The organism is Pseudomonas sp. NBRC 111133, assembly GCF_001320605.1.
Classification (GTDB): Bacteria; Pseudomonadota; Gammaproteobacteria; order Pseudomonadales; family Pseudomonadaceae; genus Aquipseudomonas; species Aquipseudomonas monteilii.
This window is the reverse complement of the sequence record NZ_BCBJ01000081.1, coordinates 56,001-111,167: the sequence shown is the minus strand read 5'-3', so window position 1 is coordinate 111,167 and position 55,167 is coordinate 56,001. Positions and strand designations below refer to the sequence as shown.

Genomic DNA, 55,167 nt, shown 5'->3' with positions numbered 1-55,167 from the left:
CGGAAGTCCGAGTGCACCGTGCGCAGGCTGCCCACCGGACGGAAGCTGCCGGACTCGATAAGGCGTAACAGTTTCACTTGCATCGCTAACGGTACTTCGCCGATTTCATCGAGGAACAGGGTACCGCCATGCGCGGCCTCAGCCAGGCCGATCTTGCGCTGATTGGCGCCGGTGAATGCGCCCTTCTCATAGCCGAACAACTCACTCTCGAACAACGACTCGGTCAAGCCGGTGCAATCGACCACCACCAATGGGCCGTTGGCTCTGGGGCTGCCCATGTGTAGCGCGCGCGCGAACAGCTCTTTACCGGTACCTGACTCACCCTGCAATAAAACCGGGATCTGCGCCGGCGCTGCGCGCTGCAGGCTGGACAAGGCAACTTTGAATGCGGGTGCCCGGCCGACCAGGCCTTGTTCCTGAGGCTGAGCCGATGCGAGGGCGATGGTGGTCAGGCGCTCGACAAAGGCCACCACCCTACCCTGCTCATCCAGGATCGGGCGCAGTTCGACATCGACATGCTCAGGGCCACGTGGTGTGTGATGAATGTGCAATACCCGCTCCGGCACCTTGCTGTCCCAGGCTTTGCGCATCGGGCAATGCTCGCCGGCCTGGTCGCAGGGCACGGCGTAGTGGTGCGAGACCTTGTGGCATTTTTCGCCCAGCGGGGCCTGCTCGTGGTGACCGAACTGGCGGCGATAGGCGGCGTTGGCGGCCAGGATGTTGTAGTCGGTGTCCAGCACGATGGTCGGCAGGGCATCGTGCTCAAGGTAGGAAACCAGCGCTAGGATGAGGGGATGGGTTTGGGGCATGACGACACCGTATGGATTACCGGCGCAGGGTAACAAGGACTGCCAAACACTGCCATTGGCTGTCAGTCGACTGCCATATGGGTTGTCAGTATTGCTGTCAGTTATCGGTACCTGGCCGATTTCATTGGCCCATACGCAGTAAAAAGCCTGGCATGCATCTTGATAAACCTCCTTTCACTGCCTACGCCTGTACAAGGCGCGGTGGATAATCTGGAGAACGTGATGATCATCGGCAACAACCTTCACGTGGAAGCCTTCTTCGACAAGGCGACCTCAACCATTAGCTACCTGGTCATGGATGGCGAAACGCGCAAGTGTGCATTGATCGACAGTGTCCTCGACTATGATCCCAAGTCAGGGCGTACCTGTACCGTCTCGGCGGACCAGTTGATCGACCGGGTGAAGGCGCTTGGCGCTGACGTTCAGTGGGTGCTGGAAACCCATGTGCACGCCGACCATCTCTCGGCGGCTGCCTACCTGAAGGAAAAGCTGGGTGGCCACACCGCTATCGGTGCTCACATCACCCAGGTGCAGAAAGTGTTCGGTGCGCTGTTCAACGCTGAGCCTGGCTTTGCGCGGGATGGCAGCCAGTTCGATGTACTGTTGGTAGACGAGGAAGGTTTCCGTATTGGCAACCTGCATGCCCGTGCACTGCACACCCCAGGGCACACGCCGGCGTGCATGAGTTTCATGATCGAAGACGCGGGTGAAATTGCGGTGTTCGTCGGCGATACCCTGTTCATGCCCGACTACGGCACCGCCCGTTGCGACTTCCCGGGGGCTGATGCCCGCACCCTCTACCGCTCGATCCGTCGTCTGCTGGCGTTCCCCGACCAGACACGGCTGTTCATGTGCCACGACTACCTACCGGGTGGCCGCGACATGCAGTATGTCACTACCGTGGCCGAACAGCGTGCCAGCAACATCCACATTCATCAGGGCATCGACGAAGACAGTTTTGTCGCCATGCGTGAAGCGCGCGACAAGACCCTCGACATGCCGGTGCTGATCCTGCCTTCGGTGCAGGTGAACATGCGCAGCGGCCATTTCCCCGCGCCGGAGGAGAACGGCGTGAGCTACCTGAAGATTCCGCTGAACACGCTGTAACCGCCCTGCCCCATAATCAGATTTCCAGGATTTACCGCCATGCCTGCCTTGTTGTCCCCTGCCAATACCGACCATCACAAAGTGGTCATCGTCGGTGCCGGTGCCGCCGGTATCGCTACCGCTGCCAGCCTGATCAGCCGTGACCCGTCGCTGGACGTTGCCGTGATCGACCAAGCCGAAGTGCATTACTACCAACCCGGCTGGACCATGGTCGGTGCCGGTGTGTTCAAGGCACCGAGCACTGCCCGCACCATGGCCTCGACCATTCCGCGCGGGGTACGCTGGGTCAAGGCGCGGGTGCAGGCTTTCGATCCGCTGGGCCAGTTGGTCGTCCTCGAGGACGGTCGCGCCATCAGCTATGAACAGCTGGTAGTCTGTCCCGGCCTTATGCTGGACTGGGCGGCCATTGATGGGCTCAGCGAAACCCTGGGCCGCAACGGTGTCACCTCCAACTACCGCTACGACCTGGCGCCCTATACCTGGGAGCTGGTGCACAAGCTCAAGCAAGGCCGGGCCATATTCAGCCAGCCGCCCATGCCGATCAAATGTGCGGGCGCGCCGCAGAAGGCGTTGTACCTGTCTTGCGACCACTGGTTACGCCACGGCCATCTGGGGGCCGTGAAAGCCAGCTTCTTCAATGCTGGCGCTGTGTTGTTCGGTGTGGCGGACTATGTGCCTGCGCTGATGAAGTACATAGACAAATACGCCGTGGACCTCCATTTCTCCCACCGACTGGTGGCCGTGGATGGTCCGAACAAGCGCGCCACCTTCGTGTGCACCCTGCCCGACGGCAGCAGCGAAACGCACATCGAGGCTTTTGACATGCTCCATGTGGTCCCTCCCCAGGTGGCGCCGGCCTTCATTCGTGAAAGCCCGTTGGCCGATAACGCTGGCTGGGTCGATGTCGACCCGCATACCCTGCGCCACCGCAAATACATCAACATCCATGCCCTGGGTGATGTGGCCAACACCAGCAATGCCAAGACTGCTGCGGCTGCCCGTAAGCAGGCGCCGGTCGTGGCCAACAACGTGTTGGTGGCATTGGGCAGGTTGCCTACCCTCGCCCAGTACGACGGCTATGGCTCGTGCCCGCTGACTGTAGAGCGCGGCAAAATCGTCCTGGCCGAGTTCACCTATGGCGGCAAGCTGGCACCGAGCTTCCCCAGCTGGTTGCTGGATGGCCGCAAACCAACGCGCCTGGCCTGGTTGCTGAAGGCGCAAGCGCTGCCACCGTTGTACTGGCAAGGCATGCTGAAGGGCCGCGAGTGGCTGGCTCGGCCGCAGCCGTTGGGTGCCGAGGGTGGGAAGTGATCGAGCATCAATTGTTGGGGGCGGGCCTGGGCGCGATCATCGGCGCGGTCCTGGCATTGACCGGCGCAGGCGGTGGCATTCTCGCAGTGCCTTTGTTGGTGTTCGGGCTGGGGCTGTCGATGGTCGAGGCCGCTCCGGTCGGCCTGCTGGCCGTAGGCCTGGCTGCAGCGGTTGGCGCGGTGCTGGGGCTACGACAGGGGCTGGTGCGTTATCGGGCGGCGCTGTTCATTGCGATGGTGGGTGTGGTTGCCGCGCCGTTCGGGCTGATGCTTGCGCACCGCTTGCCGAACACACCCTTGCAGTTGGTGTTCGCGGGTGTGTTGGTGTATGCCTGCCTGCGTATCTGGCGCAAGGCTGCCAAGGAGCTGCGCGGTGAGGCCAATGACGCCCATCGCTACATCGAACCCTGTGTGTTGAACCCTTTGCAGGGCCGTTTGCGCTGGACCCTTCCCTGCGCGCGTGCCCTGGCATTTACCGGGGCGTTGTCCGGGTTACTGTCCGGCCTGTTGGGTGTGGGTGGTGGCTTCGTCATCATCCCTGCGTTGAACCGCTATACCAACCTGCGCATGGCCAGCATCGTTTCCACTTCGTTGGCAGTAATCGCCTTGGTATCCACCGGAAGTGTGGTCAGCGCCAGCCTGGCGGGGGTCATGCATTGGCAGGTAGGCGCCCCGTTCGCTGCCGGCGCGGTGCTTGGTTTGCTGCTGGCACGGCCATTGACGGCCAGGCTGGCCGGGCCGCGTTTGCAGCAGATGTTTGCAGCGGCTGGTTGGGTAGCGGCCTTGCTGCTGGCCGGCAAGGCACTATTGGGCTAGCAGCTCGTGCTGTTCTGCCGCGCATAGCGCCAGCAGGTAGTCCCACACCACCCGCAGGCGCACCGACTTGTGCAACTCGCGCCGGGTGCAGATCCAGTAGCTGCGCTGGATGGTTTCGCCCGGCAGCACGCGCACCAGTGTCGGGTCGTGGCGAGCCATGTAGTTGGGCAGCACGGCGATGCCCAGGCCGGCACGGGCAGCGGCCTGTTGGGCGATGACGCTGGTACTGCGAAACACCACATTCGGCGCCCGGCAGAAACTGTTCAGAAACAGCAGTTCCTGGCTGAACAGCAGGTCGTCTACGTAGCCGATCCAGCTGTGCCTGGCCAGGTCTTCGCGGTTGCGCAGGGGCGGCGCGCGGTCCAGGTAGTCCTGGCTGGCGTACAGGGCCAGGCGGTAATCGGTGAGTTTGCGGGTAATCAGTAGGTCGGCATTGGGCCGTTCCAGGTGGATGCTGATTTCTGCCTCGCGATTGAGGATGCTGACGAAACGCGGTACGGCGACCAGCTCCACTTCCAGGCCGGGGTAACGCTCGAACAGTGCGTTCATGCGCGGGGTGAAGAACATGATGCCGATGCCTTCGGTCACCCCCAGGCGAATCTTGCCCAACGGAGTGATGGCCTGGGTGATTTCTTCCTGCGCCAGCAGCGCGACATTTTCCATGGCCTCGGCGTGCTTGAGCAGGGCCTGGCCTGAAGGGGTCAGCTCATAACCTTGGGCATGTTGTACAAACAGTGCGGTACCCAGGCTTTGCTCGATACTCTCGATGTGCCGAGCCACGGTGCTGTGGGTGGTGTTGAGGCGCTTGGCGGCAGTGAGTAGGCGGCCGCTGCGCTGCAACTCGAGGAAAAACCGCAGATCGTTCCAGTCGAACATGCTTGTCCTTTTTGGCAGTTCGTTCCGGCCTCTTCGCGGGCACGCCCGCTCCCAAGGTAACGCGATCCCTGTGGGAGCGGGCGTGCCCGCGAAGAGGCCAGTACAGGCTTACCACTGTGCTAAAACGCACAGCGGCTGCGCGAAATCTCGTGTTTCCTCCACGAAATTACTCACTAAGATGGATCGGGACAAGAATAAAAAACAGGCCCGAGGTTGCACATGCCATCAGCCGATTCTGTCTTCGACTACGTGGTCGTAGGGGCCGGTCCCGCCGGTTGCCTGCTGGCCAATCGTTTGTCCGCCGACCCTTCCTGCCGCGTCTTGCTGCTGGAAGCGGGTGGCCGCGATAACTATCCCTGGATCCACATTCCCGTGGGTTATCTCTACTGCATAGGCAACCCGCGCACGGACTGGTGTTTCAAGACCGAGGCCCAGGCTGGTCTTGGCGGTCGCGCACTGGGCTACCCGCGCGGCAAGGTGCTTGGTGGCTGCTCCTCGATCAACGGCATGATCTACATGCGCGGCCAGGCGGCCGACTATGATGCTTGGGCCGAGCAAGGTAACGACGGTTGGGCCTGGAAAGATGTATTGCCGCTGTTCAAGGCCAGCGAGAACCACTTTGCCGGCGCCAGCGAGCACCACGGCGGTGATGGCGAATGGCGGGTCGAACGCCAGCGCTACAGCTGGCCGATTCTCGATGCTTTCCGCGATGCCGCCGAGCAAAGCGGCGTCGGCAAGGTCGATGACTTCAATACCGGCGACAACCAAGGCTGTGGATACTTTCAGGTCAACCAGCGCAGCGGCGTGCGCTGGAATGCTTCCAAAGCCTTCCTGCGACCGATCAAGGACCGCGCCAACCTCACCGTGCTGACCGGCGTTCAGGTTGATCAGGTACTGCTCAACAATACCCGGGCGCGGGCGGTGAAAGCATTTTGGCAAGGCGCTTGGCACGAGTTTGCGGCGCGCCGCGAGATTATCCTTTGCGCCGGCGCCGTTGGTTCACCAGGCATTCTGCAGCGCTCCGGCATCGGCCCGCGACAGCTGCTGGAAAGCCTGGGTATCGGCGTTCGCCACGACATGCCGGGCGTTGGCGGCAACCTTCAGGACCACCTGCAACTGCGCCTGATCTACCAGATCCGCAACACCCGCACCTTGAACCAGATGGCCAACAGCCTGTTGGGCAAGATGGGAATGGGCCTGCGTTATCTCTATGACCGCAGTGGCCCGCTGGCCATGGCGCCGAGTCAATTGGGTGCATTTGTGCGTTCAAGTCCGGATCAGGCCACTGCCAACCTGCAGTACCACGTGCAGCCGCTATCACTGGAGCGCTTCGGCGAGCCGTTGCATCCGTTCCCGGCGTTCACCGCTTCGGTGTGTAACTTGCGCCCGGCCAGCCGCGGGCGTATCGATATCCGCAGCACCGACATGAACAGCACGCCGCTGATCGACCCCAATTACCTCAGTGACCCACAAGACCTGCGCGTCGCTGCCGAAGCCATTCGTCTTACCCGGCGCATCGTCCAGGCCCCTGCCCTCGCGGCGTTCGAGCCCAAGGAATACCTGCCGGGCCCGGCCCTGCAAACCGAGGAAGAACTGTTCGAGGCCGCCGGCAAAATCGGCACCACCATCTTCCACCCGGTCGGTACCTGCCGCATGGGCACCGGCGCCCTGGACGTTGTGGATAACCAGCTGCGCGTACACGGCATCCCCGGCCTGCGCGTAGCGGATGCCTCGATCATGCCGCAGATCACTTCGGGCAATACCTGCTCACCCACCCTCATGATCGCCGAAAAGGCGGCGCAACTGATTCTCAAAGGAGCTGCGACCCAAACCTATCTGAATGAAGACGCCTTACCGACGCCCTGACCGGGTGCGTGCAGTACCGGCGGCTTGCGGTCAGAGGCTGCCGACAGTGGAACAACAAGAATAATCACTGTGGCCTGCGGGCCGAGGACAGCAACGATGTCGGATTACATCCAAGAGCAGGGTGCGGCGGCCAGCAGCTCCAGCCGCCGTGAAGAACGCAAGATCATTTTCGCGTCATCCCTCGGGACAGTTTTCGAGTGGTATGACTTTTTTCTCTATGGCGCGTTGGCAGCGGTCATCAGCAAGCAGTTTTTTGCGGGTGTGAACGACACCACTGCCTTCATCTTCGCCCTTATGGCCTTCGCCGCCGGTTTTCTGGTGCGGCCCTTCGGTGCGCTGGTGTTCGGCCGCCTGGGCGATATGATCGGGCGCAAGTACACCTTTTTGGTCACCATCGTGCTGATGGGCCTGTCCACCTTCGCAGTGGGGCTGTTGCCCACCTATGCCAGCATCGGCATCGCAGCACCGATCATCCTGGTGATTTTGCGGATGTTGCAGGGGCTGGCACTGGGCGGTGAGTACGGCGGTGCTGCCACTTATGTGGCTGAACACGCACCGCCTGGCAAGCGTGGCTTCCACACCGGTTTCATCCAGTCCACCGCCACCCTTGGGCTGCTGCTGTCGCTGCTGGTGGTACTGGGCAGCCGCTATATCAGCGGCGACCAGTTCGAAACCTGGGGCTGGCGCCTGCCGTTCCTGCTGTCGATCGTGCTGCTGGCCATCTCCACCTGGATTCGTATGAGCATGCACGAATCGCCGGCGTTCGTGAAAATGAAGGCCCAGGGCAAGGTGAGCAAATCGCCGATCCGTGAGTCGTTCACCTCCTGGCCAAACCTGAAAGTGGTACTTACCGCCCTGTTCAGCATCAACGCCGGGCAAGCCGTGACCTTCTACACGGCACAGTTCTACGTGCTGTTCTTCATGACCCAGATGCTGAAGATGGACCCGGCACAGGCCAACACCCTGCTGATCATCAGTGTGGTGATTGGTGCGCCGTTCTTCGTGTTCTTCGGCTGGTTGTCCGACCGTATCGGTCGCAAGCCGATTCTGATGCTCGGCCTGCTGCTGGCCACCGTGTTGTACTTCCCGCTGTTCAAGGCTCTGAGCCACTACGCCAACCCGCAGATTGATGCCGCCAGCCGCCAGGCGCCGATCGTGGTAACCGCCGACCCGCAAGGCTGCACCTTCCAGTTCGACCCGGTGGGCAAAGCGCGTTTCGACAGCCCGTGCGACAAGGTCAAGACGTTCCTGGTCAAGCAGGGCTTGCCGTACAAATCGGTAAGCGTGGCGGGCAGTGATGTAGTGGTGAATATTGGCGACAAGGCCATCAATGGCTTCGACGAAACCGCCATGCGCGCGGCAATCGAGCAGGCGGGCTACCCAGCCAAGGCCGACCCGGCGCAGGTCAACCAGGTGATGGTGGTGGTGCTGATCGTGGCGATGATTCTGATCGCGACCATGACCTACGGCCCCTTGGCGGCGGTAATGGTCGAACTGTTCCCGACCCGTATCCGCTACACCTCGATGTCACTGCCCTACCACATTGGCAACGGCTGGTTCGGCGGCTTCCTACCGACGGTTTCGTTCGCGCTGGTGGTGTACACCGGGGATATTTTCTACGGGCTGTGGTACCCGATTCTGGTGACCGGGGTGAGCCTGGTGGTGGGTATCTTCTGCCTCAAAGAAACCAAGGATGTGGATATCGACAAGGTCTGATGCTGTCCACACGCCATAAAAAAACCGGCTGTAAAAGCCGGTTTTTTTATGCCCCGAAAAAACTTATGCACGATTTTAAGAAAAATGTCATACGTAGAAATAAACAGTTAATTCAATTACTTAGAGATCACTTGAAGCATTCGATCGAAAAACTGCTCACAAGTTATCCACAGAAAATCAAGCTGTCTGTTCCTGGGGTTTTTCCGCTGCTGGCGGCAGCGAACCCATGGCCCGCTGAGTCGCCTCGTTCCACGCTGCGGCGCGGTCGTTGAGCTCTGCAATGGCACGTGGCCCGCTGCCGTTGGCGTACATGGGTTCGCCAATGACCACCTCGATGGTGCCAGAGCGTTTGCCCCAACCCGTCTTTGGCCAGAACTTGCCCGCGTTGTGGGCAATCGGCAGCACCGGCAGCCCGGCATTTACCGCCAGAGCGGTACCGCCACGGGAAAACTTACCCACCGTGCCGAAGGGCACGCGGGTGCCTTCCGGGAAAATCAGCACCCAGGTCTTCTGCTTGAGCAGCTCGTCACCCTTGCTCGCTACCTGGCGCAGGGCTTCCTTGGGGTTGTCGCGGTTGATCGCGATCGGTCGCAGCATGGCCATGGCCCAGCCGAAGAACGGCACATACAGCAGCTCGCGCTTGAGCACTTGGCTCAACGGCGAGAAGTACTGGGACAGGAAGAAGGTTTCCCAGGTGCTCTGGTGGTTCGACAGGATCACGCAAGGCTCATTGGGCACGTTCTCGGCACCCGTGATCTTGTAGTCGATGCCGAGGATGGTGCGCACCAGGAACAGCGCGCAGCGGCACCAATATACGTTGATGAACTTGTAGCGCTTGGGGAACGACAGGAACGGCGCGACGAAAAAGCTCAGCGAGCACCACAGCAGCGAACTGGTGCCCAGCAGCAGGTAAAAAAGAAAGATTCTGATCGCCTGCAGGATCGACATAGTGGCTTGTACCATTGCGGGGCATGCCCGCCTGAGAAAAGTGCGCCAGAAGCGCACTGTTTAAATTAGTTCTCTGGCGATAGCTGCCAGATCGTCGAAAATCAGTGTAGTTTCCGGGACACCTTTTTCCAGGGTCCGCTCGCCCTTGCCGGTTTTCACCAACACGGGTTGTGCACCGACGGCCAGGGCGGCCTCCAGGTCACCTTTGCTATCGCCAACAAACCAGACGCCCTCAAGGCCGACCTGGTAATGCTCGGCGATAGCCCGCAGCATGCCAGGCTTGGGCTTGCGGCAACCGCAGCCTTCGTCCGGCCCATGCGGGCAATACACGATATGGCCCACCTCGCCGCCCTGCTCGGCCACCAGCGCGCGCAGGCGCGCGTGCATGGCCTGAAGGGTTGCCAGCGTGTAATAGCCACGGGCAATACCGGACTGGTTGGTGGCCACGGCCACCTTCCAGCCCGCCTTGCTCAACTGCGCGATCGCTTCGACCGAACCCGGGATCGGTACCCACTCTTCCAGCGTCTTGATATAGGCGTCGGAGTCATGGTTGATCACCCCGTCACGGTCGAGAATCAGCAGTTTCAAGGCTTACCCCAGCAGCGAAATGTCGGCCACGCCCAGGAACAGACCGCGCAGGCGGCTGAGCAGGGCATAACGGTTGGCGCGTACCTTGGCGTCTTCGGCGTTGACCATCACCGCCTCGAAGAAGGCGTCCACCGGGTCACGCAGGGCCGCCAGGCGGGCCAGCGATTCGCTGTACTGGCGTGCAGCAGCCATCGGTTGCACGGCCTGGTCGGCCTGCTGAATGGCCGAGTACAGGGAGAACTCGTTGGCATTGTCGAAGTACTTGGGCTCGACCTGTTCGGCGATGGCGCCTTCGGCCTTGCTCAGCAGGTTCGACACACGCTTGTTCACCGCGGCCAGGGCTTCGGCTTCCGGCAGCTTGCGGAAGGCCTGCACGGCCTGTACGCGCTGGTCGAAGTCCAGGGCAGAGCCTGGCTGCAGGGCACGCACCGACAGGTAGGTGGCCACGTCGATGCCTTCGTCTTCGTAACGTGCACGCAGGCGGTCGAAGATGAACTCCAGCACCTGCTCCGACAAGCCGGCAGCTTTGACCTTGGCACCGAACTGCTTGACCGCGAACTCGACCGCGCCGGTCAGGTTCAGGTCCAGCTGCTTCTCGATCAGGATACGCAGCACGCCCAAGGCAGCACGGCGCAGGGCGTACGGGTCTTTGCTGCCGGTTGGCAGCATGCCGATGCCGAAGATACCCACCAGGGTATCGAGCTTGTCGGCGATGGCCACGGCAGCCCCGGTAAGGGTCTGCGGCAGCTCGGCGCCAGCACCGCGCGGCATGTACTGCTCGTTCAGGGCCAGGGCCACATCTTCCGGCTCACCGTCGTTGAGCGCGTAGTAGTAACCGGCAACACCCTGCATTTCAGGGAATTCGCCAACCATCTCGGTGGCCAGGTCGCACTTGGACAGCAGGCCGGCACGGCCGGCGCGCTGGGCGTCGCCGCCGATCAGCGGGGCGATGAAGGCGGCCAGTTTGGAAACGCGCTCGGCTTTGTCGTATACAGTGCCCAGCTGGGCCTGGAACACCACGTTCTTGAGGCGCTCGTTGAAGGTTTCCAGCGGCTGTTTCTTGTCTTGCTTGAAGAAGAACTCGGCGTCGGTCAGGCGTGGGCGCACGACCTTCTCGTTGCCCTGCACGATCTGCTTCGGGTCGCGGCTTTCAACGTTGGCCACGGTGATGAAGCGCGGCAGCAGCTTGCCTTCGCTGTCCAGCAGGCAGAAGTACTTCTGGTTGTCCTGCATGGTGGTGATCAGGGCTTCCTGCGGCACTTCGAGGAAGCGCTCCTCGAACGAGCACACCAGCGGCACCGGCCACTCGACCAGGGCAGTCACTTCGTCCAGCAGCGCCGGTGGCACGATGGCAGTGCCTTCCTGCTGCATGGCCAGCTCGGCGGTACGCTTGCTGATCAGCTCGCGCCGCTCGGCGAAGTCGGCCAGCACGTAGGCTTTGCGCAGGTCTTCGACGTAGTTGGCCGGGGTGGTGATGACCACGTTCTCCGGGTGGTGGAAGCGGTGACCACGGGATTCACGGCCGGCCTTCTGCGACAGGATGGTGCAGTCGACCACCTGGTCGCCCAGCAGCATCACCAGCCATTGCGTTGGGCGCACGAACTCTTCACGGCTGGCCGCCCAGCGCATGCGCTTGGGGATTGGCAGGTCGTTGAGCGAATCTTCGACGATGGTTGGCAGCAGACCGGCAGTGGCCTTGCCCGGGATGTGCTGGGAGAAGCGCAGCTTGGGGCCGCTTTGGTCGATTTCGGCCAGTTCCACGCCACACTTCTTGGCGAAGCCCAGGGCAGCCTGGGTCGGCTCGCCGTCTTTGAAAGCAGCCTGCAGGGGCGGGCCGTCGATGTTGATGCTGCGGTCAGGCTGCTGCACATCCAGCTGGCGAATCAGCACGGCCAGGCGACGCGGTGCGGCATACACCTGCTTGCCGGTGTAGTTCAGGCCAGCAGCTTGCAGGCCCTTCTCGATACCGGCCAGGAAGGCTTCGCCGAGGCTGGCGAGGGCTTTCGGTGGCAGCTCTTCGGTGCCCAGTTCTACCAGGAAATCTTGAGCACTCATTGTGCAGCCTCCAGCTTAGCCAACACTTCGTCACGCAGTTCAGGGGTGGCCATCGGGAAGCCCAGGCGTGCGCGGGCTTGCAGATAGCTTTGCGCCACGTCCCGGGCCAGGGTACGTACACGCAGGATGTAACGCTGGCGCTCGGTAACCGAGATGGCGCGGCGGGCGTCCAGCAGGTTGAAGGTGTGCGAGGCCTTCAGGACCATTTCGTAGGTCGGCAGCGGCAGCTCCAGCTTGATCAGGCGGTTCGCTTCGCTTTCGTAGAAGTCGAACAGTTCGAACAGCTTGTCGACGTTGGCGTGTTCGAAGTTGTAGGTCGACTGCTCCACTTCGTTCTGGTGGAACACGTCGCCATAGGTGACCTTGCCGAACGGGCCGTCGGCCCACACTAGGTCGTACACCGAGTCGACGCCCTGGATATACATGGCCAGGCGCTCCAGCCCGTAGGTGATTTCACCGGTGACCGGGTAGCACTCGATGCCGCCTACCTGCTGGAAGTAGGTGAACTGGGTCACTTCCATGCCGTTCAGCCAGATTTCCCAGCCCAGGCCCCAGGCGCCGAGGGTTGGCGATTCCCAGTTGTCTTCGACGAAGCGGATGTCGTGCACCAGCGGGTCCAGGCCGATGGCTTTCAGCGAGCCGAGGTAAAGCTCCTGGAAGTTGGCCGGGTTCGGCTTGAGCACCACCTGGAACTGGTAGTAGTGCTGCAGGCGGTTGGGGTTTTCGCCATACCGCCCGTCGGCAGGGCGACGGCTAGGCTGCACATAGGCGGCGTTCCAGGTTTCTGGACCCACGGCGCGCAGGAATGTAGCGGTGTGGAAAGTGCCGGCGCCTACTTCCATATCGTAGGGCTGAAGCACCACACAACCTTGAGCTGCCCAGTAGTTTTGCAGGGCGAGGATCAGGTCTTGGAAGGTACGCACGGCTGGCGTAGGCTGGCTCACGAAATTCACCTGTATCTGGGGATGCGGATGTAAAGAGCGGGAGTATAACCTGATTCGCCTCGCCCTCTACTCATTGGAGCCTTATGCCACGCTGCTTTTGGTGTACCGACGATCCGTTGTACCAGGCCTACCATGACCAGGAATGGGGAACGCCACAGCGCGACCCGGCGTTGCTCTTCGAGATGCTTTTGCTCGAAGGGTTCCAGGCGGGGCTTTCGTGGATCACTGTTTTGCGCAAACGCGCGCGTTATCGCGAGGTGATGTACGGCTTCGACCCTGTGCAGTTGGCCGCCATGAGCGACGAACGTATCGAAGAACTGATGCAGGATGCCGGCATCATCCGCAACCGGCTCAAACTCAAGGCCGCCCGGCGCAACGCGCAGGCCTGGCTGGCTGTGGATAACCCCGCCGATTGGTTATGGTCGTTCGTTGGCGGGGAGCCGAAGGTCAACCATTTCGCGGGCCGTAGCGATGTGCCGGCGGTCACCGATGAAGCCAAGGCCATGAGCAAGGCCCTGCAGAAAGCCGGCTTCACGTTCGTCGGCCCGACCATCTGCTACGCCTTCATGCAAGCTACCGGCATGGTCATGGACCACACCACCGATTGCGATCGCTACGCCGCCTTGCTGCGCTGAGGGGTTACAATGCGCGCCTTGCTGAAATAAGGAATTCGCCTGTGGAAAAGTTCAAGGGCGCCCTGATGGTCGGGGTGCTGCGCCTGTTTGCCAAGCTGCCCTGGGGTGCTGTGCAGCGCGTCGGCGCGGGTATTGGCTGGCTGATGTGGAAGATCCCCAACAGTTCGCGCAACGTGGTGCGCATCAACCTGGCCAAGTGTTTCCCGGAGATGGACCCGGTTGCCCGTGAGCAACTGGTCGGCCAGGCGCTACGGGATATTGGTAAGTCCTTTGTCGAAAGTGCCTGTGCCTGGATCTGGCCGCCGCAGCGTTCGCTGGAGCTGGTCAAGGAAGTGCATGGACTGGAAGTGCTGGAACAGGCTTTGGCCTCGGGCAAGGGTGTGGTGGGTATCACCAGCCACCTGGGCAACTGGGAGGTGTTGAACCACTTCTACTGCAACCAGTGCAAACCGATCATCTTCTACCGCCCACCCAAGCTCAAGGCAGTGGATGACCTGCTGCGCGAGCAGCGCGTGCAGATGGGCAACCGCGTGGCGCCTTCGACCAAGGAAGGCATTCTCAGCGTGATCAAGGAAGTGCGCCGGGGTGGCCAGGTGGGTATTCCTGCCGACCCGGAGCCAGCGGAATCGGCGGGGGTGTTCGTACCGTTCCTCGGCACCCAGGCGCTGACCAGCAAGTTCGTGCCGAACATGCTGGCCGGTGGCAAGGCGGTGGGGGTGTTCCTGCATGCGCTGCGGCTGCCGGATGGCTCGGGCTTCAAAGTGTTCCTGGAAGCTGCGCCAGAAGAGATGTACAGCACCGACGTGAACGTGTCGGCCGCGGCAATGAGCAAGGTGGTCGAGCGTTATGTGCGCGAGTACCCGAGCCAGTACATGTGGAGCATGAAGCGCTTCAAGAAGCGCCCGGCGGGCGAGCCGCGCTGGTACTGAGATTTTCGGGGCGCTTCGCGCCCCATTCGCAGGCAAGCCAGCTCCCACTCGGTCCCTGTGGGAGCTGGCTTGTCGTGGCGACGAACCGCTGCGATGGGCGGCAAAGCCGCCCCGGTAATTTCAGACTTTGTTGAGCTTCTTCAGAAACACGGCCATCTCTTTCTCGGCCTGCTTGTCCCCATGGGCCAGCGCTGCCTCGATCCCCTCCTCCCAGGCCTTGCGCGCCGCCGTCAGGTCGCCCTGCAACTGATACGCCTTGCCCAGCAGCTTCCAGGCTGCGGAGTACTTCGGATCCTGCTCAACACACCGGGCTAGGTGCTCCGCCGCTTCAGCGCCGTTGCCTTCATCCAGCCAGGCCTTGCCCAGGCCAAACCTCAGCAGCGGGTTATCCACACCCTTGGCCAGCATCTTCTCCAGCGATTCGCGCATGCCTTCTTCTCCTAGAAGAAACTCAAGCCGACGTGGAACAGCTTCTCCACATCCCGAATATGCTTTTTATCCACAACGAACAGGATCACATGGTCACCCGACTCGATCATGGTGTCGTCGTGGGCAATCATTACTTCTTCGTCACGAATGATTGCGCCAATGGTGGTACCCGGTGGCAGGGCGATGTCTTCGATGGCTTTGCCCACCACCTTGCTTGACTTCGAATCCCCGTGCGCCACCGCTTCGATGGCCTCGGCCGCGCCACGGCGCAGCGAGTGCACGCTGACAATGTCGCCACGGCGCACGTGCGCCAGCAGGGTGCCGATGGTGGCCAGCTGCGGGCTGATGGCAATGTCGATATCGCCGCCCTGCACCAGGTCGACATAGGCCGGGTTGTTGATGATGGTCATCACTTTGCCCGCGCCCAGGCGCTTGGCCAGCAGCGACGACATGATGTTGGCTTCGTCGTCGTTGGTCAGCGCCAGGAAAATATCGGCGTCGGCGATGTTCTCTTCGAGCATCAGGTCCTTGTCCGAAGCGCTGCCCTGCAGCACCACAGTGCTTTCCAGGGTATCGGAGAGGTGCCGGCAACGGGCGGGGCTCATCTCGATGATCTTCACCTGGTAGCGGCTTTCGATGGCCTCGGCCAAGCGTTCGCCGATCTGCCCGCCCCCGGCGATGACAATGCGCTTGTTGGTTTCGTCGATGCGGCGCAGCTCGCCCATCACGGCGCGGATGTCCTTCTTCGCGGCAATGAAGAACACTTCGTCGTCGGCTTCGATTACCGTGTCGCCCCGTGGGGTGATCGGCCGGTCGCGGCGGAAGATGGCTGCCACGCGGGTATCGACGTTAGGCATGTGGGCACGAATCTGGCGCAGTTGCTGGCCGACCAGCGGGCCACCGTAGTAAGCCTTTACCGCCACCAGCTGGGCCTTGCCTTCGGCGAAGTCGATCACCTGCAGCGAGCCCGGGTGTTCGATCAGGCGCTTGATGTAGTTGGTCACCACCTGCTCAGGGCTGATCAGCACGTCGACCGGGATATGGTCGTTGTCGAACAGCTCTTCGCGGGTGAGGTAGGCCGACTCGCGTACACGGGCGATCTTGGTCGGGGTGTGGAACAGCGAATAGGCTACCTGACAGGCGACCATGTTGGTTTCATCGCTGTTGGTCACCGCTACCAGCATGTCGGCATCGTCAGCACCGGCCTGGCGCAGCACCGTCGGCAGCGAGCCGCGGCCTTGCACGGTGCGGATGTCCAGGCGGTCGCCCAGGTCGCGCAGGCGGTCGCCATCGGTGTCGACCACGGTGATGTCGTTGGCTTCGCTGGCCAGGTGCTCTGCCAGCGTACCGCCTACCTGGCCTGCGCCGAGGATGATGATCTTCATCCGCTACTCCCTACCTTTTGTTCTTATCCGCGCGAGGCGGCGATCTTGATCAGCTTGGCATAGTAGAAACCGTCGTGGCCGCCTTCCTGGGCCAGCAGCTGGCGACCGTGGGGCTGGCGCAGCCCGGCCTCGGTGGCCAGGCCCAGCTCACGGGCGCCCGGGGTGCGGGCCAGGAAGGCGTCGATCACTTCGGTGTTCTCGGTCGGCAGGCTGGAGCAGGTGGCGTACAGCAGCATGCCGCCTACTTCCAGGGTCGGCCACAGGGCATCCAGCAGCTCGCCTTGCAGTGAAGCCAGGGCCGGAATGTCGTCGGCCTGGCGAGTCAGCTTGATGTCCGGGTGGCGGCGGATCACGCCAGTGGCCGAGCACGGGGCGTCGAGAAGGATGCGCTGGAATGGCTTGCCGTCCCACCAGCTGGCGGTGTCACGGGCATCGCAGGCGATCAGCTCGGCGTCCAGTTGCAGGCGGTCAAGGTTCTCGCGTACGCGGGTCAGGCGCTTGGCTTCCAGGTCGATGGCCACTACGTGGGCCAGGCCGGCTTCGGCTTCGAGCAGGTGGCAGGTTTTGCCTCCCGGGGCGCAGCAGGCGTCCAGCACGCGCTGACCGGGAGCCAGTTCGAGCAGGTCGGCGGACAGCTGCGCAGCTTCGTCCTGCACGCTCACCCAGCCTTCGGCGAAGCCTGGCAGGCCGCGTACGTCGCAAGCTTCGGCCAGCACGATGCCGTCACGGCTGTACTGGCAGGCACTGGCGCTGACGCCCGCCTCGGTCAGCAATGCCAGGTAGGCATCGCGGCTGTGGTGGCGGCGGTTGACCCGCAAGATCATCGGCGGGTGGGCATTGTTGGCGGCGCAGATGGCTTCCCACTGCTCCGGCCAGAACGCTTTCAGCAACTTTTGCAGCCAGCGCGGGTGGGCGGTGCGTACCACCGGGTCGCGCTCCATGCTTGCCAACAGCTCCTCGCCTTCGCGCTGGGCGCGGCGCAGTACGGCATTGAGCAGCCCTTTGGCCCACGGCTTCTTCAGCTTGTCGGCACAGCCGACGGTTTCGCCGATGGCGGCGTGGGCGGGAATACGGGTGTAGAACAACTGATACAGGCCGACCAGCAGCAGCGCCTGCACATCGGCATCGGCGGCCTTGAACGGCTTTTGCAGCAGTTGCGCGGCCAGCAGGTCGAGGCGAGGCTGCCAGCGCGCGGTGCCGAACGCCAGGTCCTGGGTCAGGCCACGGTCGCGCTCGTCGACCTTGTCCAGCTGCGCCGGCAGCGAGCTGTTCAGCGAAGCCTTGCCGCTAAGTACAGCGGCAAGGGCACGGGCGGCGGCGAGGCGTGGGTTCATTGGCCCAGCACCTTGCCGGCGGCAAACTTCTCGCGGCGGCTGTTGAACAGGTCGCTGAAGTTCAGCGCCTTGCCGCCGGGCAGTTGCAGGCGGGTGAGGCTCAGCGCCCGGTCACCGCAGGCGACGACCAGGCCGTCCTTGCTGGCTGACAGAATTTCGCCAGGGGCGCCCTTGCCGGTGGACAGGTTGGCGGCCAGCACTTTGACGCTTTCGCCATCAAGGGTGCTGTGACACACCGGCCACGGGTTGAAGGCGCGGATCAGGCGCTCCAGTTCGACAGCCGGGCGGCTCCAGTCAATGCGGGCTTCGTCCTTGTTCAGCTTGTGCGCGTAGGTAGCCAGGGCATCGTCCTGCACTTCGCCTTGCAGCGAGCCGTCGGCCAGGCCGGCAATGGCCTGTACCACGGCAGGCGGGCCCATTTCGGCCAGGCGGTCGTGCAAGGTGCCGCCGGTGTCGTCGGCGCTGATCGGGGTCACCACCTTGAGCAGCATCGGGCCGGTGTCCAGGCCTGCTTCCATGCGCATCACGGTTACACCGCTCTCGGCGTCGCCAGCTTCCACGGCACGCTGGATCGGTGCGGCACCGCGCCAGCGTGGCAGCAGCGAGGCATGGCTATTGATGCAGCCCAGGCGCGGGATATCCAGCACCACCTGGGGCAGGATCAGGCCGTAGGCGACCACCACCATCAGGTCTGGCTTGAGCGCGGCCAGTTCAGCCTGCGCTTCGGCATTGCGCAGTGTCTGTGGCTGGAACACCGGGATGTCATGGGCCACGGCCAGCGCCTTGACCGCACTTGGCATGAGCTTCTGGCCACGGCCGGCAGGGCGGTCTGGCTGGGTGTAGACAGCCACGATTTCGTACGGGCTGTCGAGCAGGGCCTTGAGGTGTTCGGCGGCAAACTCTGGAGTGCCTGCAAAGACGATGCGCATGGAGTTCTCGCTTCAAAAAGAAAAAGGCTTGCCGGAGCAAGCCTTCTGGAAGGTGGGGATCAGGCTTGCTGGCGGTGCTGCTTTTCCAGCTTCTTCTTGATCCGGTCGCGCTTGAGCTGCGACAGGTAGTCAACGAACAGCTTGCCGTTGAGGTGATCGAATTCGTGCTGCACGCACACCGCCAGCAGGCCTTCGCATTCCAGCTCGTACGGCTTGCCGTCGCGGTCCTGGGCCTTGACCCGTACGCGCAGCGGGCGGTCGACGTTCTCGTAGAAGCCCGGTACCGACAGGCAGCCTTCCTGATACTGGCCCATGTCATGGGTCAGCTCTTCGACCGTGGGGTTGATGAAGACGCGCGGCTCGCTGCGGTCTTCGCTGAGATCCATGACCACGACCTGCAGGTGCACGTTCACCTGGGTGGCGGCCAGGCCGATGCCAGGGGCTTCGTACATGGTTTCAAACATGTCGTCGATCAGCTGACGCAGGGCGTCGTCGAACACCGTCACCGGCTTGGCGATGGTGCGCAGGCGCGGGTCCGGGAATTCGAGAATGTTCAAGATGGCCATAAGGTCAGGCAGTCACTGTGCGTTCGGTTGAAAAGTCGGGTGGGAACCAGCCATTACTGGCCAGCTCCCCCCTAAGAACCGTACGTGCGCCTTTCAGCGCATACGGCTCAAGCCTTCACCAAGCTTCCAATGGAAGCCGGTTTGCTCACGTGCAGACCACGCGTGTGGAGCTGGTTGTGACAATTAGGATGCAAGAGTACCCGATTGGCCAAAGCGTCACCACCGTCTACGGCCCGGTGGATGATGTGGTGGTCGTGCCACCCTGTTTCCTTGGTGATCGGTTGTTTGCAAAGCAGGCACAGGCCGTTCTGGCTGGCGAATAAATTTCCGATTTGTTTCCGGTACTTCAGCTTATTCAGCATCCGGTCCATCCGGAGTTTCTCGCCCATGGCCTCCATGGCTGGATCGTAGGGGTTATATTCCCCACTCACCTTTCTGTGCCGCTCGATCGGAGTACTCGCAAGCGAGTACAACTCGAACTCCCGTTTCGTCCCATTTTCCTCCAATACTGTGGTCGCGAACACCCATTTCCTGTCCCCTGAGGCCCGAAAATACTTCTTCCTGACCCAGTCGAGGGACTTGTTTGGGTGCCGCCTCTTTGCCCATCGCCAGAGCTTGATAAACACTCTGTTGTCCATACGGCTGTACGCTTGTTTGGCAACTACTGGCTGGTGGTACAGAGCCCACCCTCTCAGCATCGGGTTTAGCATTCGAATCAAGTCGCCCTGCCTCACCGTCTTGTGAGAGTCGATCACCTCTCGGACCTTGCTATAGAACGCCTTAACGTTCTTCTTGCTCGGCTTGATCAGTAACGTTCCGTCGTATTTCCGGAAACTCCATCCAAGGAAGTCGAAGCCTTCGTCGATGTGAGCAACACGCGTTTTCTTGAGTGACAACCGCAGCCCTCGCGTCGCGAGGAACTGTTCTACCCAAGGTTTTACTTCGTTCTCAAGTACCTCCGAGGAGGTGCCAGTAATCACGAAGTCATCTACGTATCGCACCACATTCACCTTCAGTTTCTTCGCCCTTGCCACTCCTAGGTATTGCTTGAGGAGTGTTTCCAGACCATCCAGTGCCAGATTTGCCAATACCGGGGAGATAATTCCCCCTTGTGGCGTGCCTGCGTCCGTTGCGTGCAACTGCCCCTTGTGGATGACTCCAGCCTTTAACCACTGCTGAAGCATCCGGGTATCCGTAGGGGCATTCCTTAGCAGCCATTCGTGGTTGATGTTGTCGAAGAACCCTTCGATGTCTGCGTCCAAAACCCAACAGGCGGAAGTCTGTTTGGAAAGACATAGGAAGAGCTGAGCCATCGCATCCGCCGTACAACGTTCGATCCTGAAGCCGTAGCTATTAGGATCGCCATGGGTTTCGGCGATGGGAGACAGGGCCAGCATGTAGAGCGCTTGCATAGCCCTATCCGTCATGGTCGGTATGCCCAATGGGCGTTCCCGTCCATCCGACTTCGGGATGTAGACTCGCCGTAGTGGCCGAGCCCGGTAACCCCGCGTCTTCAACTGACCAACCGCGTTCCATTTCGCGATGGGTGTGTCCCAGAGTTGCCTATCGACTCCCGCCGTACGGCTTCCCTGATTTTCCGTGACTCTCCGTACAGCCAAGTATCTGGCAGACTTCGAGCGAGTAAGCATTCGTTGCAGGGATTTAACCCTGCGCCATTTGCCTTCCCGACAAGCCTTCGCAATTCGCACCTGCATTTCCCGGACATTCCGTTGAACCCGACGCCAATCGACGTCGTGCCATTGTTGCGGAGTGCCGGAAAGCGCAGGCTCACCTTGCTGGCTGAGCTCTTTCATGCTGCTTTCCTCTCAAAGTGATACCACCCGAGCGGAAGGCGCACGTACCCCTGAGGGGCGTATGCACCCCGTCAGGGTTGGAAGATCAAGGGCCAATGAAGCCAGCCCTGAAGTTGATGAGACGGTCTCAGTCAGAGTCATTGCGGCAGAAGACCACGCAGAAGTCTGCCCGGTTTCCCGTGGGGTGATGTTCCAACCCCTATCCAAGCCATTACAACCTGGCGTTCGCTTTCTCTGCGATCCCATACCCGCACCGCCAACAGTGTTCCTTACGGTTCACCTGCCCAAAGGGCAGCGATACGGGCTTACCACGTTCCCTGTCTGTCACACGACTGGGTTAGGACCTACCTTTTTCACCGGTGATCTCGGAAGACGACGTATCCCCAGCTCAGACGGGAATAACCGATCACGTACCTTTTGGTTCAAGCCTGTCAGCAGCTTTGGCTTGGCTATGTTTACGGTGTTTATCAGTAGTTCACATATGTTGCCCATACCAGTCAGCCTAGCGCCTTAACCCGGCACTGCTCCGAGTCTCTGCACACCTCCTCGCGGAGAGAATGCACCCGAGATGGGGGCTACATTGTCAGACGGGCTTCACACACCACCGTTGCCAGTAGTGCATGCCGTCGTAGGCTACCGTTGGTCGTACAACGAGTCCGCTACTGCTCCATGTGGGCGGCAGTTGGACAATGACAGACAGAGCTTCCGCTCATGTCTCCTGAGGAAAATCCGAGCCAAGACGGTAATGACCGTTGGTCGGTTACTTGTTACCTCCTGCAATTAAAAGGAGCAGGAGGAGACCCCTGCGGGGATCTACACTCCCGCGTGGGTTAAGTCTAAGAGGCTCTCCAAAACCGGGAGTACCGGTTCTGCGGTCGTGCTACCGAGAGCTGAACGACCTTGGGGTTTGCCATCCGCCGCAGCGGTAAGTCCTTGAAGGCAGTGGACTTCTGAGTTGGTTTTGTTTCTTGGGGATGGATACCCAAGTATTCGATTTCCTTGCAGAAATCCCATCAAGCTGGCCATACAGCTTGGTGGAGGAGACACGCTACGCGTGTCGCACCTGAGCACACATAATAAAGGGAAACGGAGATTTCGGCACCTGGCAAGCTCGTCTAGGGTGTTTATGGGCTTGATAGCCTTCAATCAATGGACAGCTTTTCAAAGTGTTACTCACAGAGTTATCCACAGGTTGTGCCACGTAAGTGGCCCTGTTTCGATCAAGGATGATCCCTATGCCAATTCACCATTCGTCGCTCTGTTCACCTGCCGAACTGGATGCACGATTACGCCTGCACTGCCTTACCGGGATGGGACTGCGACGTTTTCGCATGTTGTTCGAAGCCTTTGGCAGTGCCTGCTCTGCACTCAGTGCACCGGGTTCGGCCTGGCGTGCACTGGGTATCCCACAGATCACCGTTGACGCGCGGCGCAGTGCCGAAGTGCGCGATGGCGCACTGGCCGCAATGGCCTGGCTAGAGCGACCTGGCCAGCATTTACTGATGTGGGACGGCCCCGATTACCCTGCATTGTTGGCGGAAATCGACGATGCGCCGCCGCTGCTTTTCGTGGCTGGCGAACCTGCGTTGCTCGAACGTCCACAGCTGGCCATTGTGGGCAGCAGGCGTGCCACACCACCGGCGCTCGACACCGCTGCGGCATTTTCCCGCTACCTGGCGCAGGCCGGTTTTACTATCACCAGCGGCTTGGCTGTGGGTATCGATGGTGCCGCTCATCGGGCTGCGTTGCAGGCTGGTGGGGGCACGATTGGCGTGCTTGGCACGGGGTTGCAAAAACTTTATCCACAGCGGCACCTGGAGCTTGCACAGGCGATGATCGACCATGGCGGCGCACTGGTTTCCGAGTACCCGCTGAATGCCGGGCCATTGCCCGGTAACTTCCCGCGGCGCAATCGCATCATCAGTGGGCTGTCGCTGGGCGTGCTGGTGGTCGAAGCCAGCCTGGCCAGTGGTTCGCTGATCACCGCCCGCCTGGCGGCCGAGCAAAGCCGCGAGGTGTATGCGATTCCGGGCTCCATTCACCACCCGGGTTCGAAGGGCTGCCACCAGTTGATCCGTGATGGCGCGCTGCTGGTGGAAAGCGTGGATCAGATCCTGGAAAGCTTGCAGGGTTGGCAAAACCTGCCGCCCGCCATTGTGGACAAATTCGACCATCCCCTGCTTGCCCTGCTGCATGCCGCGCCGCAAACCAGCGAAAGCCTGGCGCATTGCAGCGAGCTGCCGCTGGCCGAAGTGCTGGTGCAACTGACCGAGCTGGAGCTGGAAGGCCGGGTCAGCAATGAAGCCGGGCGTTGGTTTGCCCGTGCGGGCTAAGTACACTGCACACAAGCAAGGTATATAGGCGGAGAGACAGCAATGGTGAGCAGTTTTCGTGTGCAACAAGCCGCACGTGAGGTACGGGCGGGCGCGGTGATCGCCTACCCGACGGAAGCGGTCTGGGGCCTGGGCTGCGACCCGTGGAACGAGGACGCGGTGTATCGCCTGCTGGCGCTGAAATCGCGGCCTGTGGATAAAGGGCTGATCCTGATCGCCGACAACATCCGCCAGTTCGACTTCCTGTTCGAGGACTTCCCCGAAGACTGGATCGACCGCATGGGCAGCACCTGGCCGGGGCCGAACACCTGGCTGGTGCCGCACCAGGACCTGTTGCCCGAGTGGGTGACAGGGCAGCATGACACCGTGGCGCTGCGGGTCAGTGATCACCCGGTGGTGCGTGAGCTGTGCGCGTTGGTGGGGCCGCTGATTTCCACCTCGTGCAACCCGGGCGGGCGCCCGGCGGCGAAGACCCGGTTGCGGGTGGAGCAGTATTTCCATGGCCAGCTGGACATGGTGCTGGGCGGCGCGCTGGGGGGGCGGAAGAACCCGAGTGTGATTCGTAACCTGGCAACTGGCGAAGTGGTGCGCCCGGGCTGAATCTATCCACAGCGCTCGCGGGTGGGTTCGGGCCTCTGTGGGAGCGGGCGCGCCCGCTCCCACAATGATCGCGCCAGCTTTTAGGTCTTGTACAAGACAGTTGCTCCCACAGGGTGAAGTGTCTGGCTCAGGGGATCAGTACAGTCGAGCCCACGGTCCTGCGCGCCGACAGCTCCGCCTGCGCTTTGGCCGCTTCACTCAGCGGATACCGCTGCTGGATATCCACAACCAGCTTGCCACTCGCAATCATTGCAAACAGGTCATCAGCCATGGCCTGGGTATTCTCGGCATTGTTGGCATAGCTCGCCAGAGTTGGCCGGGTGACATACAGCGAGCCCTTCTGCGCCAAAATCCCCAGGTTCACCCCGCTCACCGCGCCCGAGGCATTGCCAAAGCTCACCATCAACCCACGTGGTTGCAGGCAATCCAGCGAGGTCAGCCAGGTATCCGCGCCCACGCCGTCGTACACCACCGGGCATTTCTTGCCATCGGTCAGCTCCAGCACGCGCTTGGCGACATCTTCACGGCTGTAGTCGATGGTTTCCCACGCCCCCAGCGCCTTGGCCCGCTCGGCCTTTTCGGCAGAACTCACGGTTCCGATCAGCTTGGCACCCAAGGCCTTGGCCCACTGGCACGCCAGCGAACCCACACCGCCAGCCGCCGCGTGGAACAGGATCACGTCACCCGCCTTCACCTCATAGGTCTGCTTCAGCAGGTACTGCACGGTCAAACCCTTGAGCATCACCGCCGCTGCCTGCTCGAAGCTGATGCTGTCGGGCAGCTTGACCAGGTTGGCCTCCGGCAGCGTATGCACCTCGCTGTACGCACCCAGCGGGCCACCGGCATGGGCCACGCGATCCCCTACCTTCAACCGAGTAACGCCTTCGCCCACGGCCTCGACCACACCTGCGGCCTCGGTGCCCAGGCCCGAAGGCAGGGACGGCGGCGCATACAACCCACTGCGGAAGTAGGTATCGATGAAGTTCAGGCCGATGGCATGGTTACGCACACGCACCTGCTGCGGCCCCGGTGGGGCGGGTTCGAATTCCACAAACTGCAGCACTTCCGGGCCGCCATGCTGGCTGAACTGGATACGCTTGGCCATCTCGCACTCCTGTCGTCGGGATCGGGAAAAGGCCTTCTATCGGACGCCTTTGCTTGATCGCCGTCAACTGCGGCGCGCGCGCTGGCGGTGGTATGCTACGCGGCGAATTCTTCCCTGCCCGTTCCTGGTGACCCGATGACTAGCCGCACCGAGGCCGTGAAAGCCTACCTGCTCGACCTGCAAGACCGCATCTGCTCTGCCCTCGAAGCTGAAGACGGCGGCGCCCGCTTCGTCGAGGACGCCTGGGTGCGCGAAGCCGGTGGCGGGGGCCGCACGCGGGTGATCGGCGACGGCAAGGTGATCGAGAAAGGCGGGGTCAACTTCTCCCATGTGTTCGGTGCGGGTCTGCCGCCCTCGGCGAGTGCCCACCGCCCTGAGCTGGCGGGCCGTGGCTTCGAGGCCTTGGGCGTGTCGCTGGTGATTCACCCGCACAACCCGCATGTGCCCACTTCTCACGCCAACGTGCGCTTCTTTATCGCCGAAAAGGAAGGTGAAGAAGCCGTGTGGTGGTTCGGTGGTGGCTTCGACCTGACCCCGTACTACGGCAATGAAGAAGACTGCATCCACTGGCACCGCGTGGCCGAGCAGGCCTGCGCGCCGTTCGGCGCCGACGTGTACCCGCGCTACAAGGCCTGGTGCGACCGCTACTTCCACCTCAAGCACCGGGGTGAGCCACGCGGCATTGGCGGGCTGTTCTTTGATGACTTGAACGAGTGGGATTTCGACACCTGCTTCGCCTTCATCCGCGCCATCGGCGATGCCTACGTCAACGCCTATCTGCCGATCATCCAGCGCCGCAAGGACACGCCCTACACCCCGCAGCAGCGCGAGTTTCAGGAATATCGTCGCGGTCGCTACGTGGAGTTCAACCTGGTCTACGACCGTGGCACCCTGTTCGGCCTGCAGTCTGGTGGCCGTACCGAGTCCATCCTCATGTCGCTGCCGCCGCAGGTACGTTGGGGCTACGACTGGAAGGCTGCGCCCGGCAGCGAAGAAGCGCGCCTGACCGAGTACTTCCTGCAAGACCGCGACTGGCTTGGCCAGTAAGCCTGTGGACAACCAAGGAGCCGCCATGGACCAGTACGTCGTTTTCGGTAACCCCATCGGCCACAGCAAGTCGCCGCTGATCCACCGCCTGTTCGCCGAGCAGACCGGCCAGGACCTGGAATACGCCACCCTGCTGGCGCCACTGGACGAGTTCAGCGATTGCGCGCGCGGCTTCTTCAAGCAAGGCATTGGCGGCAACGTCACGGTGCCGTTCAAGGAAGAGGCCTACCGCCTGTGCGACAGCCTGACCCCGCGTGCCCAGCGCGCTGGCGCAGTGAACACGCTGAGCAAGCTGGCTGATGGCACCCTGCAGGGCGACAATACCGATGGCGCTGGCCTGGTGCGCGACTTGACGGTGAATGCCGGGGTCGAGCTTGCCGGTAAGCGCATTCTCATCCTGGGGGCCGGTGGCGCCGTGCGTGGCGTGCTGGAGCCGATACTGGCGCACCAGCCGCAGTCGCTGGTGATTGCCAACCGTACCGTGGAAAAAGCCGAGCAACTGGCACATGAGTTCGATGAACTGGGGCCGGTAGTGGCCAGTGGGTTTGCCTGGTTGCAGGAGCCGGTGGATGTAATCATCAATGCCACCTCGGCGAGCCTGGCCGGTGAATTGCCGCCGATTGCGGATAGCCTGGTCGAGGCGGGGCGTACGGTTTGCTACGACATGATGTATGGCAAGGAGCCGACGCCGTTTTGCCAATGGGCTACCAAGCTGGGTGCGGCCAAGGTGCTGGATGGGTTGGGGATGCTGGCGGAGCAGGCGGCTGAAGCCTTCTTTATCTGGCGTGGGGTTCGGCCGGATACGGCGCCGGTTTTGGCTGAACTGCGCCGGCAACTGGCTCGAGGCTGAGATTGTCGGGGCCGCAAAGCGGCCCCAAGATCTCAACCCAACCTCACTCTTCAAACCGTATCGGGCACAACGCCACCCCTTCCAGCTTCTGCAATTCCTCGATCACCTGCGGCCTGGCCCGGTGCAGGGTCAAACTCCCGCCCAACCGCCGCAACCGCCGCGCCTCGCGGTGCAACATATCCACACCCGAGTAATCGATAAAATTCACCTGCCGCGCATCGATCACCACATGCGGCCCTTGGCAACGCTGCAAGCGCACCTGCAGGTAATGCGCCGCACCAAAGAAGATCGACCCGCCCACCCGCAATACATCCGCATCACCTTCACGGCTCTGCTGTACCCGTGGCCGTGACGTGCGCTTCAGATAGAAGAACAGCGACGCCAGCACCCCGGCATATATCGCCGTCTGCAATTCCAGCAGCAAGGTCGCCGCCGCCGTCAGTGCCATTACCAGAAACTCCGAGCGGCTGACCCGGAACAGCGCGCGAATCCCCCGATGGTCCACCAACCCCCAACAGATCAGCAAAATGCTGCCGGCCATGGCGGGTATCGGCAGGTGTGCGATCAACCCGGCGCCGGTAACGGCGAACAACGCTACCCACAGCGCCGAAAACACCCCGGCCATGGGCGAGCGGGCACCCGCTTCATAGCTCAGGCCCGAGCGGGTGAAGGAGCCGGCAGAAAGGTAACCGGAGAAAAACGCCCCTGCGATGTTCGACAGGCCCTGCGCACGTATTTCCTGATCCGGGTCGATCAGCTGTTCTGAGCGTGCCGAGAGAGAGCGGGCAATCGACAGGCTGGTGACCAGCCCCAGCATGCCCACTGCCACGGCGCTGGGCAGCAGGCGCAGCAACAGTTCCACGTCCAGCAGGGGCAGCGGGCTAAAGGGGGGAAGTTGCCCGGTGAAGGCCGCTACTCGTGGTACATGGCCAAAGAAGCCCGGCAACAGCCACGCCAGCAGGCTGACCAGGATCAGGCTTATCAACAGGCTCGGCCAGCGTGGGCGCCAGAGTTTCAAGGTCACGCCGAGCAGCACGGTGGCCAGGCCAAGCACCAGTGAAGGCAGGTCGACTTCTCCGGCGTGGCTGGCCAGATCCTGCACGGTCTTCAGTGCAGTAGCCTGGCTGGGCAAGTCCATGCCCAGCAGGTTGGGCATCTGACCCAGGGCAATGACGATGGCAGCACCCAGCGTGAAACCGAGCACGACGGAATGGGAGACGAAATTGACCAGCGCGCCAAACCGCAAAAGCCCCAGCAGTAGCTGGAAGATGCCGCCGAGGAACGTCAGCAGCAGCACCAGGGTGATGTAATCGGCGCTGCCCGCCACGGCCAGCGGGCTGATGCTGGCGTAGAGGACGATGGAAATGGCAGCGGTCGGGCCGCAGATCAGGTGCCAGGATGAACCCCATAAGCAAGCGATCAGCACCGGCACGATGGCGGCGTACAGGCCATATTCGGCGGGCAGGCCGGCGATCAGGGCGTAGGCGATGGATTGCGGCAGGGCAAGGATGGCACCGCTCAGGCCCACCAGCAGGTCCTGGCGCAGGCTGCGGCCCGATTGGCGGGGGAGCCAAGTGAGGAAGGGCAGCAGGTGGATGATGCGATGCATGGGTTACCCAGATTCCTAGAGGTGCACTGTCCTCCCTGTGGGAGCGGGTTCACCCGCGAATGCGTCTGTTGCTCCACTATCGCATTCGCGGGTGAACCCGCTCCCACAGGGATCGGTTTACAGCTTTGTCATTACTGCTTCGCGGGCATCGGCACCACTTTTTGTGGTTACCCCAGCCAACCAATCATTCAATAGCTCGGGATGTGCCTTCACCCAGCCCTTGGCTGCTTCATCAAAACTGATCTTCTTGTCCACAACCTCAGCCATGATGCTGTTTTCCATGTCCAGCGTGAACCTAAGGTTACCCAACAGCTTCGCCGCATTCGGGCAGGCTTGTGGATAACCCTTGCGGGTCAGCGTATACACCTCGCCTTTGCTGCCGAACCACTTCTCCCCGCCGGTCAGGTAGTGCATTTTCAGCTTCACGTTCATCGGGTGCGGTGTCCAGCCGAGGAAGGTAATGAACTGCTGTTTCTTCACCGCCCGGTCGACTTGGGCCAGCATCGCCTGCTCGCTGGACTCCACCAGCTTCCACTGGCCAAGGTTGAATTCATTTTTGTCGATGATTTCTTTCAGCGACAGATTGGCCGGTGCGCCGGAGCCAATGCCGTACAGCTTCTTGTCGAACTGGTCGGCATGCTTCTGCAGGTCGGCAAAGTCTTTCACCCCGGCATTCCACACATAGTCGGGCACGGCCAGGGTGAACTCGGTGCCTTCCAGGTTGCGCGACAGTTGCTGCACATCGCCGTTGGCGATGAACTTGTCATGGAAGCCTTGCTGTGCCGGCATCCAGTTGCCGAGGAAGGCGTCGACACGGCCGTCCTTCAGGCCACCGTAGATGATCGGTACGGCCAGGCTGTCGATTTTCACCTGATAGCCCAGGCTTTCCAGTAACAGGCGGGCCACGGCATTGGTCGAAGCGATATCGCTCCAGCCGGGGTCGGCCATTTTCACGGTGCTGCATTGCGCGTCGCTGTCGGCGGCGTGGGCCGTGGCGGCGCCCAGGGCCAGGGCGAATACGGCGGTGGAGAACGTGTGCATGGCGGCCTCTCTTCTCAATCCATGGGTGCGGGCTGTGGATAACGTGCCTTGCGCTCGAGGTCGTCGAGATCGATGTGGTTGCGCATGTACTGTTGGCTGGCGTCCACCAGCGGTTGGTGGTCCCAGCTTTTCAGCTTGCCGATGGCCAGCGCTTCGGCCACCAGGCGGCGGCGGCGCTGGCTGGCCAGCACCTGCTGGCGCAGGCTGGGGATATCCCAACGCTGCTGTGCTTCATCGACCAATGCCTGCAGCAGCGCTTGGTGGTCCGGGCTGCCGGTGAGGTTCTCCCGCTCGTGCGGGTCGCGGCTCAGGTCATAGAGTAGGCATGGGTCGTCTTCGCTGTACACGAACTTGTACGGCCCACGGCGGATCATCATCAGCGGGCCGACGGTGCCTTCGGCCATGTATTCGCCGATCACTTCGTCGTGGCCGCCCTGCCCTTGCAGGTGGTTTACCAGCGAGCGGCCATCCAGGTGCAGGTGGTTATCCACAGCGCCGCCAGCGAGTTCGACCAGGGTTGGCAACAGGTCGCAGGTGGAAACCGAGGCACTGATCCGGCTTGCTGCGAAGCGCTTCGGCGCATGAACCAGCAATGGCACCCGTGCCGACATCTCGAACCAGTGCATTTTGTACCAGAGGCCCCGCTCGCCGAGCATGTCGCCGTGGTCGCCGGAGAACACGATCACGGTATCGTCTGCCAGGTTGCATTCCTCCAGGGTTTGCAGCAGCTGGCCGATGTTGTCGTCGATGTAGCTGCAGGCGCCAAAGTAGGCGCGGCGGGCATCGCGGATCTTTTCCACAGGCAGCGGTTTGTTCCACAGGTCGTAGACCTTGAGCAGGCGCTGAGAGTGCGGGTCGAGTTCCGACTGGCTGAACCCGGCGTGGGGCATGGGGATATCCACAGCCTCGTAGCGGTCCCAGTAGCGCTTGGGGATGGTGTACGGGTCGTGCGGGTGGGTCATGGACACGGTCAGGCAGAACGGCCGGCCATCGCTCTCGCGCACATGGTCGTACAGGTACTGGCGCGCCTTGAACACCACCTCTTCGTCGAAATCCAGCTGGTTGGTGCGCACGCATGGGCCAGCCTGCAGCATCGAGGACATGTTGTGGTACCAGCTGGGGCGCACATCCGGGTCGTCCCAGTTCACTGCCCAGCCGTAGTCGGCGGGGTAGATATCGCTGGTAAGGCGTTCTTCATAGCCGTGCAGCTGGTCCGGGCCGCAGAAGTGCATCTTGCCCGACAGTGCCGTGCGGTAGCCCAGCCGGCGCAGGTAATGGGCATAGGTTGGCACGTCTGCGGGGAAGTCGGCGGCGTTGTCGTAGGCGCCTATGCGGCTGGGCAACTGGCCGCTGACCAGGGTGAAGCGCGACGGCGCGCACAGCGGGCTGTTGCAGTAGGCCGAGTCGAACACCACCGCCTGCTCGGCCAGGCGGCTAAGGTGCGGCATCTGGATGGGCGAAGGGGCGTAGATCGGCAGCAAAGGTGCGGCCATCTGGTCGGCCATGATGAACAGGATATTCGGGCGCGTCATGGTGGCTTCCATCGTTGAGGGTTATGCGAACCGCTTGCCTACCAAGATGCGACTGTGGCTAACATGGGTAAAGCCCATGGCGGGCAATGACTGGGATTAGCCAAGCTTATGTTTGAGCACATCGCCGAGCTGTCACTGGATACTTTGCGCGTGTTCGAGGCGGCAGCACGTCTGCGCAGCTTTACTGCCGCCGCGCTGGAGCTGGGTACCACACAACCGGCCGTGAGCCAGCAGGTTAAGCGCCTGGAAGCGCAGTTGGGCACGCGCCTGTTCGACCGGATCTACCGGGGCATCGAGCTGACCGAAGCCGGACAGGTGCTGTTCGAGCAGGTGCATCAGGGTTTGCAGGCGATGGATGATGGCATTGCCCAAGTCAGCGGGCGTGGCCAGCGCGAAGTGCTGCAGGTGGCCACCGACTTTGCTTTTGCGGCGTTTTGGCTGATGCCCCGATTGCAGCGCTTTCACGAAGCTTATCCACAGGTGGATGTGAGCCTGGTGACCGGTGAGCGCAGCCAGGGCATGTTGCGGCCGGACATCGATGTGGCGGTGCTGTTTGGCGATGGGCGCTTTCACCAGGGCGAAAGCCGCTGGCTGTTCGATGAGGAAGTGTTCCCGGTGTGCAGCCCCCGCCTGACCCATGGAAAACCCTTTTCAGCCGTGGCTTTGCAACAGTTGCCCCTGTTGCATTTGAAGGGCGAGCAGGCCAGCCGCTGGTTCGATTGGGCGGGGGTGTTTCGCGGGTTTGGCGTGGCCAGTCCGCCACCTGCGGGGCAGTTGCGCTTTGACAACTACACCTTGCTGATCCAGGCGGCGATTGCCGGTCAGGGTGTGGCGATTGGTTGGCGGCACCTGGTGGATGGCCTGGTGGATCAAGGCTTGCTATGTCGGCCATTAGAGGGGAGCCTGACGTCGAGTCGGGGCTATTTTCTGGTTTTGCCACCGCGCAAGCGGCGCGGGGCGTTGATCGAGCGGTTCGTCAGCTGGCTGGAGCAGGAGCGCAGTGGCTGATGGCGGTGTAATCGGGAGTTATCGTGCAAAGAATCAAGGGTTACCACGCACATGTTTATTACGACGCGGCAACGATGGATCAGGCACGTGAGCTGTGTGAGGAGGCGGCGCGGCTGTTCCCTGTGACCATGGGGCGTATGCACCAGAAGCCGGTTGGGCCGCACCCGGACTGGAGTTGCCAGCTGGCGTTCGAGCCGGAATTTATCGGGGTGGTGTTGCCTTGGTTGGCGCTGTACCGCAAGGGGTTGGTGGTGTTCATGCACCCGCTCACCGGGGATGAGCTGGCGGATCACCGGGACCATGCGATCTGGATGGGGGCTGTGCGGCCTTTGGATCTGTCAATTTTTGGTGGGTAAATCTCAGTTGCCTGTGATGACCTCATCGCCGGCAAGCCCGCTCCCACAAGTCCTCCACAAAATTCAGCATCTGTGTAGTCCCTGTGGGAGCGGGCTTGTCCGCGAAGAAGGCGATGCGGTTTAGCGACGAGCGGCGCGCACGCCTTCTGCCAATGCCGAGCACAAGCTCAACACATCATTCACTGCCTGGTCGGCACTAGTGGCCTGGGCAATTTTGTCGACCAGCGCCGACCCCACCACCACACCATCCGCCAAGCGGGCGATGTTCGCGGCCTGCTCCGGCGTACGAATGCCGAAACCAACGCTGATCGGCAAATCGGTATGCCGACGCAGGCGGGCAATGGCCTCGGTCACGTGCTCGGTGGTCGCCGAGCCGGCACCGGTTACACCCGCCACCGACACGTAGTAGACGAACCCGGAGCTGCGCTCCAGCACGCGCGGCAGGCGCGCATCGTCGGTGGTCGGGGTGGTCAGGCGGATGAAGTCGATGCCGGCGGCCTGGGCCGGGGTAGCCAATTCGGCATCATGCTCTGGCGGCAGGTCGACAATGATCAGGCCATCGACCCCGGCTTGCTTGGCTTCAGCCACGAACTTTTCCACGCCAAAGCGGTGGATCGGGTTGTAGTAGCCCATCAGCACGATCGGCGTGGTGTGGTTATCCACACGGAATTCGCGAACCATCTGCAGGGTCTTGGCCAGCGTCTGGCCAGCTTCCAGGGCGCGCAGGGTGGCCAGCTGGATGGCCACGCCGTCGGCCATCGGGTCGGTGAACGGCATGCCCAGTTCGATCACGTCGGCGCCAGCGGCCGGCAGGCCCTTGAGGATCTGCAGCGAGGCGTCGTAGCCCGGGTCGCCTGCGGTGACGAAGGTGACCAGTGCCGAACGGCCTTCGGCTTTCAGTTCGGCGAAGCGTTGTTCAAGACGGCTCATGCCTGTTTCTCCTGGGCGGCCATGTGGTTCATGACGGTTTGCATGTCTTTGTCGCCGCGGCCCGACAGGCACACGACCATCAGGTGGTCCTTGGGCAGCTTCGGTGCGCGCTTGATCGCTTCGGCCAGGGCGTGGGAGCTTTCCAGGGCCGGGATGATGCCTTCCAGGCGGCAGGTGGCGTGGAACGCATCCAGCGCTTCGTCGTCGGTGATGCTGACGTACTCGACGCGCTTCACTTCGTGCAGGTAGGCGTGCTCAGGGCCGATGCCCGGGTAGTCCAGGCCTGCGGAAATCGAGTGGGCGTCGGTGATCTGGCCGTCTTCGTCCTGCAGCAGGTAGGTGCGGTTGCCGTGCAGCACGCCCGGTACACCGCCGTTCAGGCTGGCGGCGTGCTTGTCGGTGTGCACGCCGTGGCCACCGGCTTCGACGCCGATGATCTGCACGCTTGGCTCTTCGAGGAATTCATGGAACAGGCCCATGGCGTTGGAACCACCCCCCACGCAGGCAACCAGGCTGTCTGGCAGGCGGCCTTCTTTTTCTTGCAGCTGGGCGCGGGTTTCCTTGCCGATGATCGACTGGAAGTCACGGACCATGGCCGGGTACGGGTGTGGGCCGGCCACGGTACCGATCAGGTAGAAGGTGTCTTCGACGTTGGTGACCCAGTCGCGCAGGGCTTCGTTCATGGCGTCTTTCAGGGTGCCGGTGCCGGCCGTGACCGGGACGATCTCGGCGCCCAGCAATTTCATGCGGAACACGTTGGCCTGCTGGCGCTCGATGTCGGTGGCGCCCATGTAGATCACGCAAGGTAGACCGAAGCGGGCGGCGACGGTGGCGGTGGCCACGCCGTGCATGCCGGCGCCGGTTTCGGCGATCAGGCGCTTCTTGCCCATGCGCTTGGCCAGCAGCACCTGACCGATGCAGTTGTTCACCTTGTGTGCGCCGGTGTGGTTGAGCTCTTCACGCTTGAAGAAGATCTTGGCGCCGCCACAGTGTTCGGTCAGGCGCTCGGCGAAGTACAGCGGGTTCGGGCGGCCGATGTAGTCGCGCTGGAAGTAGGCCAGCTCTTCGAGGAACTTGGGGTCTGCCTTGGCCGCTTCGTATTCGCGGGCCAGGTCCAGCACCAGTGGCATCAGGGTTTCGGCCACGTAGCGGCCGCCGAACGAGCCGAACAGGCCGTTGGCGTCGGGGCCGGGGCGGTATTGGGACTGGGTCATGGGGCGCTCCAGGGCGTAATGGATGAGTGATGGGCTTTACTCTAACCACGGCAAGCCCGGCTGAAAACCGATAAGATTGCGCAAACTTGTCAGAAAAACTCACAGGTAAAATGGCCCACGACCTCCCTCCCCTCAACGCACTGCGGGCATTCGAAGCCACCGCCCGGCTGAACAGTGTCAGCCAGGCGGCCGAAGCCCTGCATGTTACCCACGGTGCCGTCAGCCGGCAGATCAAGGTGCTTGAAGAGCACTTGGGCGTGGCCCTGTTCGTCAAGGACGGGCGCGGCATCAAACTCACAGATGCCGGGGTGCGCCTGCGCGATGCCAGTGGCGAAGCCTTCGACCGGCTGCGCAGCGTGTGTGCCGAGCTCAGCCGTGATGTCAGCGAAGCGCCGTTCGTGTTGGGTTGCTCCGGTAGCCTGCTGGCGCGCTGGTTCATCCCACGGCTGGGGCGGCTACAGGCGGATTTGCCCGAGCTGCGCCTGCACCTGTCGGCGGGTGAAGGAGACCTCGACCCGCGACGACCCGGGCTGGACGCGCTGTTGGTGTATGCCGAGCCGCCGTGGCCTGCGGACATGCAGGTGTATGTACTGGCCGAGGAACGTATCGGGCCAGTGGTGAGCCCCCATTACGCCGGCTTTGAACGCTTGCAGGGGGCGCCCGCCAAGGCGTTGCTGGGTGAAGCTCTGCTGCACACCACCTCGCGCCCGCAGGCCTGGCCCACCTGGGCGCTGGAACAGAGGCTGGACCCTGCAACCATTCACTATGGCCAGGCGTTCGAGCACCTGTATTACTTGCTGGAAGCCGCTGTGGCAGGTTTGGGTGTGGCGATTGCGCCACAGCCATTGGTCGCTGATGACCTGCGTGCGGGCCGCTTGAGTGCGCCGTGGGGCTTTTCCCCTACGCCTGCCGCGCTGGCGCTGTGGGTGCCCAGGCGCGCCGCAGACGGGCGCGCCGAGCAGTTGGCGCAGTGGCTACGTGCCGAATTGGCGCGGCAGAGCGCCTAGTTGCGTTTGCACATCAGGTAGGCCGCCAGCAGGCCCAGTGCGCCAATGGCCACGCCAGCGGTGGTGTACGGGTGTTCCTGGGCGTAGTCGCGGGTGGCGATGCCGGTCTGACGGGTGCGCTGTTTCACCTCTTCGTAGGCATCGCTCAGCAGGCTGCGCGAATGACGAAGGGCACTTTCAGCGTTGCTGCGGATTGCCTTCACCGACTTCTGGGACTCTTCCGACGCATCGTGCTTGAGGTTCTCCAGGCTTTTCAGAAGGCTCTCGATCTCCGCTTCCATGCTTTCCAGGGACGTTTTACGCAGCGAATTACGGTGCATGTTGACTCTCCTTTGCAGTATGGGCTGTAAGAAGTGCGACCGTTGGCTTGCGTGAAAGTGCGATCGAACTTTGTGCATGGGTGACGGTTCGCAGATAAACCAGGCCTGCGCTGCTAGGCTCAATTTCATCGTCACCCAAGGAGAGCGCTCATGACCGATCATCACACGTACAAGAAGATCGAACTGGTGGGGTCTTCGCCTACCAGCATCGAAGAGGCGATCAACAATGCCCTGGCCGAAGCGGGCAAGAGCATCAAGCACCTGGAGTGGTTCGAGGTGGTCGATACCCGTGGCCATATCCGCGATAACAAGGCCGCGCACTTCCAGGTCACGCTGAAAGTCGGTTTCCGTATCGCCAACAGCTGATGTTGCACCGGGGTAGATGATCCCGTCTTGATGGGGTATTTAGGAAGGGGGCGCCTTGGCGGGCGCCCTTTCTGATTTCATCTGCACAAGGAAAGCGATCGATGAACAAACTGATTCTGGCCCTGGGCCTGATGACCCTGGCTGGCGGTGCCATGGCGGCGGGCAAGCCGTGCGAAGAGCTGAAGGCGGAGATTGCGGCCAAGCTCGATGCCAAGGGCGTGAAGGGGTACACCCTGGAGATCGTCAACAAGGGGGACCCGGCGGGCAAGGTAATTGGTAGCTGCGAGGCCGGTACCAAGGAGATTGTGTACCGCCGCGGCTAACTGTGCTGGATTCTTCGCGGGCAAGCCCGCGAAGAAGTTCATGCGGTCTTCAAGGCCTGCGCCAACAGCTCATAAGATCTCACCCGGTCTGCATGTTCATACAGGTCACAGGTAAAGATCAGCTCATCCGCTCCGGTTTGCTCCAGCAGCACCTCCACCTTGGCCCGTACCTTCTGCGGGCTGCCGATCATCGCCAGGCCCAGGAAGCTGCCCACAGCATCCCGCTCATGGGGCAGCCACAATCCATCCATGCTTTCGACCGGCGGCTTTTGCATCAGGCTCTGCCCGCGAATCAGCGCCAGAATGCGCTGGTAAACCGAGGTAGCCAGGTACTCGGCCTTTTCATCGGTTTCGGCCACCACCATGGGGATGCCCAGCATCACATACGGCTTGTCCAGCGTGGTCGATGGTTTGAAGTGGTTGCGGTAAACGCGGATGGCCTCGTGCATGTAGCGCGGTGCGAAGTGCGAGGCGAAGGCATAGGGCATGCCGCGCATCCCGGCCAGCTGGGCGCTGAACAGGCTGGAGCCCAGCAACCACAGGGGTACGTCGGTGTCATGCCCCGGTACGGCGATCACTTTTTGATCATCGGTGCGTGGGCCGAGGTAGCGCGACAGCTCCTCGACATCGTCAGGGAAGTCGTCCGGGCCACCGGCGCGGTCGCGGCGCAAGGCGTAAGCCGTCATCTGGTCGGAACCTGGTGCACGGCCCAGTCCCAGGTCGATTCGCCCGGGGTACAGGCTGGCCAGGGTGCCGAACTGCTCGGCGATTACCAGTGGCGCGTGGTTGGGCAGCATCACTCCACCTGAGCCCACGCGAATGGTCGACGTCCCCCCGGCCAGGTAACCGATCAGCACCGAGGTGGCCGAACTGGCGATGCCGTCCATGTTGTGGTGCTCGGCCACCCAGAAGCGGTTGTAGCCAAAGCGCTCGACGTGTTGCGCCAGGTCCAGCGAATTGCGCAGCGATTGCGCCGGGCCGGCGTCGGCGCGCACGGGCACCAGGTCGAGGGTGGAAATCTTCAGGTCACGCAGCTGCGTCATTGGAGCCTCCGCAAAGGTGGTTGGCCAGCGGCCTTTTCAACTCTGTATGGGCACATTCGGGGGATTCAATGCTTGCCGTGCGATTGGTCTGAACTTGCTGCAGGCGACAGGCCTCTGAACCCATAAGCTCGTAACCGAAAGACTAGGAGGCAGCATGAAAAAGACAGCATCAGCGATCTGGCAAGGTGGCCTGAAGGACGGCACCGGCCTGCTTTCTACCGAAAGCGGCGCGCTCAAGCAGAACCCTTACGGCTTCAATACCCGTTTTGAAGGCTCGCCGGGCACCAACCCGGAAGAGTTGATTGGTGCAGCGCATGCGGGCTGTTTTTCGATGGCATTGTCGATGATGCTGGGCGAAGCCGGGCTTACTGCCGACCGGATCGACACCGCTGCCGAAGTGACGCTCGACAAGCTGCCCGATGGGTTTGCCATTACCGCCGTGCATCTGGTGCTCAGGGCGAAGGTGCCTGGTGCAAGCGAAGCGCAGTTTCTGGAGATAGCCAACAAGGCCAAGGAAGGGTGCCCCGTGTCCAAGGTGCTGAACGCGAAGATCAGCCTGGATGCCGCGCTGGTTGGCTGAAGCGGCGCAACGGTGGCGGTTTGCTGTAGTCTAACCAGCGTCGGCAGCACGCTGCCTCTTCAGGAGCCGTTCCATGATTCGCGTAGCAATCGCCGTGTTGGCTTCTCTGGTTGCCACCTCCACGTTGGCGGCAGTGAAACCGTGCGAGGAGCTGAAAGCCGAGATCGAGGCCAAGATCCAGGCGCAGGGCGTGCCTTCCTACACCTTGGAGATCGTGCCCAACAGCGAGGTCAAGGACCCGAATATGGTGGTCGGGACCTGCGATGGCGGGACGAAGAAGATCATCTACCAAAAGAATGACCAGTAGCTTTGAGACCCGGGGCTGCCTGGCAGCCCCGGCTTTCACGGAATACAGAACACTTCGCTAGGCTCGTTCACCAGCACCTTGCGGCTGGCGTCGTACAGCAGCACCTGCGGCTCCATCACCGGAGCCCGTGCCTCCAGGCGATAGCGCTCGCCGGCCTTGAAGTTGTCAAAGCGCACGGTCAGGTAGCAGGTGCGGTCCCGGGGCTGGCTCATGATGCCGCCGGAGTAGAGCTCATAGTCGAAGCGCACCACCAGTTCGTGCTTGCCGGGCGTTACCTGGAAGTAACGGCCATCCTCCAGGCGTTTTCCGTCCAAGCGGTCGGCCATGATCACCCGGCCGGGGGTCATGGTGTAGAGGTCGACCCAGGCCTGCTTGGGGTCGACGGGCGGCAAGGGGCTGGCGCAAGCCCCCAGTGCACTGAGGGCGATCAGCATCATGGGCTGGCGCATGGCAAGACTCCCACTTGCGATGTACACGGTACAAGCATAGCGCCGTTTGCGGGGTTCAGGTGCGTTGGCAGCCTGCAGGCAGGCCTTGGCCGAGCAGTTTTTGCTGCTGGTCGTAAAGCTTGATCCAGGGGCGGAAGCCAATGCTGCCGGCTTGCAGCTGGTAGCGCTGCCCGGCGCTGAAGTCCTTGAAGGTCAGCTTGACCTGGCAATCGCGCCACAGCGACTCATCGACCGGGCCGATATTGCTGGGGGTAACCGGAAACTGGTAGCGCACGGTCAGCTCGTGGCTGCCAGGTGGTACCTCAAAATAGCGGCTGTCGACCCACTCTCGTTCGTCGACCTGCACGGCGTGCAGCGACGTGTTGTCGTAGGGGGTGAGGTCGATCCAGGCCTGGTTCGGGTCCGGGTCTGGCAACGTTGAACAGGCACAAAGCAGCAACAGTGAACCGGCGACCAACAATGCACGCATGGCGAAACTCCCCCTTGGCGAGATAGTCTTGGAGTGAATCGGCCTTGAGCGAGTCAGACAGTCCCGGATGCTTCGACTTTTTCCTATGCAGCGCTCAGGCCCTGGGGCACTCGACCGCGTTTTCATTCGTTTGGTTCCCCTGCTGGCCGCGCTCCTGCTGAACGGTTGCAGCAGCGTTGCCTACTATGGGCAGTTGGCTGAGGGGCAGTGGCAATTGCTGCGTGCACGACAGCCTGTCGCGCAGGTGATAGCCGACCCGGCGACGCCCCCGCAATTACGAACGCACCTGGCGCACGCTGAACAGGCGCGGGTCTTCGCCAGCCAGCAGCTGAAGCTGCCGGATAACCGAAGCTACCGGGTGTACGCCGACATTGGCCGGCCTTATGTGGTGTGGAACGTCTTTGCCACGCCCGAGTTGTCGTTGCAGCCTGTTACGCACTGCTTCCCGATTGCGGGGTGCGTGGCGTATCGCGGCTACTACCAGCAAGGCGCGGCCCGTGGGGCGGCGGCGCTGATGCGGCAAGACGGGCTGGATGTGTACGTTGGCGGTGTGGAGGCGTACTCGACGCTGGGGTGGTTCGATGACCCGATTCTCTCTTCGATGGTGGGCTGGGGCGACGAGCGCCTGGCCACGCTGATCTTCCATGAACTGGCTCACCAGCGCTTTTATGTGCAGAACGACACCGAGTTCAACGAGTCGTTTGCCTCCTTCGTCGAGCAGGAAGGCACGCGGCAATGGCGCGTGGCGCGTGGGCTTGCCGCCATTGGCGGGGATCAGGGACAGCCGCGTGAGCAGTTCATCCGGCTGGTGCTGGCCAGCCGTGACCGGCTGCAGGCGATCTATGCAGGCCCATTGGATGAAGCGCACAAGCGGCAGGCCAAGCGGGCCGAGTTCGAGCGCTTGAGGCGCGAGTACCGGCAGGTGCGTGATGGCCAGTGGGGGGGTGACAAACGCTATGACGCCTGGGTGTATGGGCCGCTGAACAATGCCAAATTGTTGCCGTTCGGGCTTTATGACCAATGGGTGCCGGCGTTTGAGGCGCTGTTCCGCGAGGTGGGCAGGGATTGGGGGCGGTTTTATGAGCGGGTCGAGCAACTGGGGCGGTTGCCGATTGCTGACAGGAAGGCGGCGTTGCAGCGCTTGATGGTTAACCAGTGAGATTTTGGGGCCGCGATGGGCTGCAAAGCAGCCCCCAGGGCCATCAAGCCTTGAGAAATGCCTGATGCATTTCGGCCAAGGTCGCAAAGTGGTAGGCCGGTTCTTCCGCCTTCAACTCCTCTTGGCTACCAAACCCATACCCTACTGCCACGGCCTGCACGCCATTGCTGCGCGCGCCAATCAGGTCATGCTTGCGGTCGCCGATCATCAGCGTCTGTGCCGGGTCCAGCCCTTCTTCGTCCAGCAGGTGGCGAATCAGCTCGACCTTGTTGGTGCGGGTGCCGTCCAGCTCGCTGCCGTAGATCACCTTGAAGTGGTGGTCGAAGGCGAAGTGCCGGGCGATTTCACGGGCGAACTCCCAGGGTTTGGAGGTGGCGATGTACAGCGTGCGGCCTTGCCCGTTCAGGGCTTCAAGCAACTCCGGCACACCCTGGAACACCAGGTTCTCGTACAGGCCGGTGACGCGGAAGCGCTCCCGGTAGAAGTTCACCGCCTCCCAGGCCTTGGCTTCGTCGAAGCCGTAGAACTGCATGAAGGCTTGCAGCAAGGGTGGGCCAATGAAGTGCTCCAGGCGGGTCAGGTCCGGTTCATCGATACCCAGCTTGGCCAGGGCGTACTGGATCGAGCGGGTGATGCCCAGGCGTGGGTCGGTCAGGGTGCCGTCGAGGTCGAAAAGGATGTTTTGCTGGTACATGTTCGTCTCGGTAATCGGGATCATTCCGGTTGGTCGTAGCCTTCGGCCAGGTGCTGGTCCTTGAGCTTCACGTAGTTGCCGGCGCTGTAGGAGAAGAAGGCGCGCTCGTTGTCGTTCAGCAGGCGCGCCTGTTTCACCGGGCTGCCCATGTACAGGTAGCCACTGACCAGGCGTTTGCCGGGCGGCACCAGGCTGCCGGCGCCGATGATCACTTCGTCCTCGACGATGGCGCCGTCCATGATGGTGCTGCCCATGCCGACCAGGATGCGGTTGCCCAGGGTGCAGCCGTGCAGCATCACTTTGTGGCCGATGGTCACTTCGTCGCCGATGATCAGCGGGAAACCGTCTGGGTTGAAAGGGCCGGCATGGGTGATGTGCAGCACGCTGCCATCCTGCACGCTGGTGCGTGCGCCGATGCGGATGCGGTGCATGTCGCCGCGCACCACGGTCAACGGCCAGACCGAGCTGTCTTCGCCAATCTCCACATCGCCCAGCACTACCGCCGAACGGTCGATAAAGGCCCGTGATCCAACTTTCGGAGTGTGTTGCTGGAAGCTTCGGATGGCCATGATAGCGTCTCTCATCTGTGCCGATAGGCAGGCTGCCTGCTGCGGTCGGCGTCGATTGTAATTAAGATGGGGCAGTGTTTCTTCTGCCAAGGTATCCAAACCGTGACTGCGAACAACCCGCTTTTGCAATCCCACGATCTGCCGCCCTTCTCGCAAATCCGTGCCGAACACGTGTTGCCGGCGATCGAAGCGATCCTGGCCGACAACCGTAAAGCCATTGCCGAGATCCTCGAAAAACAGGGCAAGCACCCCTCCTGGGCTGGCCTGGTGCTGGCCATGGATGAACTGAACGACCGCCTGGGCGCAGCCTGGAGCCCGGTCAGCCACCTGAATGCGGTGTGCAACAGCGCTGAACTGCGCGAGGCCTATGAGTCATGCCTGCCGGCGTTGAGCGCCTACTCGACCGAACTGGGCCAGAACCGTGCGCTGTTCGAAGCCTACCAGGCCTTGATCGACAGCCCGCAAGCCGCAAGCTTCGACGTGGCGCAGAAGACTATCCTCGAGCACGCCCTGCGTGACTTCCGCCTGTCGGGTATCGACCTGCCGGCAGACAAGCAGCAGCGTTACGCCGAAGTGCAGAGCAAGCTCAGCGAGCTGGGTAGCCGCTTCTCCAACCAGCTGCTCGATGCTACCCAGGCCTGGACCAAGCATGTCACTGACGAAGCCGCGCTGGCTGGCCTGACCGACTCGGCCAAGGCGCAGATGGCCGCCGCGGCCCAGGCCAAGGGCCTCGACGGCTGGCTGATCACCCTGGAATTCCCCAGCTACTACGCAGTCATGACCTACGCCAGCGACCGCGCTTTGCGCGAAGAGCTGTACGCCGCCTACTGCACCCGCGCCTCGGACCAGGGCCCGAACGCCGGCCAGTTCGACAACGGCCCGGTGATGCAGGAAATCCTCGGCCTGCGCCAGGAGCTGGCCGAGCTGCTGGGCTACAAGAACTACGCCGAGCTGAGCCTGGCCACCAAGATGGCCGAGTCCAGCGACCAGGTGCTGAACTTCCTGCGTGACCTGGCCAAGCGTTCCAAGCCGTTTGCCGCCCAGGACCTGAAACAGCTGAAGGCCTACGCCGCCGATCAAGGCTGCCCTGAGCTGGCCAGCTGGGACGCCGGCTACTTTGGCGAGAAGCTGCGCGAGCAACGCTACAGCGTGTCGCAGGAAGCCCTGCGTGCTTACTTCCCGATCGACAAGGTGCTGAACGGCCTGTTCAGTATCGTGCAGTGCCTGTATGGCATCGAAATCGCGGAGCTCAAGGGCTTCGACAGCTGGCACCCGGATGTGCGCCTGTTCGAGATCAAGGAAAACGGCCAGCACGTCGGTCGCTTCTTCTTCGACCTGTACGCCCGCGCCAACAAGCGCGGCGGCGCCTGGATGGACGGCGCCCGTGACCGTCGTCGCACTGCCGCTGGTGAGCTGCAGAGCCCGGTGGCCAACCTGGTGTGCAACTTCACTCCGGCCGCACCCGGCAAGCCGGCACTGCTGACCCACGATGAAGTCACCACCCTGTTCCACGAGTTCGGCCATGGCCTGCACCACATGCTGACCCGCATCGAGCATGCCGGTGTCTCCGGCATCAACGGCGTGGCCTGGGACGCGGTCGAGCTGCCGAGCCAGTTCATGGAAAACTGGTGCTGGGAGCCGGAAGGCCTGGCGCTGATCTCCGCCCACTACGAAACCGGCGCCCCCCTGCCCCAGGACCTGCTGGACAAGATGCTGGCGGCGAAGAACTTCCAGTCGGGCATGATGATGGTGCGCCAGCTGGAGTTCTCGCTGTTCGACTTCGAACTGCATGCCACCCATGGCGACGGCCGCAGTGTGCTGCAGGTGCTCGAAGGGGTGCGCGACGAGGTGTCGGTGATGCGCCCACCGGCGTACAACCGCTTCCCTAACAGCTTTGCGCACATTTTCGCGGGCGGTTACGCAGCCGGCTACTACAGCTATAAGTGGGCTGAAGTGCTGTCGGCCGACGCCTTCTCGCGTTTCGAGGATGAAGGCGTGCTGAATGCCGAAACTGGCCGCGCGTTCCGTGAGGCGATCCTGGCCCGTGGTGGTTCGCGCGAGCCAATGGAGCTGTTTGTCGACTTCCGTGGGCGTGAGCCTTCCATCGATGCGTTGCTGCGCCACAGTGGCCTCACCGAGAGCGCTGCAGCATGAGCGAGGTAGCCGTGATCAAGACCAAGAAGCGCTTCATTGCTGGGGCGGTATGCCCGGCGTGCAGCGAGCCTGACAAGCTGATGATGTGGAGCGAAGACGACACCCCGCACCGCGAGTGTGTTGCCTGTGGCTTCACCGATACCCTCAACGAGCAGGGGCTTTCGGTGCCCAAAGAGCTTGGCACCCGGGTTAATCACCTGGCGCCGAAGGCTTCGCCGGCCAAGGTACAGACGGTGCAGTTCTTCCCGAATCCGAAGCTGAAGAAACCGGCTGAGTAATGCTGTGGTGCCACCCGGGTGCAAGGCCCGGGTGGTAGATAGTCAGGCCTGCTGGCCTACGCTGGCCATGCACGCTCTCTTGCTCCTTTCCACGAGCAAAGTGACGCGCCATGGACAACCCCCTGCTGCAAGCTAGCCACATCCCCGTCGATTACCCTTCCGTCACCCTTGAAAACATGCGTGCGGCTTTCGACCATGTGCTACTGGCGCATGAGCAAGGGATCGAGCGCATGATCCGTGATCCTTCGACCACCTGGTGAATGGTTACGATGCGGGTTACTACGCCTACCTGTGGTCGGATGTGCATGCCTTTGACGTGTTCACGCGCTTCGAGGCCTGCGCTGTTATCCCCAGGCGCATCGCGCCCATTGCGCGAAGGCATCAAGGTGTTCCTTGGTCGGCAATCTGACCAGGCAGCGCACCTGAGCTGGCATGGCCTGAAGTAGCCAGACCAGAGGTGCTGGAAAGATTCTGGCGCGCATTATACTGTATATAGATACAGTATAGAGGTGAGCCATGATTCCGCCAGCACCGCTAAAGGGCCGTGGCACGGCGCACAACCCCCATAACCGCTTTGCCCCGAGCCATTCGGTGGCAGTGGATGATGGTTGGTACCAGGAAGTGCCACAGACGCAAGGCACTGAAGTGCGGGTCGAGACCGCCAAGTCGGTGATCAGTCGTAACACCTCGCCAGACCTGCCCTTCGATCGTTCCATCAACCCTTACCGTGGCTGCGAGCATGGTTGCATCTACTGCTATGCCCGCCCCTCGCACGCCTATTGGGACCTTTCCCCCGGCCTCGATTTCGAGACCAAGCTGATTGCCAAGACCAACGCCGCCGAGGTGCTTGCGCAACAATTGAGCAAACCGGGCTACGTGTGCGCGCCGATCAACCTGGGCTCCAATACCGATCCTTACCAACCGATCGAGCGGGAGCACATGCTCACCCGGCGCCTGCTTGAGGTATTGTTGCGTTTTCGCCATCCGGTGACCATTGTCACCAAGGGTTCGCTGGTGTTGCGTGACCTCGACCTGCTGGCCGAGCTGGCCCGCCAGCGCCTGGCGCGGGTAATGATCAGCCTGACCACGCTGGACGATGATCTCAAGCGGGTGCTGGAGCCACGCGCGGCCTCTCCCGGCGCCCGGTTGAGGGCCATCCGGGTATTGCGCGAAGCGGGTGTGCCGGTGGGTGTGTTGTGTTCGCCGATGATTCCGATGATCAACGACAGCGAACTGGAACGCCTGTTGGAGGCTGCCAGGGAAGCCGGCGCGCAGAGCGCGGCCTACATGATGCTGCGCCTGCCGCTGGAAGTGGCGCCACTGTTCGAGCAGTGGCTGCAGGACCATTACCCGCAACGGGCGGCGCATGTACTGAGCCTGATCCGCCAGAGCCGGGGCGGCGAGCTGTACGACAGCCGGTTTGGTACCCGCATGCGCGGTGAAGGGGTGTTTGCCGAGCTGTTGGCCCAGCGTTTTGCCAAGGCCATGAAGCGGCTGAACTTTGAGGGGCGGGAAGCGCAGGCACTGGATTGCTCGGCATTCTGCCCACCGGGGGGCCAGATGGCGTTGTTCTGATGGCTGCAACTCAGCTAATAACACCCAATAATTTTGCTAATCCATATTGGCAACTGATGCTTTTTTGCTATTATCCAGATCCCGCCTTTCTTGTCTGGAACGCCCGTTCTAGAGCCTTCGAATTAAGTTTCAGTTAAGTTTTCCCCGCTAGCGTAGTAAATCAGTCCACACCGACTGTGATCAATGGCCCGTGCGTGTCATCTAAATCCCTGCATAGCCAGAATCTTTCACCGGTAAAATGGATTTACCTACACACCGTCAAGAGGATGAATCATGCCCGTCAAGGACCCATCCAAGGTCGTCCCGCAGGTCCCCGCGGAAAGCGCCGATGCTGCCCTGAAGCACATCGTCGACGGCTTCCTGCGCTTTCACCATGACGTCTTCCCCGAGCAGCAAGAGCTGTTCAAGAAGCTCGCCACCGCGCAAACGCCACGCGCCATGTTCATCACCTGTGCCGACTCGCGCATCGTCCCCGAGCTGATCACCCAGAGCTCGCCAGGCGACCTGTTCGTGACCCGTAACGTCGGTAACGTGGTACCGCCTTATGGCCAGATGAATGGTGGTGTATCGAGTGCGATCGAGTACGCCGTACTTGCACTGAAAGTGCACCACATCATCGTGTGTGGCCACTCCGACTGCGGCGCAATGCGTGCGGTACTGAACCCGCAATCGCTGACCAAGATGCCAACCGTTTCCGCCTGGTTACGCCATGCAGAAGTGGCGCGTACCGTGGTCGAGAACAACTGCTCGTGCGGTAGCGAACACGAGACGATGCAGGTACTGACCAAGGAAAACGTCATCGCCCAATTGCATCACTTGCGTACCCACCCTTCGGTTGCCTCGCGCCTGGCAGCCGGTGAGCTGTACATCCATGGCTGGGTCTACGACATCGAGACCAGCAAGATCGAAGCTTACGATGCCGCCAGCGACAGCTTCCTGCCCCTGGCTGCTGGCGAGCCGGTCCCCTGCGCTACCCCGAGAGGCCGCTACTAAGCGACCCATCCACCGCTAGAACCTTGATAGCCGGCTGCACCCTTCAGGGTGTGGCACGGCCTTCTGCTGCCTTGAATTCCCTGACTGCCCTGCCGGCACGCTCGCTGGCGGCCCGCGCCTGCGCGCTCGTCAGGGGCAAACGTGCCCACGGCCAGGGGAATGGCCGTGTGACTGAGAATGGAGAAACACGGTGAACATTACACAGTTGAAAGCGGCCCTGCCGCGTGAGTTGTTGGCGTCGGTGGTGGTCTTTCTGGTGGCCTTGCCGTTGTGTATGGGCATTGCGATCGCCTCGGGCATGCCGCCGGCCAAAGGCCTGATTACCGGCATTATCGGCGGCATTGTCGTGGGTTTCCTCGCCGGTTCGCCGCTGCAAGTCAGCGGCCCGGCTGCCGGCCTGGCAGTGCTGGTGTTCGAGCTGGTGCGCCAACATGGCATGGCCATGCTTGGGCCGATTTTGCTGTTGGCCGGGGTGCTGCAGCTGCTGGCCGGGCGCCTGCGCCTGGGGTGCTGGTTCCGCGTTACTGCGCCAGCGGTGGTGTACGGCATGCTGGCGGGGATTGGCGTGCTGATCGTGCTGTCGCAAGTGCATGTCATGTTCGACACCGCGCCCCAGCCTTCCGGTATGCAGAACCTGGTGGAGTTCCCGGCAACCGTGGCCGCAGCCCTGCCACAGGAAAGCGCCGGTACCGGCTGGATGGCCGGTGCGCTGGGCCTGGGTACCATCGCCATCATGTGGGGCTGGGAGCGCTTGCGGCCGCAGCGGCTGCGCTTCGTCCCGGGTGCCCTGCTGGGTGTTGCGGCGATGACCGGCATCAGTATGTGGCTGGCCTTGCCGGTCAACCGAGTGCAAGTACCGGCAGACCTTTCCCAGGCCATCGACTGGATCCGCCCGGATGACCTGATGCAGCTGGCCGACCCTACCCTGCTGGTCGCTGCCTTCGCCCTGGCCTTCATTGCCAGTGCGGAAACCCTGCTGTCGGCTGCGGCGGTGGACCGCATGCACAGCGGCCAGCGCTCGGACTTCGACCGTGAGTTGTCGGCCCAGGGGATCGGCAACATGCTCTGCGGTGTGTTGGGTGCTTTGCCGATGACGGGTGTGATCGTGCGCAGCTCGGCCAATGTGCAGGCGGGGGCACAGACACGGGCATCGGCGATCTTCCATGGCTTGTGGCTACTGGCGTTCGTGGTGGTGTTGAGCTGCGTGCTGCAGCAGATTCCGGTGGCGAGTCTGGCGGGTGTGCTGGTGTTCACCGGGGTCAAGCTGGTTGATTTCAAGGCGTTTCGAGGTTTGGGCCGTTATGGCCGCATGCCGATGTTTACCTACGCGGCGACAGCGCTGGCGATCATCTTTACCGACCTGCTGACCGGCGTGCTGCTGGGCTTTGCCCTGACTTTGCTGAAACTGGCGTTCAAGGCGGCGCGGCTGAAGATCAACTTGGTGGGCCTGGAGAAGGCTGGGCATATGGAGCTGCGGTTAAGTGGTGCGGCAACGTTCCTGAAGGTGCCGGCGCTGACCCAGGTGCTGGATACCGTACCGGCGGGCACTACGTTGCATGTGCCGTTGGGTAACCTGAGCTACATCGACCATTCGTGCCTTGAGCTGCTGGAGGACTGGAACCGCAGTAATGCGGCCAATGGGTCGCGGTTGCTGATAGAACAGCGACGGTTGAAGCGGCGGATCGAGGGGCGGTTGCGCACTACTGCGGGGGTTGGGGCATAGAGCCGAGGGATTAGTTGTCTGATCTGGCCCTTTCGCGGGCACGCCCGTTCCCACAGGATTGCGCTTTAGCTCAAACCAGCGCAGAACCTGTGGGAGCGGGCGTGCCCGCGAAGAGGCCGGAACAGGATAATCAGGCCGGTTGGCCGAGCTCGACACCCAGCTGCCGAGACAGGCACGGCCAGCGCTTCCACGCCTCGCCGGTCGCCGGGCTGCTTAGCTTCTCGCGATAAGCCTCCACTGACTCCACCGCAAAACTCTCGTCATTGAGCATTTCGTCAACCGAGTGATGCACCACTTCATCCAGCTGGTTGGCAAATTCCTCGCCGATCAACTGGTGGGCAATCAGGTTGGCGACGGTGGTGTCGACCGGGATCAGCGGCTGCTGGAAGTGACGGATGTACAAGTCATTCACTTCCTCCACCAGCCGGTGCGCCAGATAGGCCTCGTCCAGCAGGCAGTCCAGGCCCACATGCCCTTCCATCACACTGGGCGGCTGCAGGAAGTAGGCTTCGGCAATTTTCAGTACCGGTTTGATCTGCGACTCGATCCCGGCCTCGCGGGCAACCGCATGTGCGGCCTCCAGCAGTTCCGGTACCTGGTCGATGTAGGCGCTGACGAAGCGCGCCAAAGTACCCTGGGCGTCCTGCTCGGGCAGTTGGATCGAGGGGTGCAGGTGGGGCAGTTGCAGCTCGAGACGCTGTTTCAATTGGCCAGTCTGGCCTTCGTGTTGATGGGCTTGGCTTACCTGCTCGCGTACAGCAGCGATGTTCATGACAACTCCAGGGACATTACGTTTCAAACGGAAGACACTAAATTAGCTCGGTATACAGAATACCTAAGACCTATTTGTTATAAATTTCGCAAACGTGTGCGCTCTCAGGTATATCAAGGTGCCATTATTGCGCCATACCCTCTCAAGCGTGCGGTTTTCAGGCAATTTGGCCATTTCGTGAAGTTCATTTCACAGGCTTCATTGCGTGCCATTGGTCGCTGTCTATACTCCCGGTGAACGTGATTCGTTGATGAGGCCCGACTGCTTTTAGCAGGGGCTCGGTCGTCGAAGCCAGGCAGTCTTGACCGCCGTTCCCTCTTGCCGCAGGCCACGCCTCCGGGACAACAAGAATTAGAAGGGGAACCCGCAATGATGCGACATCCACATGTCTGGATGGGCCTCCTGTTGTGGTCGGTTTTTGGTCAGGCCAATGCGGCCTGGACCGTGAACATGCACCCGGGGGCGACGGATGTCTCCAACGCCGTCTTCGACTTGCACATGACCATTTTCTGGATCTGCGTGATCATCGGCATCATGGTATTCGGCGCGATGTTCTGGTCGATGGTCATCCACCGCCGTTCCACCGGCCAGCAGGCCGCGCATTTCCACGAGCATACCTGGGTGGAAATCCTCTGGACCGTGGTGCCCTTCCTGATTCTGGTGGCCATGGCCATCCCGGCCACCAAGACCCTGATCGACATCTACGACGCCAGCGAGTCGGACATCGACATTCAGGTCACCGGCTACCAGTGGAAGTGGCACTACAAATACCTGGGCCAGGACGTGGAGTTCTTCAGCAACCTGGCCACCCCCGCTGACCAGATTCATAACAAGGCCCCCAAAGACGAGCACTACCTGCTCGAAGTCGACCAACCGCTGGTGCTGCCGGTGGGTGCCAAAGTGCGCTTCCTGGTAACAGCCGCCGACGTTATCCACTCCTGGTGGGTGCCGGCTTTTGCGGTCAAGCGCGATGCCATCCCCGGCTTCGTCAACGAAGCCTGGACCCGTATCGAAAAGCCCGGCATCTACCGTGGCCAGTGCACCGAGCTGTGCGGTAAGGATCACGGTTTCATGCCGGTGGTGGTCGAGGTGAAATCCAAGGCCGACTACGACACCTGGCTGGGTGAGCGCAAAGCCGAAGCCGCCAAGCTCAAGGAGCTGACCAGCAAGGAATGGACCCTGGAAGAACTGGTAGAGCGTGGCGACAAGGTCTACCACACCACTTGCGTGGCCTGTCACCAGGCCGAAGGCCAGGGCCTGCCGCCGATGTTCCCGGCGCTAAAGGGCTCGAAGATCGCAACCGGGCCGAAGGAAGGCCACTTGAGCATCGTCTTCCACGGCAAGCCAGGCACCGCCATGGCGGCGTTCGGCAAGCAGCTCTCGGAAGTGGACATTGCCGCCGTGGTGACCTACGAGCGCAACGCCTGGGGCAACAACAAGGGCGACATGGTCACGCCGAAGGACGTGCTGGCGCTGAAGCAGGCAGAAGCCAAGTGAACCGGGTTACTCGCGGCAATCAATGGGTTGCAGGAGACAGGACATGAGCACAGTGATCGACGACCAAGCCCACGGCCATGACCATGCGCACGGCCCGGCCAAGGGCCTGATGCGCTGGGTGCTGACCACCAACCACAAAGACATCGGCACGATGTACCTGTGGTTTGCCTTCCTCATGTTCCTGCTTGGCGGCTCGTTCGCCATGGTGATCCGCGCCGAGCTGTTCCAGCCCGGGCTGCAAATCGTGGAGCCGGCGTTCTTCAACCAGATGACCACCATGCATGGCCTGATCATGGTGTTCGGTGCGGTGATGCCGGCCTTCGTCGGCCTGGCTAACTGGATGATCCCGTTGATGATCGGCGCGCCCGACATGGCCCTGCCACGCATGAACAACTTCAGCTTCTGGTTGTTGCCGGCGGCGTTTCTGTTGCTGGTGTCGACCCTGTTCAGCCCTGGCGGCGGGCCGAATTTTGGCTGGACCTTCTACGCCCCGCTGTCCACCACCTATGCACCGGCCAGCGTCACCTTCTTCATCTTTGCCATCCATCTGATGGGCATCAGCTCGATCATGGGCGCGATCAACGTGATCGCCACCATCCTCAACCTGCGTGCCCCCGGCATGACCCTGATGAAGATGCCACTGTTCGTCTGGACCTGGCTGATTACCGCGTTCCTGCTGATTGCGGTGATGCCGGTGCTGGCGGGTGTGGTGACCATGATGCTGATGGACATCCATTTCGGCACCAGCTTCTTCAGTGCCGCTGGCGGCGGTGACCCGGTGCTGTTCCAGCATGTGTTCTGGTTCTTCGGCCACCCCGAGGTGTACATCATGATCCTGCCGGCCTTCGGTGCGGTCAGCTCGATCATCCCGGCGTTCTCGCGCAAGCCGCTGTTCGGCTACACCTCGATGGTGTACGCCACCGGCGCGATTGCCTTCCTGTCGTTCATCGTCTGGGCCCACCACATGTTCGTGGTTGGCATCCCGGTGGTGGGCGAACTGTTCTTCATGTACGCCACCATGCTGATCGCCGTGCCCACCGGGGTGAAGGTGTTCAACTGGGTCAGCACCATGTGGGAAGGCTCGCTCACCTTCGAGACGCCGATGCTGTTTGCCATCGCCTTCGTCATCCTGTTCACCATCGGCGGCTTCTCCGGCTTGATGCTGGCCATCGCCCCGGCAGACTTCCAGTACCACGACACCTACTTTGTGGTCGCACACTTCCACTACGTGCTGGTGCCCGGGGCGATCTTTGGCATCTTTGCCTCGGCCTACTACTGGCTGCCGAAATGGACCGGCCACATGTACGACGAAACCCTCGGCAAGCTGCACTTCTGGCTATCGTTCATCGGCATGAACATGGCCTTCTTCCCGATGCACTTCGTGGGGCTGGCCGGCATGCCACGGCGCATTCCGGACTACAACCTGCAGTTCGCCGACTTCAACATGGTGTCGTCGATCGGGGCCTTCATGTTCGGCGCCACGCAGATCTTCTTCCTGTTCATCGTCATCAAGTGCATCCGTGGCGGCGCGCCGGCACCGGCCAAGCCTTGGGATGGTGCCGAGGGCCTGGAGTGGTCGATCCCCTCGCCTGCGCCCTACCACACCTTCCAGACGCCACCGGAAGTGAAATAGGAAGCCCGCCATGAACGGCCTGTCGCTCAAACGCCTGGTAACGCGCCTGCTGATGCTGACGGTGGTGATGTTCGCCTTCGGCTTCGCCCTGGTGCCGATCTACGACGTGATGTGCAAGGCGTTTGGCATCAACGGCAAGACTGGCGGGCAATACGAAGGCAGCCAGGTCAGCGACCCGTCGCGTTCGGTGCGGGTGCAGTTCATGTCGACCAATGCCAGCGACATGGTCTGGGACTTCTACTCAACGGCTGACCAGTTGGAGGTCAACCCGGGTGCGGTGAACCAGATGATTTTCATTGCCCACAACCCGACCGACCGGCCGATGAGTGCGCAGGCGATACCCAGCATTACCCCGGCCGAGGCCGCGGCGTATTTCCACAAGACCGAGTGCTTCTGCTTTACCCAGCAGGTGCTGCAGCCCGGCGAACGCATCGAGATGCCGGTGCGCTTCATCGTCGACCGCGACCTGCCGGCCAGCGTGAAGCACCTGACACTGGCCTACACCTTGTTCGACATCACCGCTCGCCACCCGCCGGTCGCGCATGTTGCGGCCCAGGACGTCCAGGGCGCCCGTTAAGGGAAGGAGAACAGCAATGGCAAGTCATGAGCACTACTACGTCCCGGCGCAGAGCAAGTGGCCGATCATCGCCACCATCGGCATGTTCATCACGGTATTCGGCCTGGGCACCTGGTTCAATGACATGAAGGCCGGCCACCCGGAATCGCACGGGCCGCTGATTTTCTTCGTGGGTGCATTGTTCCTGGCCTACATGCTGTTCGGCTGGTTCGGCGCTGTGGTGAAGGAGAGCCGCGCGGGGTTGTACAGCCCGCAGCTGGACCGCTCGTTCCGCTGGGGCATGAGCTGGTTCATCTTCTCCGAGGTGATGTTCTTCCTGGCCTTTTTCGGTGCGCTGTTCTACGTGCGAGTGCTGGCCGGGCCTTGGCTGGGGGGCGAAGGGGCCAAAGGGGTTGCGCACATGCTGTGGCCGACCTTCGAATTCACCTGGCCGCTGCTGCACACGCCCGACCCGAAACTGTTCCCGCCGCCCAAGGAAGTGATCGACCCGTGGCACCTGCCGCTGATCAACACCATCCTGCTGGTCAGTTCCAGTGTGACCATCACCATCGCGCACCATGCGCTGCGCCGTGATCACCGAGGGCCGCTGAAATTCTGGATGACGCTGACCATTCTTCTGGGTATCAGCTTCATTACGTTGCAGGCCTACGAGTACCACGAGGCCTATACCAAGCTGGGGCTGACGCTGGGTTCGGGGATCTACGGGGCGACGTTCTTCATGCTGACCGGCTTCCACGGCGCCCACGTGACGTTGGGCACGATCATCCTGATCGTGATGTTCGTGCGCATTTTGCGTGGGCATTTCAACCCGGATAAACACTTCGGCTTCGAGGCGGCCAGTTGGTACTGGCACTTCGTCGATGTGGTGTGGGTGGGGTTGTTCATCTTTGTATATGTGCTTTGAAGGCGAATAGAGAACCCTGTGGGAGCGTCAGCTTTTAGGTTTGTGCAAGACAGTGGCTCCCACAGGGTTAGATGTGAATGTCAGAAGGGAGCATGTGAAACCAGCTGACCACTGATAAAGCCCCAGGCCACTAGGCCGATGGTCAGGGCCGCCAGGGTCACCCGCACGGTCAGCGCTTTCAGCAAACGGGTCGAGTTTTCATCGTCCTTGACCAGAAACACCAGGCCACTGAACAGGCTGGCAATCGTGGCCAACAGCATCAGGACAATCGCGGCCTTGAGCATGGCGCTACTCCGGGGGGATGCGGTGATGTGGATAAGTATAGCGAGGCGCCCGTGAGGCCGTTTCGCCCAGGTTGGGTACCGACCCTGGTGGTGCTTGCGCTGCTGCCGGGCCTGATTGCGCTTGGCTGCTGGCAACTGGGCCGCGCCGAGGAAAAGCGCGTGCTGCTGGCCACCTATGCCGAGCGGCGGGTCGACGCGCCAATCGCCACGGCTCAGCTGGCATCGAACGAAGACAACGCCTTCCGCCGCGTGCACCTCTTTGGCCGCTTCGACGCCGAACACAGCCTGCTGCTGGACAACCGCATGCGCGACGGCCAGGCCGGTGTCGAACTGCTGCAACCCTTCCATGACCAGCCCAGCGGCCTGTGGCTGTTGGTCAATCGCGGCTGGCTGCCATGGCCAGACCGTCGCGTGCCGGTGCATTTCGATACCCCCTCCAACGCCTTGGCACTGGACGCTTCAGTCTACGTATCACCCGGCAGCACGTTTCAGCTGCATCCCGACCCTGAAGGTAGCCAATGGCCCCATCTGCTTACTGCCGTTGATGCCGCGCAGCTATGGCCACAGCTAGGCCGCGAAGGCTATGCCCATGAGTTGCGCCTGGAGCCCGGCCCGGCAACCTACCGGCTGGAATGGCCGGTGGTTGCCATGGGCCCGGAAAAACACCTGGGGTACGCCGTGCAGTGGTTTGCCCTGGCGACTGCGCTGGTTCTGCTTTACCTCTACTTCGGCTGGCACCACAACAAGGAGAAACGCCATGGCCACCGCCACTCCACTGGACGTGCCTGAACGTGGCAAACCCAGAGCCCG

At 62.0% G+C, this 55,167-nt stretch carries 58 protein-coding genes (2 of these 58 running past the window's edge); 32 read left to right on the top strand and 26 right to left on the bottom strand.

Annotated features, from left to right (window positions below; all coding sequences use genetic code 11):
* Positions 1 to 809: the 5' portion of a sigma-54-dependent Fis family transcriptional regulator gene (locus APH36_RS19345; protein ID WP_060499871.1), read on the bottom strand. It extends 484 nt beyond the left edge of the window; 809 of the gene's 1,293 nt are visible here — the first part of the coding sequence; the start codon lies at positions 807 to 809; the stop codon falls past the left edge of the window.
* A gap of 222 nt (positions 810 to 1,031) precedes the next feature.
* On the opposite strand from APH36_RS19345, the gene APH36_RS19340 reads away from it, so the two are divergent.
* The 3 genes from APH36_RS19340 to APH36_RS19330 are packed head-to-tail and all read left to right on the top strand — an operon-like array spanning position 1,032 to position 4,042.
* Positions 1,032 to 1,916, top strand: a complete 885-nt coding sequence (locus APH36_RS19340) for an MBL fold metallo-hydrolase (RefSeq protein WP_060499870.1) — start codon at positions 1,032 to 1,034, stop codon at positions 1,914 to 1,916.
* Between the two features lie 39 nt (positions 1,917 to 1,955).
* Positions 1,956 to 3,227, top strand: a complete 1,272-nt coding sequence (locus tag APH36_RS19335) for an FAD/NAD(P)-binding oxidoreductase (protein WP_060499869.1) — start codon at positions 1,956 to 1,958, stop codon at positions 3,225 to 3,227.
* Positions 3,224 to 4,042 carry a sulfite exporter TauE/SafE family protein gene (locus APH36_RS19330; RefSeq protein ID WP_060499868.1) on the top strand — a complete coding sequence of 273 codons (819 nt, stop codon included), beginning with the start codon at positions 3,224 to 3,226 and terminating at the stop codon, positions 4,040 to 4,042. The genes APH36_RS19335 and APH36_RS19330 overlap by 4 nt, the downstream gene beginning before the upstream one ends.
* Here APH36_RS19330 and APH36_RS19325 read toward each other — a convergent pair.
* Positions 4,031 to 4,918: a LysR family transcriptional regulator gene (locus APH36_RS19325; RefSeq protein WP_060499867.1), complete on the bottom strand. Its 888-nt coding sequence runs from the start codon at positions 4,916 to 4,918 to the stop codon at positions 4,031 to 4,033. The two genes, APH36_RS19330 and APH36_RS19325, sit on opposite strands and share 12 nt — an antisense overlap.
* Positions 4,919 to 5,137: 219 nt before the next feature.
* Here APH36_RS19325 and APH36_RS19320 point away from each other — a divergent pair, with 219 nt between their 5' ends.
* Entirely contained in the window at positions 5,138 to 6,784 is a 1,647-nt protein-coding gene (locus APH36_RS19320) for a GMC family oxidoreductase (protein ID WP_060499866.1), read from the top strand.
* Positions 6,785 to 6,880: 96 nt separating this feature from the next.
* Positions 6,881 to 8,500 (top strand): MFS transporter, encoded by a 1,620-nt coding sequence (locus tag APH36_RS19315; protein ID WP_028699544.1) that lies wholly within the window; start codon positions 6,881 to 6,883, stop codon positions 8,498 to 8,500.
* 177 nt (positions 8,501 to 8,677) lie between these two features.
* On the opposite strand, the gene APH36_RS19310 is transcribed toward APH36_RS19315, so the two are convergent.
* Genes APH36_RS19310 through glyQ form a run of 4 tightly spaced genes read right to left on the bottom strand, consistent with a single transcriptional unit; the run spans position 8,678 to position 13,035 of the window.
* The gene (locus APH36_RS19310) at positions 8,678 to 9,463 is read right to left on the bottom strand and encodes a 1-acyl-sn-glycerol-3-phosphate acyltransferase (RefSeq protein ID WP_019099404.1); all 786 of its coding nucleotides are present in this window, start codon (positions 9,461 to 9,463) and stop codon (positions 8,678 to 8,680) included.
* Positions 9,464 to 9,508: 45 nt separating this feature from the next.
* Complete coding sequence (gene gmhB / locus APH36_RS19305; protein ID WP_060499865.1) at positions 9,509 to 10,036, bottom strand: D-glycero-beta-D-manno-heptose 1,7-bisphosphate 7-phosphatase; 528 nt, start codon at positions 10,034 to 10,036, stop codon at positions 9,509 to 9,511.
* 3 nt (positions 10,037 to 10,039) lie between these two features.
* On the bottom strand, positions 10,040 to 12,091 hold the full coding sequence (gene glyS / locus APH36_RS19300) for a glycine--tRNA ligase subunit beta (RefSeq protein ID WP_016712790.1): 2,052 nt from the start codon (positions 12,089 to 12,091) through the stop codon (positions 10,040 to 10,042).
* Positions 12,088 to 13,035, bottom strand: coding sequence for a glycine--tRNA ligase subunit alpha (glyQ, locus tag APH36_RS19295; RefSeq protein ID WP_003253126.1), 948 nt, complete (start codon positions 13,033 to 13,035; stop codon positions 12,088 to 12,090). Before glyQ ends, glyS begins: the two co-directional genes overlap by 4 nt.
* 83 nt (positions 13,036 to 13,118) lie before the next feature.
* On the opposite strand from glyQ, the gene APH36_RS19290 reads away from it, so the two are divergent.
* Together APH36_RS19290 and APH36_RS19285 are read left to right on the top strand one after the other, a co-directional pair.
* Positions 13,119 to 13,670, top strand: a complete 552-nt coding sequence (locus APH36_RS19290) for a DNA-3-methyladenine glycosylase I (protein ID WP_060499864.1) — start codon at positions 13,119 to 13,121, stop codon at positions 13,668 to 13,670.
* A gap of 41 nt (positions 13,671 to 13,711) precedes the next feature.
* Entirely contained in the window at positions 13,712 to 14,599 is an 888-nt protein-coding gene (locus APH36_RS19285) for a lysophospholipid acyltransferase (protein ID WP_003253121.1), read from the top strand.
* Positions 14,600 to 14,719: 120 nt separating this feature from the next.
* On the opposite strand, the gene APH36_RS19280 is transcribed toward APH36_RS19285, so the two are convergent.
* The 6 genes from APH36_RS19280 to ltrA form a co-directional block, all read right to left on the bottom strand.
* Positions 14,720 to 15,028 carry a tetratricopeptide repeat protein gene (locus APH36_RS19280; RefSeq protein ID WP_060499863.1) on the bottom strand — a complete coding sequence of 103 codons (309 nt, stop codon included), beginning with the start codon at positions 15,026 to 15,028 and terminating at the stop codon, positions 14,720 to 14,722.
* Positions 15,029 to 15,039: 11 nt separating this feature from the next.
* Entirely contained in the window at positions 15,040 to 16,413 is a 1,374-nt protein-coding gene (gene trkA / locus APH36_RS19275; RefSeq protein WP_016712794.1) for a Trk system potassium transporter TrkA, read from the bottom strand.
* Between the two features lie 23 nt (positions 16,414 to 16,436).
* Entirely contained in the window at positions 16,437 to 17,747 is a 1,311-nt protein-coding gene (gene rsmB, locus APH36_RS19270) for a 16S rRNA (cytosine(967)-C(5))-methyltransferase RsmB (protein ID WP_060499862.1), read from the bottom strand.
* Positions 17,744 to 18,676 (bottom strand): methionyl-tRNA formyltransferase, encoded by a 933-nt coding sequence (fmt, locus tag APH36_RS19265; RefSeq protein WP_060499861.1) that lies wholly within the window; start codon positions 18,674 to 18,676, stop codon positions 17,744 to 17,746. The genes rsmB and fmt overlap by 4 nt, the downstream gene beginning before the upstream one ends.
* A 59-nt stretch (positions 18,677 to 18,735) precedes the next feature.
* Positions 18,736 to 19,242 (bottom strand): peptide deformylase, encoded by a 507-nt coding sequence (def, locus tag APH36_RS19260; RefSeq protein ID WP_016712797.1) that lies wholly within the window; start codon positions 19,240 to 19,242, stop codon positions 18,736 to 18,738.
* Positions 19,243 to 19,349: 107 nt separating this feature from the next.
* Complete coding sequence (gene ltrA / locus APH36_RS19255) at positions 19,350 to 21,056, bottom strand: group II intron reverse transcriptase/maturase (protein ID WP_060499860.1); 1,707 nt, start codon at positions 21,054 to 21,056, stop codon at positions 19,350 to 19,352.
* A gap of 1,235 nt (positions 21,057 to 22,291) precedes the next feature.
* Here ltrA and dprA point away from each other — a divergent pair.
* The gene (gene dprA / locus APH36_RS19250; RefSeq protein ID WP_060499859.1) at positions 22,292 to 23,389 is read left to right on the top strand and encodes a DNA-processing protein DprA; all 1,098 of its coding nucleotides are present in this window, start codon (positions 22,292 to 22,294) and stop codon (positions 23,387 to 23,389) included.
* Positions 23,390 to 23,431: 42 nt separating this feature from the next.
* On the top strand, positions 23,432 to 23,989 hold the full coding sequence (locus APH36_RS19245) for an L-threonylcarbamoyladenylate synthase (protein ID WP_060499858.1): 558 nt from the start codon (positions 23,432 to 23,434) through the stop codon (positions 23,987 to 23,989).
* Positions 23,990 to 24,116: 127 nt separating this feature from the next.
* Here APH36_RS19245 and APH36_RS19240 read toward each other — a convergent pair whose 3' ends face one another.
* On the bottom strand, positions 24,117 to 25,094 hold the full coding sequence (locus APH36_RS19240) for an NADPH:quinone reductase (RefSeq protein WP_028699541.1): 978 nt from the start codon (positions 25,092 to 25,094) through the stop codon (positions 24,117 to 24,119).
* A gap of 135 nt (positions 25,095 to 25,229) precedes the next feature.
* On the opposite strand from APH36_RS19240, the gene hemF reads away from it, so the two are divergent.
* Together hemF and aroE are read left to right on the top strand one after the other, a co-directional pair.
* Positions 25,230 to 26,141 carry an oxygen-dependent coproporphyrinogen oxidase gene (gene hemF, locus APH36_RS19235; RefSeq protein WP_019098072.1) on the top strand — a complete coding sequence of 304 codons (912 nt, stop codon included), beginning with the start codon at positions 25,230 to 25,232 and terminating at the stop codon, positions 26,139 to 26,141.
* A 25-nt stretch (positions 26,142 to 26,166) separates the two neighbouring features.
* A complete protein-coding gene (gene aroE, locus APH36_RS19230) occupies positions 26,167 to 26,991 on the top strand; it encodes a shikimate dehydrogenase (RefSeq protein WP_060499857.1) in 825 nt (274 codons plus the stop codon).
* Positions 26,992 to 27,034: 43 nt separating this feature from the next.
* Here the strand turns inward: aroE and APH36_RS19225 are convergent, their stop codons facing one another.
* The 3 genes from APH36_RS19225 to betC form a co-directional block, all read right to left on the bottom strand.
* Positions 27,035 to 28,600 carry a SulP family inorganic anion transporter gene (locus tag APH36_RS19225; protein WP_060499856.1) on the bottom strand — a complete coding sequence of 522 codons (1,566 nt, stop codon included), beginning with the start codon at positions 28,598 to 28,600 and terminating at the stop codon, positions 27,035 to 27,037.
* Between the two features lie 117 nt (positions 28,601 to 28,717).
* Positions 28,718 to 29,641, bottom strand: a complete 924-nt coding sequence (choX, locus tag APH36_RS19220) for a choline ABC transporter substrate-binding protein (protein ID WP_060499855.1) — start codon at positions 29,639 to 29,641, stop codon at positions 28,718 to 28,720.
* Positions 29,642 to 29,655: 14 nt separating this feature from the next.
* The gene (gene betC, locus APH36_RS19215) at positions 29,656 to 31,173 is read right to left on the bottom strand and encodes a choline-sulfatase (protein ID WP_060499854.1); all 1,518 of its coding nucleotides are present in this window, start codon (positions 31,171 to 31,173) and stop codon (positions 29,656 to 29,658) included.
* A gap of 108 nt (positions 31,174 to 31,281) precedes the next feature.
* Here betC and APH36_RS19210 point away from each other — a divergent pair, with 108 nt between their 5' ends.
* Both APH36_RS19210 and APH36_RS19205 read left to right on the top strand, forming a co-directional pair.
* Complete coding sequence (locus APH36_RS19210; RefSeq protein ID WP_060499853.1) at positions 31,282 to 32,181, top strand: choline sulfate utilization transcriptional regulator; 900 nt, start codon at positions 31,282 to 31,284, stop codon at positions 32,179 to 32,181.
* Between the two features lie 23 nt (positions 32,182 to 32,204).
* Positions 32,205 to 32,537 carry a DOPA 4,5-dioxygenase family protein gene (locus APH36_RS19205; RefSeq protein ID WP_060499852.1) on the top strand — a complete coding sequence of 111 codons (333 nt, stop codon included), beginning with the start codon at positions 32,205 to 32,207 and terminating at the stop codon, positions 32,535 to 32,537.
* A gap of 120 nt (positions 32,538 to 32,657) precedes the next feature.
* Here the strand turns inward: APH36_RS19205 and trpA are convergent, their stop codons facing one another.
* A complete protein-coding gene (gene trpA, locus APH36_RS19200; RefSeq protein WP_060499851.1) occupies positions 32,658 to 33,467 on the bottom strand; it encodes a tryptophan synthase subunit alpha in 810 nt (269 codons plus the stop codon).
* Positions 33,464 to 34,681, bottom strand: coding sequence for a tryptophan synthase subunit beta (gene trpB / locus APH36_RS19195; protein ID WP_015268451.1), 1,218 nt, complete (start codon positions 34,679 to 34,681; stop codon positions 33,464 to 33,466). Before trpB ends, trpA begins: the two co-directional genes overlap by 4 nt.
* Positions 34,682 to 34,791: 110 nt before the next feature.
* On the opposite strand from trpB, the gene APH36_RS19190 reads away from it, so the two are divergent.
* Positions 34,792 to 35,688, top strand: coding sequence for a LysR family transcriptional regulator (locus tag APH36_RS19190; protein WP_060499850.1), 897 nt, complete (start codon positions 34,792 to 34,794; stop codon positions 35,686 to 35,688).
* Here the strand turns inward: APH36_RS19190 and APH36_RS19185 are convergent.
* Positions 35,685 to 36,008, bottom strand: a complete 324-nt coding sequence (locus APH36_RS19185) for a YqjD family protein (protein WP_016712811.1) — start codon at positions 36,006 to 36,008, stop codon at positions 35,685 to 35,687. The genes APH36_RS19190 and APH36_RS19185 overlap by 4 nt on opposite strands.
* A 150-nt stretch (positions 36,009 to 36,158) precedes the next feature.
* Here APH36_RS19185 and APH36_RS19180 point away from each other — a divergent pair, with 150 nt between their 5' ends.
* Positions 36,159 to 36,374, top strand: a complete 216-nt coding sequence (locus APH36_RS19180) for a dodecin (RefSeq protein WP_003253076.1) — start codon at positions 36,159 to 36,161, stop codon at positions 36,372 to 36,374.
* Positions 36,375 to 36,475: 101 nt separating this feature from the next.
* Positions 36,476 to 36,697, top strand: a complete 222-nt coding sequence (locus APH36_RS19175; protein ID WP_019098081.1) for a DUF1161 domain-containing protein — start codon at positions 36,476 to 36,478, stop codon at positions 36,695 to 36,697.
* 38 nt (positions 36,698 to 36,735) lie between these two features.
* Here APH36_RS19175 and APH36_RS19170 read toward each other — a convergent pair whose 3' ends face one another.
* The gene (locus tag APH36_RS19170; protein WP_060499849.1) at positions 36,736 to 37,740 is read right to left on the bottom strand and encodes an LLM class flavin-dependent oxidoreductase; all 1,005 of its coding nucleotides are present in this window, start codon (positions 37,738 to 37,740) and stop codon (positions 36,736 to 36,738) included.
* A gap of 154 nt (positions 37,741 to 37,894) precedes the next feature.
* Here APH36_RS19170 and APH36_RS19165 point away from each other — a divergent pair, with 154 nt between their 5' ends.
* Entirely contained in the window at positions 37,895 to 38,320 is a 426-nt protein-coding gene (locus APH36_RS19165) for an OsmC family protein (RefSeq protein WP_016712814.1), read from the top strand.
* A gap of 73 nt (positions 38,321 to 38,393) precedes the next feature.
* Complete coding sequence (locus APH36_RS19160) at positions 38,394 to 38,627, top strand: DUF1161 domain-containing protein (protein WP_060499848.1); 234 nt, start codon at positions 38,394 to 38,396, stop codon at positions 38,625 to 38,627.
* Positions 38,628 to 38,662: 35 nt separating this feature from the next.
* Here the strand turns inward: APH36_RS19160 and APH36_RS19155 are convergent, their stop codons facing one another.
* Positions 38,663 to 39,076, bottom strand: coding sequence for a hypothetical protein (locus APH36_RS19155; protein ID WP_060499847.1), 414 nt, complete (start codon positions 39,074 to 39,076; stop codon positions 38,663 to 38,665).
* A 55-nt stretch (positions 39,077 to 39,131) separates the two neighbouring features.
* Complete coding sequence (locus APH36_RS19150; protein ID WP_060499846.1) at positions 39,132 to 39,545, bottom strand: hypothetical protein; 414 nt, start codon at positions 39,543 to 39,545, stop codon at positions 39,132 to 39,134.
* Between the two features lie 85 nt (positions 39,546 to 39,630).
* Between APH36_RS19150 and APH36_RS19145 the strand changes: the two genes are divergently transcribed.
* Positions 39,631 to 40,704 carry an aminopeptidase gene (locus tag APH36_RS19145; protein ID WP_060499845.1) on the top strand — a complete coding sequence of 358 codons (1,074 nt, stop codon included), beginning with the start codon at positions 39,631 to 39,633 and terminating at the stop codon, positions 40,702 to 40,704.
* Positions 40,705 to 40,747: 43 nt separating this feature from the next.
* Here APH36_RS19145 and APH36_RS19140 read toward each other — a convergent pair whose 3' ends face one another.
* A complete protein-coding gene (locus APH36_RS19140) occupies positions 40,748 to 41,398 on the bottom strand; it encodes an HAD family hydrolase (protein ID WP_060499873.1) in 651 nt (216 codons plus the stop codon).
* Between the two features lie 20 nt (positions 41,399 to 41,418).
* A complete protein-coding gene (locus APH36_RS19135) occupies positions 41,419 to 41,967 on the bottom strand; it encodes a gamma carbonic anhydrase family protein (protein WP_016712820.1) in 549 nt (182 codons plus the stop codon).
* 102 nt (positions 41,968 to 42,069) lie between these two features.
* On the opposite strand from APH36_RS19135, the gene prlC reads away from it, so the two are divergent.
* The 7 genes from prlC (at position 42,070) to APH36_RS19110 (ending at position 48,690) form a co-directional block, all read left to right on the top strand.
* Complete coding sequence (prlC, locus tag APH36_RS19130) at positions 42,070 to 44,121, top strand: oligopeptidase A (protein WP_256219279.1); 2,052 nt, start codon at positions 42,070 to 42,072, stop codon at positions 44,119 to 44,121.
* Positions 44,118 to 44,399, top strand: a complete 282-nt coding sequence (locus APH36_RS19125) for a YheV family putative zinc ribbon protein (RefSeq protein ID WP_060499843.1) — start codon at positions 44,118 to 44,120, stop codon at positions 44,397 to 44,399. The genes prlC and APH36_RS19125 overlap by 4 nt, the downstream gene beginning before the upstream one ends.
* 110 nt (positions 44,400 to 44,509) lie before the next feature.
* Positions 44,510 to 44,659, top strand: coding sequence for a hypothetical protein (locus APH36_RS31725; RefSeq protein ID WP_156342164.1), 150 nt, complete (start codon positions 44,510 to 44,512; stop codon positions 44,657 to 44,659).
* On the top strand, positions 44,656 to 44,808 hold the full coding sequence (locus tag APH36_RS31720) for a M3 family metallopeptidase (RefSeq protein ID WP_256219278.1): 153 nt from the start codon (positions 44,656 to 44,658) through the stop codon (positions 44,806 to 44,808). Before APH36_RS31725 ends, APH36_RS31720 begins: the two co-directional genes overlap by 4 nt.
* A gap of 107 nt (positions 44,809 to 44,915) precedes the next feature.
* Entirely contained in the window at positions 44,916 to 45,974 is a 1,059-nt protein-coding gene (locus APH36_RS19120; protein WP_060499842.1) for a PA0069 family radical SAM protein, read from the top strand.
* A 273-nt stretch (positions 45,975 to 46,247) separates the two neighbouring features.
* Positions 46,248 to 46,967, top strand: coding sequence for a carbonic anhydrase (locus APH36_RS19115; RefSeq protein ID WP_060499841.1), 720 nt, complete (start codon positions 46,248 to 46,250; stop codon positions 46,965 to 46,967).
* A gap of 190 nt (positions 46,968 to 47,157) precedes the next feature.
* The gene (locus tag APH36_RS19110; protein WP_060499840.1) at positions 47,158 to 48,690 is read left to right on the top strand and encodes a SulP family inorganic anion transporter; all 1,533 of its coding nucleotides are present in this window, start codon (positions 47,158 to 47,160) and stop codon (positions 48,688 to 48,690) included.
* A 130-nt stretch (positions 48,691 to 48,820) separates the two neighbouring features.
* Here the strand turns inward: APH36_RS19110 and APH36_RS19105 are convergent, their stop codons facing one another.
* Entirely contained in the window at positions 48,821 to 49,462 is a 642-nt protein-coding gene (locus APH36_RS19105) for a hypothetical protein (protein ID WP_060499839.1), read from the bottom strand.
* A gap of 369 nt (positions 49,463 to 49,831) precedes the next feature.
* Here APH36_RS19105 and coxB point away from each other — a divergent pair, with 369 nt between their 5' ends.
* The 4 genes from coxB to APH36_RS19085 are packed head-to-tail and all read left to right on the top strand — an operon-like array spanning position 49,832 to position 54,073.
* A complete protein-coding gene (gene coxB, locus APH36_RS19100) occupies positions 49,832 to 50,959 on the top strand; it encodes a cytochrome c oxidase subunit II (RefSeq protein ID WP_060499838.1) in 1,128 nt (375 codons plus the stop codon).
* A gap of 43 nt (positions 50,960 to 51,002) precedes the next feature.
* Positions 51,003 to 52,592, top strand: coding sequence for a cytochrome c oxidase subunit I (gene ctaD / locus APH36_RS19095; protein WP_060499837.1), 1,590 nt, complete (start codon positions 51,003 to 51,005; stop codon positions 52,590 to 52,592).
* A 10-nt stretch (positions 52,593 to 52,602) separates the two neighbouring features.
* Positions 52,603 to 53,169: a cytochrome c oxidase assembly protein gene (locus APH36_RS19090; RefSeq protein WP_016712829.1), complete on the top strand. Its 567-nt coding sequence runs from the start codon at positions 52,603 to 52,605 to the stop codon at positions 53,167 to 53,169.
* A gap of 16 nt (positions 53,170 to 53,185) precedes the next feature.
* Positions 53,186 to 54,073, top strand: coding sequence for a cytochrome c oxidase subunit 3 (locus APH36_RS19085; RefSeq protein WP_060499836.1), 888 nt, complete (start codon positions 53,186 to 53,188; stop codon positions 54,071 to 54,073).
* 80 nt (positions 54,074 to 54,153) lie between these two features.
* Here the strand turns inward: APH36_RS19085 and APH36_RS19080 are convergent, their stop codons facing one another.
* On the bottom strand, positions 54,154 to 54,357 hold the full coding sequence (locus tag APH36_RS19080) for a twin transmembrane helix small protein (RefSeq protein WP_003258925.1): 204 nt from the start codon (positions 54,355 to 54,357) through the stop codon (positions 54,154 to 54,156).
* Positions 54,358 to 54,408: 51 nt separating this feature from the next.
* Here APH36_RS19080 and APH36_RS19075 point away from each other — a divergent pair, with 51 nt between their 5' ends.
* Positions 54,409 to 55,146: an SURF1 family protein gene (locus APH36_RS19075; RefSeq protein ID WP_060499835.1), complete on the top strand. Its 738-nt coding sequence runs from the start codon at positions 54,409 to 54,411 to the stop codon at positions 55,144 to 55,146.
* Positions 55,115 to 55,167: the beginning of a hypothetical protein gene (locus tag APH36_RS19070; RefSeq protein WP_060499834.1), read on the top strand. Its footprint extends 529 nt past the window's final position; 53 of the gene's 582 nt are visible here — the first part of the coding sequence; it begins with the start codon at positions 55,115 to 55,117; the stop codon falls past the right edge of the window. The genes APH36_RS19075 and APH36_RS19070 overlap by 32 nt, the downstream gene beginning before the upstream one ends.

Bases quoted from the DNA above. Each gene is read 5' to 3' on its own strand.
- APH36_RS19340 (WP_060499870.1), top strand. From the start codon at position 1,032: ATGATCATCGGCAACAACCTTCACGTGGAAGCCTTCTTCGACAAGGCG.
- APH36_RS19335 (WP_060499869.1), top strand. From the start codon at position 1,956: ATGCCTGCCTTGTTGTCCCCTGCCAATACCGACCATCACAAAGTGGTC.
- APH36_RS19325 (WP_060499867.1), bottom strand. From the start codon at position 4,918: ATGTTCGACTGGAACGATCTGCGGTTTTTCCTCGAGTTGCAGCGCAGC.
- APH36_RS19320 (WP_060499866.1), top strand. From the start codon at position 5,138: ATGCCATCAGCCGATTCTGTCTTCGACTACGTGGTCGTAGGGGCCGGT.
- APH36_RS19315 (WP_028699544.1), top strand. From the start codon at position 6,881: ATGTCGGATTACATCCAAGAGCAGGGTGCGGCGGCCAGCAGCTCCAGC.
- APH36_RS19310 (WP_019099404.1), bottom strand. From the start codon at position 9,463: ATGGTACAAGCCACTATGTCGATCCTGCAGGCGATCAGAATCTTTCTT.
- glyS (WP_016712790.1), bottom strand. From the start codon at position 12,091: ATGAGTGCTCAAGATTTCCTGGTAGAACTGGGCACCGAAGAGCTGCCA.
- APH36_RS19290 (WP_060499864.1), top strand. From the start codon at position 13,119: ATGCCACGCTGCTTTTGGTGTACCGACGATCCGTTGTACCAGGCCTAC.
- APH36_RS19280 (WP_060499863.1), bottom strand. From the start codon at position 15,028: ATGCGCGAATCGCTGGAGAAGATGCTGGCCAAGGGTGTGGATAACCCG.
- trkA (WP_016712794.1), bottom strand. From the start codon at position 16,413: ATGAAGATCATCATCCTCGGCGCAGGCCAGGTAGGCGGTACGCTGGCA.
- rsmB (WP_060499862.1), bottom strand. From the start codon at position 17,747: ATGAACCCACGCCTCGCCGCCGCCCGTGCCCTTGCCGCTGTACTTAGC.
- fmt (WP_060499861.1), bottom strand. From the start codon at position 18,676: ATGCGCATCGTCTTTGCAGGCACTCCAGAGTTTGCCGCCGAACACCTC.
- def (WP_016712797.1), bottom strand. From the start codon at position 19,242: ATGGCCATCTTGAACATTCTCGAATTCCCGGACCCGCGCCTGCGCACC.
- ltrA (WP_060499860.1), bottom strand. From the start codon at position 21,056: ATGAAAGAGCTCAGCCAGCAAGGTGAGCCTGCGCTTTCCGGCACTCCG.
- dprA (WP_060499859.1), top strand. From the start codon at position 22,292: ATGCCAATTCACCATTCGTCGCTCTGTTCACCTGCCGAACTGGATGCA.
- APH36_RS19245 (WP_060499858.1), top strand. From the start codon at position 23,432: ATGGTGAGCAGTTTTCGTGTGCAACAAGCCGCACGTGAGGTACGGGCG.
- APH36_RS19240 (WP_028699541.1), bottom strand. From the start codon at position 25,094: ATGGCCAAGCGTATCCAGTTCAGCCAGCATGGCGGCCCGGAAGTGCTG.
- hemF (WP_019098072.1), top strand. From the start codon at position 25,230: ATGACTAGCCGCACCGAGGCCGTGAAAGCCTACCTGCTCGACCTGCAA.
- aroE (WP_060499857.1), top strand. From the start codon at position 26,167: ATGGACCAGTACGTCGTTTTCGGTAACCCCATCGGCCACAGCAAGTCG.
- APH36_RS19225 (WP_060499856.1), bottom strand. From the start codon at position 28,600: ATGCATCGCATCATCCACCTGCTGCCCTTCCTCACTTGGCTCCCCCGC.
- choX (WP_060499855.1), bottom strand. From the start codon at position 29,641: ATGCACACGTTCTCCACCGCCGTATTCGCCCTGGCCCTGGGCGCCGCC.
- betC (WP_060499854.1), bottom strand. From the start codon at position 31,173: ATGACGCGCCCGAATATCCTGTTCATCATGGCCGACCAGATGGCCGCA.
- APH36_RS19210 (WP_060499853.1), top strand. From the start codon at position 31,282: ATGTTTGAGCACATCGCCGAGCTGTCACTGGATACTTTGCGCGTGTTC.
- trpA (WP_060499851.1), bottom strand. From the start codon at position 33,467: ATGAGCCGTCTTGAACAACGCTTCGCCGAACTGAAAGCCGAAGGCCGT.
- trpB (WP_015268451.1), bottom strand. From the start codon at position 34,681: ATGACCCAGTCCCAATACCGCCCCGGCCCCGACGCCAACGGCCTGTTC.
- APH36_RS19190 (WP_060499850.1), top strand. From the start codon at position 34,792: ATGGCCCACGACCTCCCTCCCCTCAACGCACTGCGGGCATTCGAAGCC.
- APH36_RS19185 (WP_016712811.1), bottom strand. From the start codon at position 36,008: ATGCACCGTAATTCGCTGCGTAAAACGTCCCTGGAAAGCATGGAAGCG.
- APH36_RS19180 (WP_003253076.1), top strand. From the start codon at position 36,159: ATGACCGATCATCACACGTACAAGAAGATCGAACTGGTGGGGTCTTCG.
- APH36_RS19175 (WP_019098081.1), top strand. From the start codon at position 36,476: ATGAACAAACTGATTCTGGCCCTGGGCCTGATGACCCTGGCTGGCGGT.
- APH36_RS19170 (WP_060499849.1), bottom strand. From the start codon at position 37,740: ATGACGCAGCTGCGTGACCTGAAGATTTCCACCCTCGACCTGGTGCCC.
- APH36_RS19165 (WP_016712814.1), top strand. From the start codon at position 37,895: ATGAAAAAGACAGCATCAGCGATCTGGCAAGGTGGCCTGAAGGACGGC.
- APH36_RS19160 (WP_060499848.1), top strand. From the start codon at position 38,394: ATGATTCGCGTAGCAATCGCCGTGTTGGCTTCTCTGGTTGCCACCTCC.
- APH36_RS19155 (WP_060499847.1), bottom strand. From the start codon at position 39,076: ATGCGCCAGCCCATGATGCTGATCGCCCTCAGTGCACTGGGGGCTTGC.
- APH36_RS19150 (WP_060499846.1), bottom strand. From the start codon at position 39,545: ATGCGTGCATTGTTGGTCGCCGGTTCACTGTTGCTGCTTTGTGCCTGT.
- APH36_RS19145 (WP_060499845.1), top strand. From the start codon at position 39,631: ATGCAGCGCTCAGGCCCTGGGGCACTCGACCGCGTTTTCATTCGTTTG.
- APH36_RS19140 (WP_060499873.1), bottom strand. From the start codon at position 41,398: ATGTACCAGCAAAACATCCTTTTCGACCTCGACGGCACCCTGACCGAC.
- APH36_RS19135 (WP_016712820.1), bottom strand. From the start codon at position 41,967: ATGGCCATCCGAAGCTTCCAGCAACACACTCCGAAAGTTGGATCACGG.
- APH36_RS19125 (WP_060499843.1), top strand. From the start codon at position 44,118: ATGAGCGAGGTAGCCGTGATCAAGACCAAGAAGCGCTTCATTGCTGGG.
- APH36_RS31725 (WP_156342164.1), top strand. From the start codon at position 44,510: ATGGACAACCCCCTGCTGCAAGCTAGCCACATCCCCGTCGATTACCCT.
- APH36_RS19120 (WP_060499842.1), top strand. From the start codon at position 44,916: ATGATTCCGCCAGCACCGCTAAAGGGCCGTGGCACGGCGCACAACCCC.
- APH36_RS19115 (WP_060499841.1), top strand. From the start codon at position 46,248: ATGCCCGTCAAGGACCCATCCAAGGTCGTCCCGCAGGTCCCCGCGGAA.
- APH36_RS19105 (WP_060499839.1), bottom strand. From the start codon at position 49,462: ATGAACATCGCTGCTGTACGCGAGCAGGTAAGCCAAGCCCATCAACAC.
- coxB (WP_060499838.1), top strand. From the start codon at position 49,832: ATGATGCGACATCCACATGTCTGGATGGGCCTCCTGTTGTGGTCGGTT.
- ctaD (WP_060499837.1), top strand. From the start codon at position 51,003: ATGAGCACAGTGATCGACGACCAAGCCCACGGCCATGACCATGCGCAC.
- APH36_RS19090 (WP_016712829.1), top strand. From the start codon at position 52,603: ATGAACGGCCTGTCGCTCAAACGCCTGGTAACGCGCCTGCTGATGCTG.
- APH36_RS19085 (WP_060499836.1), top strand. From the start codon at position 53,186: ATGGCAAGTCATGAGCACTACTACGTCCCGGCGCAGAGCAAGTGGCCG.
- APH36_RS19080 (WP_003258925.1), bottom strand. From the start codon at position 54,357: ATGCTCAAGGCCGCGATTGTCCTGATGCTGTTGGCCACGATTGCCAGC.